Raw genomic sequence first — 57319 nt, forward strand, 5'->3', positions numbered from 1 at the left:
CCGTCCGCTCCGCCACTTATTCGAGAGTCGTCTCATTAAACACGAACAGCAGGGGTGTAGCTCCAATTGGCAGAGCAGCGGATTCCAAATCCGCGTGTTGGGAGTTCGAATCTCTCCACCCCTGCCATATTTAAGGCTCTAGTCGAAAGACTAGAGCCTTTTTACTTATATAAACAAAACCAGCTATTAAGTTGTTCTACCAACTCCCTTTTGTCTCTTGTAAAGCTTACGTCCTTACTCAAATTTTCGAAAGAATGCTTAGCTACATTGTTTGTTCTACGGCAGTTTTTCCTAGCCCCCAGTTTATCTGCTCTCTTCTTCTATCGACGATGTATATTCTGCCCAAAGTTGATTGAATTGCGCTGGTAGTGGGGAATCTTGAAACTTTTCTTTGGAGAATAGTAAATACATATCTTTCTCGAATAGGGGCTTACTGTGGTAGGTTATTTTAGCCGCGTCTTCTAAGGGTAAGATCTGACTGATCCTCATTAGACCAGTTTCTATGGTTGCCGGATAGGCATCAAGTCGTTCCTTAAACAGCAACTGAAATATATAGGTATCGGTGTTGCCGGTGAAAGGCTTTAACCCCATATCTATTAACACGTCTCTTGCCGTGTAGTCGACAACGGCACCTAGTCTGTATTTGTGTAAATCATTGCTATTTTGCCAATCAAAGTTGTTATCTCTTCTGTGGAAGAAGACCACTTTTTGAGTCATTATCTTATCTGACAGGATAAAATCATCTCTTCGGCTTGCGTTTTCGAACCAAGGGAAAGTAATGTCAAACTTTCCGGATTTTACCCCTTTCAAAGCTCGCGCCCACGACGTGTATTCATACTTTACTTCATAACCTAGGGTTTCAAAAATAGCTGCAATTGGAACTTGGAGTTGGCGATGGTTGGAATTAGAACTTGAAGTGTGTGGTGGGTAGTCATCTAGCGCGATAACTAAGCTCTTAGCCTCTACTAAAAATGGAACAAGCAATAGTAGAGCTAAGTACTTCAGGTATGGCACAGTGTTATCCTTCGTGGAATTAAAGCTGAGTACTTAAGTATAGTTACAAAAAAGCCCACTCAGTAGAGTGGGCTAAATAATTCAGTGTAAAGATTACTTTAAAATCGCTTCGTTACCGTTTTCACGAATGTGTTTAAGCATTCCTTTAACACCACGAGCGCTTGAAGCGACAACATTACCAGACTTCATGTAGTCCGTACCGCCTGCAAAATCAGTCACAATTGCACCAGCTTCGCGAGCAATTAACTCACCGGCCGCGATATCCCAAGGTTTTAAGCCTAGCTCGAAGTAACCGTCAACACGGCTAGCTGCTAGGTAGCATAGATCTAATGCCGCAGAACCAGTACGACGGAAGTCCGCACAGTCTACGAATAAAGAAGACATGATCTTGAAGTAAGACTCAGAGTGTTGCTTCTGTTTGAACGGGAAACCTGTTGCTAGAACAGTGCCTTGTAGGTCTTTGAGCTGTTTAACACGGATGCGTGCGTTGTTTAGCTGGGCGCCAGCACCGCGTTGTGCAGTAAATAGTTCGTTTAGCATTGGGTCGTACACACAGGCAACTTCAGTTTTGCCTTTGATACGTACAGCGATTGAAACAGCGAAGTGTGGCAAACCTTTTACAAAGTTTGTTGTGCCATCCAGTGGGTCGATGATCCATTGCACGTCTTTATCTTTACCTTCGATAATGCCATTTTCCTCAGCAACAATTTCGTGCTCAGGGTATGAGGCTTTAATCGTATCGATAATGAGAGTTTCCGCTTCTTTGTCTACGTTAGTAACAAAGTCATTCGCGCCTTTCTGAGTAGATTCGATCTTCTCAGCATTTTCTAAAGATTTAGCAATATGGTTGCCAGCTTTTCGTGCAGCACGAATAGCGATATTAAGCATTGGATGCATACTAATTTCCCAACGGATGTTAAAGAACAGAAAAACGGGCGGCAGTATAACAGATAAATGGTGAAATGGAAGTGGTTAATTTTTGCACTTTCAGTTTTATTCATTGCAAGGGTCTGACCATTTTACTCAGGTATATGGTACTATCTTGCAGCTCAAATTTTGTGTTCGGATATCATCAATGCTTAACAACGTAAAAGTCGTCCTTGTCGGCACTTCTCACTCAGGAAATATTGGTTCAGCAGCCCGTGCAATGAAGGTTATGGGGTTATCCAACCTAGTGCTTGTTGATCCTCAGTGCAGCGTTGATGAACAAACCCTAGCGTTAGCTGCTGGAGCAGCGGATATCGCGCAAAATGCCCAAGTTGTATCAACGCTGACCGAAGCGGTAGCAGATTGCGCGTTAGTGGTTGGCTCTAGTGCTCGCTCGCGTACTTTAGAGTGGCCGATGCTTGAACCGCGTGAATGTGGGCAGAAGTTTGTTGAAGAAGGTCGATCAGCGCCAGTGGCTTTAGTGTTTGGGCGTGAACGTACCGGCCTGACGAACGAAGAGCTACAAACTTGTCATTATCATGTGTGTATTCCTGCAAATCCTGAGTACAGTTCGTTGAATTTGGCGATGGCAGTACAAACACTCAGTTATGAAGTTCGTATGGCCTATTTAGAGCGACAACAAAGCCAATATGAATCGCAAGAGGCCGCAGAGTATCCAAGACACAAAGAGTTGGAATTATTCTTTTCGCACCTTGAAAAAGTGGCTAAAGAGACCCAATTTATCAGTGATGAACAGCCTGGTAAGGTAATGAATAAACTGCGTAGGCTATTTAGCCGCGCTCGGCCAGAAGCACAAGAACTCAATATTCTGCGTGGCATTCTGACAGCAATTGAAAAGCGTATCTCCTAATAAAGATTAACCTTTATAAAATAAAGGTTAAATACCTGACTAAATTAGTTGGTTAAATACTTGACCGTTTTAGTCGGGTATGAAATAATTCATACCACATAAACGGTGTGGATATGGTGTTATATGAGACTTACATCTAAAGGAAGATACGCAGTGACAGCCATGTTAGATGTGGCTCTGCATTCGCAACAAAACCCTGTGCCTCTGGCTGATATTTCCGAGCGCCAAGGGATCTCTTTGTCTTACTTAGAGCAACTGTTTTCTAAGTTACGTAAAGCTGGCCTTGTTGCTAGTGTTCGTGGACCTGGTGGTGGCTACCGACTAGGTGAAGATGCTCACTCAATTGCAATTGGTACTGTAATCGCTGCCGTTGATGAGTCAGTGGATGCGACTAAATGTAATGGTAAGGGTGACTGCCAAGGTGGCTCTCGTTGCCTTACGCACACACTATGGCGTGATTTAAGCTCGCGCATTAGCGACTTCTTGAACAACATCACTCTAGGTGAGTTGATGACTGACAACGAAGTCCTTGAAATTTCAGATCGACAAGACATTGATCTTGCCGTTAATCATGGGTTCGCTAATAAAAATACAAACGCCGCGCCCATCGGTGTAAATGTACGCTCATAAGCGATTTGCCTGTTACATTGGAGTAGAAAATGAAACTGCCTATTTATCTTGATTATTCAGCGACTTGTCCTGTTGATCCTCGTGTGGCTGAAAAAATGGTTCAGTACATGACTATGGACGGTACGTTTGGTAACCCAGCATCTCGTTCACACCGTTACGGCTGGCAGGCAGAAGAAGCGGTGGATAATGCTCGCGAGCAGATCGCTGACCTATTGAATGCGGATCCTCGTGAGATTGTATTCACGTCTGGCGCGACCGAATCAGATAACCTAGCGATTAAAGGTGCTGCTCACTTCTACTCGAAGAAAGGCAAGCACATTATCACTTGTAAGACAGAGCACAAAGCGGTGCTTGATCCATGTCGTCAACTTGAGCGTGAAGGCTTTGAGGTGACTTATCTTGAGCCAGAATCAAACGGCCTTATCGATTTGAACAAGCTTGAAGCAGCGATGCGTGAAGATACTGTGCTTGTTTCAATCATGCACGTAAATAACGAAATCGGCGTGATTCAAGATATCTCTTCAATCGGTGAACTTTGCCGCGAACGCAAGATAGTGTTCCATGTAGATGCCGCTCAATCTGCGGGTAAGCTACCTATCGATGTTCAAGAAATGAAAGTGGATCTTATTTCTCTTTCTGCGCACAAAATCTATGGCCCTAAAGGTATCGGTGCACTTTACGTTCGTCGCAAACCTCGTATTCGCCTAGAAGCGCAAATGCACGGTGGCGGTCATGAGCGTGGTTTCCGATCTGGTACGCTAGCGACTCACCAAATTGTTGGTATGGGCGAAGCTTTCCGCATTGCAAAAGAAGATATGCAAAAAGACTTCGAGCACGCATTAGCGTTACGCACTCGTCTACTTGATGGTGTAAAAGACTTAGAAGCGGTAACAATCAACGGTGACCTTGAGCAACGTGTTCCACATAACCTAAACATCAGCTTTGCTTTTGTTGAGGGTGAGTCATTACTGATGTCGCTAAAAGATCTAGCGGTATCATCGGGTAGTGCATGTACCTCTGCAAGCTTAGAGCCTTCGTACGTTCTACGTGCTCTAGGTCTTGATGATGAACTTGCGCACAGCTCAGTTCGTTTCTCATTCGGTCGTTTCACTACGGCAGAAGAGATCGACTACGCAATTGAACAAATTCGTACTGCAGTGATTAAACTGCGAGACATGTCTCCTCTATGGGATATGTACAAAGAAGGAATTGACCTAAGCACAGTTGAGTGGGCTCACCACTAAATCTGGTTCAGTCATTCCAAGGATAGAAATAGAGGATTCGAGGTAAATATCATGGCATATAGCGAAAAAGTAATTGATCACTACGAGAACCCACGTAACGTTGGTTCATTTGATAAAGACGACCTATCTGTAGGCAGCGGCATGGTTGGTGCGCCTGCGTGTGGTGACGTAATGAAGCTTCAGATCAAGGTAACTCCGGAAGGTATTATCGAAGACGCGAAGTTCAAAACGTATGGTTGTGGTAGTGCTATCGCATCTAGCTCACTGGTTACTGAGTGGGTGAAAGGCAAAAGCGTCGATGAAGCAGCAGCAATTAAAAACTCTGAAATTGCTGAAGAACTAGAATTGCCGCCAGTGAAAGTTCACTGCTCAATTCTTGCTGAAGATGCAATTAAAGCAGCTGTCGCTGACTACAAGAAAAAACACCAACAATAAGTAATCAGTATATAATGGGAGGCTTCTCTCCCATTTCATTCGCCACATAGACAAACTAAGGTGCAGTATGGCCATTACAATGACAGAAACCGCGGCAAGTCGCGTTAGAACATTCCTAGAAAACCGAGGTAAAGGCATCGGTTTACGCTTGGGTGTGAAAACGACCGGGTGTTCTGGTATGGCATATGTACTGGAGTTCGTTGATGAGCTGAACGAGGAAGACTCGGTATTTGAACACGAAGGTGTTAAGGTCATCATCGACCAGAAGAGCCTAGTGTATTTAGATGGTACTGAGTTGGACTACGTTAAAGAAGGCTTGAATGAAGGGTTTGAATTCAATAACCCAAATGCGAAAAGCGAATGTGGTTGTGGTGAAAGCTTCAACGTGTAATTGAAAGGCCTGTGAGTTTTTTGACTCACAGGTTTATTACCAAGGATAGAATTCTCCATGAATTACTTTGAATTATTTGGGCTACCAAGTCAGTTTAATCTGGATGGTAGCCTTCTTTCTTCACAGTTCCGCGAACTCCAGAAAAAGTTTCACCCTGATAACTTTGCAACTGCATCTGAACGAGATCGTTTGATGGCAGTGCAGAAAGCGGCACAAATCAATGATGCTTATCAAGTCCTTAAGAATCCAATCTCAAGAGCTGAATACATTTTGTCACTCAATGGTGTTGAGATTCGAGGTGAGCAACAGACCATGCAAGACCCTATGTTCTTGATGGAGCAGATGGAGTTACGTGAAGAACTCGAAGATATTTCATCTTGCGCAGAACCTGAAGAGGCTTTGTTCGACTTCGAAAGCAAAGTGAGCAAGATGTTTAGGCAGCAGCTAACCGCTACCGAGAAACAGCTTGATGAATCAGTTTGGACGCAAGCCGCTGATAGCGTGCGTAAGCTAAAGTTTATCGCCAAATTAAAAAATGAAATCGAACTAGTGGAAGACAAGCTCCTCGGCTAGTTAAAAACAAGGACCATCCATGGCATTACTTCAAATTGCAGAACCGGGTCAAAGCTCGGCTCCACATGAGCACAAACTCGCAGCTGGCATTGATTTAGGTACTACTAACTCTCTGGTTGCGTCTGTTCGAAGTGGCGACGCGGCAACATTGCAAGATGAACAAGGTCAAAGCATCTTACCTTCGGTTGTTAATTACTCTGGAGAGACTCCCGAAGTTGGCTGTAGCGCAAAAGCGAAAGCTGAACTTGATCCTACCAATACCATTATCTCAGTAAAACGCTTACTGGGCCGTTCGCTAGAAGATATTCAAGCACGTTACCCAAATTTGCCGTACCAGTTTAAGGCCAGCGATAATGGCTTACCAGTGCTCAAAACCGCGAGTGGTGACAAAAATCCGATTGAAGTGTCAGCAGAGATCCTCAAGTCGCTAGGTAAGCGAGCAGAGCAAACTCTTGGTGGTGAGCTAGCAGGTGTTGTTATCACAGTTCCTGCTTACTTCGATGATGCGCAGCGTGCAGGAACAAAAGATGCAGCTAAATTAGCGGGATTGCATGTTTTACGTCTTCTTAATGAACCAACTGCCGCGGCAATTGCCTACGGTTTAGATTCGGGGCAAGAAGGAGTCATTGCTGTTTATGATCTTGGCGGTGGTACATTTGATATTTCAATTCTACGCCTATCTAAAGGTGTGTTTGAAGTTCTGGCAACCGGTGGTGATTCAGCGCTGGGCGGTGACGATTTTGACCACCTTCTTGCTGATTACCTAGTTGATAAAGCGGGCATTTCAGGATCGCTAAGCGCAGAGCAGATGCGCAAGGTATTGAATGTTGCAACGGCAACTAAAATTGCATTTTCAGAACAAGACGTTGTTGACGTTAATGTTTTAGGTTGGCAAGGTCAGATCTCTCGTGGCGAATTTGAAGACTTGATTCGCCCATTGGTTAAGAAAACCTTACTCTCTTGTCGTCGCGCGATGAAAGACGCTGAAGTCGATACCGATGAGGTTCTAGAAGTGGTCATGGTCGGAGGCTCGACGCGTACATTATTAGTGCGTGAAATGGTCGGCGACTTTTTTGAACGCCAACCGCTAACCAGCATTAACCCCGACGAAGTGGTTGCGATTGGCGCGGGTATTCAAGCAGATATTCTGGTAGGCAACAAACCTGACTCAGAGATGCTGCTTCTTGACGTGATTCCTCTTTCGCTAGGTATTGAAACCATGGGCGGATTGGTTGAAAAGATTGTACCACGCAATACCACGATTCCCGTTGCTCGTGCACAAGAGTTTACTACGTTCAAAGATGGCCAAACCGCAATGAGCGTTCATATCGTTCAGGGTGAACGAGAAATGGTTGATGATTGCCGTTCATTAGCACGCTTCTCGCTGAAAGGTATTCCGCCAATGGCAGCAGGTGCTGCACATATTCGCGTGACTTACCAGGTGGATGCCGATGGGTTGCTGTCTGTAACTGCGATGGAAAAAAGCACTGGTGTGCAGTCTGAAATTCAGGTTAAGCCATCCTATGGGCTCAGCGATGACGAAGTGGCTAATATGCTTCGTGATTCGATGACGTATGCCAAAGAAGATATGAATGCACGCGCTCTGGCTGAGCAACGTGTTGAAGCCGATCGCGTAATTGAAGGTTTAATTGCCGCAATGCAGGCCGATGGCGATGAGCTACTGACTGAAGCAGAACGTCAGGCCTTACTAGCTGCAATTGAAGCGCTGATTGAACTGCGTAATGGCGACAGCTCAGACGCAATAGAACAAGGTATCAAAGATACTGATAAAGCGAGCCAGGATTTTGCGTCTCGCCGTATGGACAAATCGATTCGAGCTGCTCTGTCAGGTCAATCAGTCAATGATATTTAAGAGAAAGAGTTATGCCTAAGATTATTGTATTGCCGCATGAAGATTTATGCCCAGAAGGTGCGGTTTTGGAAGCGAATACAGGTGACACAGTACTTGATGTTGCTTTAAAAAACGGCATCGGCATTGAGCACGCATGTGAAAAATCTTGTGCTTGTACAACTTGTCACATCGTGATCCGTGAGGGTTTTGATTCACTTGAAGAGAGTGATGAGCTTGAGGACGACATGCTCGATAAAGCCTGGGGCTTAGAACCCGAATCTCGTCTTGGCTGCCAAGCGAAAGTGGCAGATGAAGACTTAGTGGTTGAAATTCCAAAGTACACTCTGAACCTTGCGTCAGAAGGTCATTAATCTTTAGCTGTTATCAGCCCCCAAATCAAACGATGAGAGCAGAAGGAAGGTAAGCAATGAAATGGACAGATTCACGCGATATTGCGATAGAGTTGTGCGACAAGTTTCCTGAGATCGATCCGCAGACTGTGCGCTTTACCGATCTTCACCAGTGGATTACTGAGTTAGAGGAGTTTGACGACGAACCTAACCGTTCCAACGAGAAGATTTTGGAAGCCGTGATCTTATGCTGGATGGATGAGATAGATTAATCCTTAAACGGAAACCTATCTCAGTTAACAAAATTTACCAAAAAAGACGGACCTTAGGGTCCGTTTTTTTATCAATTTAACATTAAAGTGTTAACATCTCACCGTAAGCAGAAAAAGGCGTAGGCAACGCCAGTACAGACAAGGAGAAACCATGTCTACACAGATGTCAGTATTTGTCAGCCAAGAGCCAGCAGCCCCACACTGGGGTGAGGGGGCGATTCTTTCGTTCTCTGATTTAGGTGCAACCATACATCTTGGCAAGGATCATGATTTAGCTATTCAACGTGCCGCTCGCAAGCTTGATGGTCAAGGTGTCGCGTCCATCTCTTTACAGGGAGAAGGTTGGGATCTTGAAAGTATTTGGTCTTTTTATCAGGGCTATCGTGGGCCGAAGAAACTTAACCAAGTGGTTTGGCAAGAGCTCAAAGAGCAAGACCAAGCAGAACTTGACGCTCGTATCAAAGCCACTGACTTTACTCGAGATATTATCAACAAGCCTGCCGAAGAAGTCGCGCCACGCCAGCTAGCAACGATGGCTGCCGAGTTTATCAAATCTGTCGCACCTGAAGGTACGGTGACCGCGCGTATTGTCAAAGACAAAGACCTACTGGCCGAAGAGTGGCAGGGTATCTATGCAGTTGGCCGCGGCAGTGAACGCACATCGGCAATGTTGCAGTTAGACTTCAACCCGACAGGTGACGAGAATGCGCCAGTATTTGCTTGTTTAGTGGGTAAGGGTATTACCTTTGATTCAGGTGGTTACAGCATTAAACCTTCGAACTTCATGACAGCGATGAAAGCGGATATGGGAGGCTCAGCGACAATTACTGGTGGCTTAGGTCTTGCTATCATGCGTGGATTGAACAAACGTGTGAAACTGATTCTATGTTGTGCTGAGAATATGATTTCAGGTCGTGCATTGAAGTTGGGTGACATTATTACCTACAAAAATGGCAAGACAGTAGAAATCATGAACACAGATGCAGAAGGTCGTCTTGTTCTTGCTGATGGTCTAATTTATGCGAGTGAGCAAAACCCTGAGCTAATCATCGATTGCGCAACCTTAACGGGGGCAGCTAAAAATGCCCTAGGTAATGACTACCATGCGTTGATGAGTTTTGATGATGAGCTATCGCATCAAGCTTTGAATGCAGCACGCGAAGAAAAAGAAGGTCTATGGCCGTTACCATTGGCAGAATTCCATCGTGAGATGTTGCCATCTAACTTTGCCGATCTTTCGAACATCAGCAGTGGCGACTACTCACCAGGTGCGAGCACGGCAGCCGCGTTCCTATCTTATTTCGTTGCAGACTATAAAAAAGGTTGGTTGCATTTTGATTGCGCGGCCACTTATCGCAAATCCGCAACGGATAAATGGGCTGCAGGTGCGACCGGTGTTGGCGTACGAAGCCTTGCTGGTCTACTTATTCAGCAAGCAAACAAATAATGCCAAGAGGCCACAGAGCCTCTTTTATTAAAACAAAGAGATAACGAAAGGATACCTTATGGCTCTAGAGAGAACTTTTTCTATTGTTAAGCCTGATGCAGTAGAACGTAACTTAATTGGTGAAATTTACCACCGTATTGAAAAAGCGGGTTTGCAAATTATTGCCGCTAAGATGGTACATCTTACCGAAGAACAAGCGAGTGGCTTCTATGCAGAGCACGAAGGAAAAGAATTTTTTCCAGCACTGAAAGAGTTTATGACATCTGGTCCAATTATGGTTCAGGTACTGGAAGGTGAAAATGCCATCGCTCGCTACCGTGAGCTAATGGGGAAAACGAATCCTGAAGAGGCCGCATGTGGCACTATCCGTGCTGATTATGCGATAAGCATGCGTTACAACTCAGTGCATGGTTCGGATAGCCCTGAGTCAGCAGCACGCGAAATTGAGTTCTTCTTCCCACAAGCAGAAATTTGTCCTCGTAAATAACTCGAGAACGAAATTTAACCCAATCAAAAGCCAGCCACTTCAGTCGCTGGCTTTTATATTTTAGCTGACTTTTTGTCCTCTTATAGTAAGCTAATTGTTATTAAGGATGTGGCTTTTTAGTTAGGCCGACAGGAGCTGATTGGTTGATAGGGACTTCGTTATTAAGGAATTTTGTCATCGTTTGCCTTGTGGGGATCGGGATAACGATGAGCGCAGAGTCGTACGGCGCTATCACATCGAGCGACATCTCTTGGTACGATTCAAACCAAGATGTTATTCCTGACGAAAATAGTGACACGGATAACTTACTTCAATCTCAACGCACATCTTTTAGTCTGACCGGTGGTGGACATGCTAGCCTGCTTACATTTAGCCTTGCTGTGCAAGGGGACTATGTTGTCGACTTTCGAAGTTCTGCTCTTATCGGGGTTTTTAGGCATTGGCTATATGATGAAAATGGCCAAAAAGTTGCGTATTTTCAAGGTGGGCTGCTCGAACAAAATGCCATCAATGATTATTTTTTGCGTAATGGTCGCCATGTCAATTTAACTGCTGGTAGTTACACCTTAGTCACCTAGCAGGACTCTCAGTTTAATATCGCGCCACCAACACCATTTGTGATGCCAGAAGCCGAATATAAACAGGAAATACAGTTAGGAAACAGTATCACGCTTATTGGGCTGGGTATTTTCTTTGGGCTGTTCTTTTACTACTTTGTCTTATCGATTACCCGCCTTAGCTGGGTGGATTTGAGTTACGCTGCTTTTATCCTTGGCAATTTGATTTTTAACGCGACTAGCCTGTTGGTCATACCGAGATTACTCGATATTCATTGGTATGGTGGCGCGAGTTGGCCAATTCTACTTTCCAATATCGCTTATCTGCTATTTGTCATGAAGCTGCTCGGGATACAGCGTTCTCAAGATCGCTGGGTATGGTGGTTGGGCACAGCTTTGATTGCTCTATTTAGTGGGTTCCTACTTTTATCATTCTTCTTTATCCATTACCAAAACGAGTTTAACCGCTCTGCCGTTGGCATGTTTCTCTTGTTTGGTGTAATCGCGGGTAGCTACAAAGTGTGGCGTGGAAATATTGTTGCAAGGTGGTATTTGCTGGCTAATTTTGGATTCGTGTTATTTGGCACGGTCGCGATTAGCCAAGAGCAGGTTGCGGACTTGAAAACCATCTATATGGCACATTTTGGTTTAATCGCTGTTGTCTGCGAAGTTCTTATGCTTTCTTGCGTTATTGCCTATCAAATGACACGTTTGCAACAAGAGAAAGTCTTGGCATTGCGCCAAGCTGAAGCGCATTTGAAGATAGCCCAAACAGATGTTCTAACCCAACTACCAAACCGATATGCGATGGAAGAAGCGTTGCAGCAAGTGACGGGACGAGATGTCTTTATTTATATTGATCTTGATGGTCTTAAACGTTGTAACGATAATTTTGGCCATGAGATGGGGGATAATTTGCTGATTTCATTTGGGAAAAAACTAGACGCCTTGCTGCCCAAAAACAGTCGATTATTTAGAATCTCTGGTGATGAGTTTGGTGTTATTGCCCCGAGTCGCAGTAAGAATAAGGTGACGAAAGCTCTGCAAAAACTCGATCAAGAACTCAAACATGAATTCTTGCCCAATGTTGGTGTGAGCTATGGTGTTGCGCGTTTTGACGAACTCGCTTCGTCTCACTCAGTGGTTAGAAAGGCAGATGAGCGAATGTTTGTTAGCAAAAGAGCCAAGCATCAGGCAGTCAATAGCGTGTGAATTCACTTGGATGAAATTGGTTCTTCATTTCGCTTGATGAGGATTATTAGGTGGTTTGTGCAAAGTCTGATATTGTGGCGAGTTTTCAGCTACTCAATAGACTGATAAAGAGAGTGCTACGTTCTAGTCGTCAAGACGAACTAGACAAGGAGTAAAAATGGACGACTAGTCTTAGCAATGTCGTCTATCCTTATACAGGTAATTTTGAGCACGATATGCTGGTTTGCCCATGTGTTACTGAAGGCAAATTAAAGCGAAAATTTTTTAACATACCGAGCACGCAAGGGTATCAGTCTTGACAGATTGTGATATACTCTGCGCGCAATTTATACCTTATAAACAGAGTAAGACAATGGCAGATTTATCAAAGTACAGAAACATTGGTATTTTCGCGCACGTTGATGCGGGTAAAACTACCACCACTGAGCGTATTCTAAAGCTTACTGGTAAAATCCACAAAACTGGTGAAGTACACGACGGTGAGTCAACAACTGACTTCATGGAGCAAGAAGCTGAGCGTGGTATCACAATCCAGTCTGCTGCCGTAACGTGTGAGTGGAACGGCCACCGCCTAAACGTTATCGATACTCCGGGACACGTTGACTTTACAGTAGAAGTATACCGTTCACTGAAAGTACTAGATGGTGGTATCGGTGTATTCTGTGGTTCTGGTGGTGTTGAGCCTCAGTCAGAAACTAACTGGCGCTACGCGAACGAATCAGAAGTATCTCGTCTGATCTTCGTTAACAAACTAGACCGTATGGGTGCAGACTTCTACAACGTTGTTGACCAAGTTAAGAACGTTCTAGCGGCTAACCCACTAGTAATGGTTCTTCCAATTGGTCGTGAAGACGACTTCGTTGGTGTTGTTGATCTGCTATCTCGTAAAGCATACGTATGGGATGACTCAGGTCTTCCAGAGAACTACGAAATCCAAGACGTTCCAGCTGACATGGTTGATGACGTTGAACAGTACCGTGAAGAGCTAATCGAAACTGCTGTTGAGCAAGACGATGACCTAATGGAAGCTTACATGGAAGGCGAAGAGCCAACTGTTGAGCAACTAAAAGCTTGTATCCGTAAAGGTACTCGCGACCTAGCATTCTTCCCAACATTCTGTGGTTCTGCGTTCAAGAACAAAGGTGTTCAGCTAGTACTAGACGCTGTTGTAGATTACCTACCATCTCCAACAGAAGTTGATCCTCAGCCTCTAACAGATAAAGAAACTGGTGAGCCAACAGGCGAAGTAGCAACTGTATCTGCAGAAGAGCCACTACGCGCTCTAGCATTTAAGATCATGGACGACCGTTTCGGTGCCCTAACATTCATCCGCATCTACTCTGGTGTAATGAAGAAAGGTGACACTATCCTTAACGCTGCTACAGGTAAAACTGAGCGTATCGGCCGTATGTGTGAGATGCAAGCGGACGACCGTAATGAAATCACTGAAGCGCAAGCTGGTGACATCATCGCGGTTGTTGGTATGAAGAACGTTCAAACAGGTCACACTCTATGTGATCCTAAGCACGAATGTACTCTAGAGCCAATGATCTTCCCTGAACCAGTAATCTCTATCGCTGTAGCGCCAAAAGATAAAGGTTCTACAGAGAAAATGGGTATCGCGATCGGTAAAATGGTTGCAGAAGATCCATCTTTCCAAGTTGAGACTGACGAAGATTCAGGCGAAACTATCCTGAAAGGTATGGGTGAACTTCACCTAGACATCAAGGTAGACATCCTTAAGCGTACTTACGGCGTTGAGCTAGAAGTAGGTGCTCCACAGGTAGCTTACCGTGAAACTATCACTCAAGAAGTTGAAGATAGCTACACGCACAAGAAGCAGTCTGGTGGTTCTGGTCAGTTCGGTAAGATCGATTACCGTATCAAACCAGGTGAGCCAAACTCTGGCTTCACGTTCAAATCAACAGTTGTTGGTGGTAACGTACCTAAAGAATTCTGGCCTGCAGTAGAGAAAGGCTTCGCAAGCATGATGGAAACTGGTGTTCTAGCTGGCTTCCCAACGCTAGACGTTGAAGTTGAGCTATTCGACGGTGGCTTCCACGCAGTTGACTCATCTGCAATTGCTTACGAAATCGCAGCGAAAGGCGCATTCCGTCAGTCTATGCCTAAAGCAGGTGCACAGCTTCTAGAGCCTATCATGCACGTTGACGTATTCTCTCCAGAAGACAACGTTGGTGATGTAATCGGTGACCTTAACCGTCGTCGTGGTATGATCAAAGACCAACAAGCTGGTGCTACTGGTGTTCGTATTAAAGCAGACGTTCCTCTATCAGAAATGTTTGGCTACATCGGTCACCTACGTACTATCACTTCTGGTCGTGGTCAGTTCTCTATGGAGTTCGCACACTACTCAGCTTGTCCAGTAAACGTTGCTGAGCAAGTAATCGCAGAAGTTAAAGAGCGTAACGCTAAGAAGTAATTCTTTTTGTTAGCTAGATAGCTTATAAAACCCCTGATGTGAAAGCATCAGGGGTTTTCTTTTTAGTGGGAAGAAAAACCAGCCTATCTATTTTGGGCTACGACTATCGATAATTTCCAAGCCTAAATGATCGACTTTTCGGCACTCTTCAGCTTGGGCAAATATCCATTGGCAGAAGCGTTTTATCTTATCTCTTTTGAAGTAGGCTCTAGGTGCGCACAAGAAGTAATTGTAGTCAGTACGTTGAGCTAAATTTCCGATTCTGACTAATTTACCCTCGTCAATATAGCGCTGAGCAAGCGTATGTTTAGCCAAAGCAACGCCTTGTACCGCAAGGGCACCTTCCAGTACAAAATGTGAACCATTGTATTTTAAGCTCGGTTTCGACGCTTTATGGCCGACGTTGTTAAGCCAAATTCCCCAATCAATATCGCGCCAGTAATCCTCAATTAAGTCAGCCCCCGTTAGGTCACTGAGTTCGTATATACCATGCTGTTCTTGATAAATTGGGTGACAGACGGGATAAAGCAGCTCTTCAAACAACAGTTGTGAATTGATGTTGGGGTAATCCCCTGGACCATAGCGAATACACAAATCGAGATTTGAGTTCTGAAAATCCGCCAGATCACTGGTGGGCTCGATCATCAACTCTAAGTCAGGGTTTTGCAGCCTAAAGTTGCCTATTCTAGGTACCAACCAGTGCTGAGCGAACGAGGGAAGTGTCGAGATAGATAGTTGGTTGGGATTGGGATCTTGGTTAATTTGTCTAATCCCGCGGTGCAGGTGATCAAATCCACGTTGCGCTTGTTGATAAAGGATTTCGCCTTCCATGGTTAAGCTGACTTTGCGGTGTTGTCGATAGAATAGCTCAGCCCCCAAGAAATCTTCTAATTGCCGAATCTGTTGGCTGATAGCCGCTGCGGTAACATAAAGCTCCTCGGCTGCAAGCTTGAAGCTACCGAGTCTCGCTGCTGTGTAGAAGTAATAAATCCCCTGCAAAGGCGGTAATCGTTCTTTCACTTTAGTTTTCCTTAACTGAATGTCAGTTTGTATCGTTTGAGCGAGATGCTCTTATAGTCGATTATTTACTCAACAAAGACAAGAGTGGAGAAATACTATGGATACTTCAAATTATGCTTACAAACAAAAAGCACTACAAACGTTTATTTCGGATAATAAAATCTTAACTAAAGTAACCCGCTGGTGGCGTAACTTTACAACGCGTAGACAGCTTCAACATCTCTCTTCACACCTATTGAATGATATTGGTTTAACCAAGGAGCAAGCTCAGCAAGAAAGCTATCGTCACTTTTGGGATAAGTAACTTTTTCTTTGGTTTCATTGGATGGGATCTCATCTGTAGAAGAGATTAAAAGGTGGGTTTATCAATGATGTTAGTAACGCCACCTCGGCGTCGAGCTCTGCATCCCCCAGACGAGTTAGCTGGGGGACTGTGATGGTGAGATCTCGCTGGTTAGCCAGTTTACAAAAGCCTGAATGCGATTTCGCCGTGTTGATTCACTATCATAAAAGAGGTTGAACTGAATACCTGGAGTCATTCCCAGATCAAAGGGTTTAATCAGTAGACCACGTTCGACATAATCAGCGGCCAGTGAGTCAGACACGAGACAAGCGCCATGGCCAGCCATAACGGCATTCATTGCATGATCAAAAGTGCTAACATCCATCCAGCGTACTGATTCTTTGTTCATTGTCACGCCTGCTTGAGCAAACCAACTTTGCCAAGGGTAGCCGCCAGATTCGTAGTGAATCAACCAAGTGTTCAGTAACTGTTCTGGCTTTGTTAATGCGATACTCTTTGCAAGGTTAGGGGAGCAGAAGGGGTAGATAGTTTCCTCAAACAGAAACTCTTTGTGTAATTTCTGATCGTTGTTGATGTCAAGGTCATCACCTTGCCAAATGGCAAGATCAGCATCACCTTGCTTGATTCGTGGGGCATCACAACTTGTAATGATACGAATAGGGATGTTTGGATGTTGTGTTGAGAACTTCCATAGTCTCGGCAATAACCAGCGTGAGGCAAATGAAGGTGTAGAGCTGACGCACAACAAGCCTTCGACAGGCTCGTTTTGAATTTGATTTAAGCCACTTACAATCGTTTCAAACCCTTGTGACACATGCTTGAACAAGATTTTTCCTTGTTCAGTGAGCCTCATTTCCCGGCCGTCACGCACAAAAAGTTTACACCCTAAACCATCTTCCAGTTGACGTATTTTTTGGCTAACTGCGGCTTGGCTAATAAAGAGCTCTTCTGCAGCACGACTATAACTATTAAGCCTAGCTGCGACCTCAAAATAGCGTAATCCGGGTAAATGATGCAAGCGCGCATCCATAGCCAATACCTATGTGTTAGTTAGTGTTTTGGCATCATAATCTGTTTGAGCCAAAAGCAAAAGGAGAGCCGTAGCTCTCCTTGGTTTTAGTTTGGCGTTACTCTTCCCAGACCACAAGTTGCCCTTTCGGCCAGTTGTGCCCAACATCGTGGTACTTCTGTTCAAGTACGTGACGCTTGATCTTTAATGTTGGTGTAAGGATACCATTTTCGATCGTCCATGGTTCTTTGATCATCAACACACCTTTGATCTGTTCATGTGACTCAAGGTCGGCATTCATACGAGCGATGACTTTTTTCGTTGTTCTCTCGTAGCGTGCACGATCAAAATTAGGAAAATCATGTGGTACAACCAACAAAATTGGAGCAGGTAAGCCTAAGCCTATCAAACACATCATTTCTACGCGGCTGTATTCGAACAACTTGTTTTCAATTGGCACTGGAGCAACAAACTTGCCTTTGGCTGTTTTGAAGGTGTCTTTTTTACGGCCTTGAATTGTGAGGTAACCATCGTTATCAATAAAGCCAATATCACCTGTGTGTAACCAACCTTCGGCGTCAAATGACTCTTGGGTGGCGATATCGTTTTTGTAGTAGCCAGAGAAAAGGCCTTTACCGCGAACCATAATCTCATCATCTTGCGCAATTTTCAGTTCGATTCCAGGTCCTGCGTTACCGACACTACCGATTTTGTCTGCGCGGAATGGGTAGTTCAGCGTGCTATAAGCAAATGACTCGGTCATCCCCCAAGCTTCAGTAATATTAAGTCCTACACTGTGGTACCACTCAAGTAATGCTGGAGACACTGGAGCAGAGCCACAGCCTAAAACTCGTGCTTGATCTAGACCTAAACCATCAGCCAATTTTTTCTTGATCAGAGAGCTAACAAATGGAATCTTCAATAAGATGTTCAATTTCTTTTGTGGCAGTTTGTCTTGAATACGCTGCTGGAACAAAGTCCATAGGCGAGGAACTGAGATAAACAGTGTCGGCCGATGCATTTTGACATCTTCGATAAAGGTATCTAAAGATTCAGGGAAAGCGGTTGGTACTCCTCCCATAATAGAGGAACCGAAGATATAGACACGCTCAGTAATGTGCGCTAATGGAAGATATGAGAACAAGCGGTCATTCTCTTGAATACCAATATGATTAATTAACTGTTGTACAGACCAGCTAAACGCGCCATAAGTGAGCATAGCCCCTTTGGGCAGACCAGAGGTCCCTGAGGTGTAGACCAATGACATCAATTTGTCATCGTAGTGCTTAGGACGGTGCTCACTTGGAGTGGCGGACGCGATCAATTCTTTGTATTGGTACTGACAGTTTGGTGCACTGTCGTATGGTAGTGCAATTGTGATCAAATCAGCACTAACATCGATTACTTGCTGAGTTGCAGCTGCATCATCTAATTTTCCACCAATCAGAGCTTTGCTTTCACTGTGCGTTAAACAGTATTCGATGGTATCCGCGCCAGCGGTAGGGAATATTGGCACACTGATAAAGTCACCGAGCATCATAGCAAGATCGCAGATAAACCATTCAGCACAGTTTTTCGATACTAAAGCGACTTTGTCACCTGGTTTTACTCCTAATTGATTAAGTGCGCTAACCAGTTTCAAAGCTTGATCAGCGACGTCTGCATAGGTGTATTCAACAAACTTTCGATTGATGATTTGTTTAAGGTAAACCTCGTTTGGGCGTTCCTCAGCCCATTTGAGGATCATTTCATTTGGTGGGGGGAGAGCACAAGTTGGTTTGCTTAACTCGTTAGGCTGAATCATTCTCTAACTCCATGTTATTGGCAAAGTATTAGTGTTATTTTTATTGTTAATAGAATGTTAACTCTAGCATGTTAGGTGAAGTAGAGGAAAGCACAAGTGATGAGTTTTCGTGTATCTTGTGACCACTACACTGTTAGTGTAGCTGACGATAAATAGCGGGACTGATTCCAGTTTTCTTTTTGAAGATACGTGAGAAGTAAGAGACATCATTGTAGCCACATTGAAATGCTATAAACGAAATTTTTTCTTTGCGATCACGAGTAAGCAGTTGTTTGGCGAGGTTTATTCTCTTTAACGTCAGGTAGTCACGAAAACTCACACCAATCGTTTTGTGGAAGAACTTAGAAAAATAGGTAACGGAATAATGGCAATACTCAGCAACGTCCTCTTCTCTAATGGTTCTCGACAAATTTTTCTCTATGTATCTGAGCATCTCCACTAGGTCTTTACTGATGTTTTTTTGCGACTGCTTCTCAACTAAACGGTGAATATCTAAAATCTCTTGGTGCTTTGCAAAGTGGTAATAAACTTGTTTATTGAGTTCATCAGACCACTGCCTGACATCATCGTGGTTGATGGAAAAAACTGAAAAAACCACATCTAATTGTTGAATTTCTTCAGATAAATCGTTGTTACAGATAATAACCAAATGTTTGTCTAGGTTTTGGCACAATTTGATCGCGGTACGCAGTAGGGGTTCAACCGACTCTTCATAATAGAAAAAGCAGAAATCGATGTCGGGCTCACTGAGGACAGAAACATCATAGCCAAAGTCAAGAATGTGGAAATACCTTTCCATTTCTCTAATTAAATCTTTGTTAATATAGGTTACTGATTTTCCTAACCAATACCCTTTATGTAAAACATCCAATGTATGCGGCCTTTAGTGATTCTTAAATACAATAAAGAGGAACTATAGCGTTGAGCTTAGTATGAGTTATTTGAGTTGACCAATTCGATTTATTGAGTTTTTGGATGTTTAGTTGATTAAATATTTGAACTGGGTTCACAGTTTTAATTTTACTAAAATTTGTCAAGTATCAAAAGTGAGAATTAATAAAAAACTTTAAAGCCATATCTATGTGGTTAACTTGCATGTATAAGATTGTTTTTATATTAAGTGTTTATACTTTATTTTTTATTATTAGAGTTAATAGTTTAAATACACATTCCCCAAATATAAAAGTAAGAAAGTCCAATAATGTGTAAAACTTAAGACAAAAAAATACCATAAATAGACAAAATAATCCTAACCCTAGCCGCCGTATAAATCTAAATTGTCAATAAGCACAGCGCTTAATGAACTTTGGAAGGAGACATATCATGAGCAAGCTTATTAACAACATCTCTGCATTTATGAAAGACGAAGAAGGTTTAACCGTGGTCGAATACGTTGTGGGGGCCGGACTGCTTGTTGTTGCATTAGCGGCAGTATTTGCAAATTTTGGTACTACTCTTCAAGGAGAGTTAGACAGTGTCTTTACTGCATCTTCATAGGTAGAGCCTGCATCTTTAGTAGATCTAAATAGAGAGCGAGCAAGACCCGTATTGATGTTAATGCGGGTTTTTCAGTTATGCTGGGAGGCGGACCTTGTCGAAATTTGACTTTTTGATTGATGAAGAGGGGCTGACCGTGGTTGAGTATGTCGTTGGTGCTGGGTTAGTCGCCATTGGTCTTACTATTTTATTTCTAGGTTTTGGGGGGCTGGTGTCTGAAGAATTTTCGACTATCTTCGATTAAGAAAGGTTGAAAATTGATAACTGAGGAACGGTTTAATGGATGTGTTAGTTTGGGCAGTCTTAATTGCTATCGCCGTATCGGATGCAAAGGAGCATCGAATCCCTAACGTTTTATTATTGGTTGTTGTAATTCTAGTGCTCATAAATAAAGCGTTTATTCTTCATGATTACTCCCTGCTGTTCTGGTCATTTGCCAGTGGGAGTGCGTGTTTTTTCGGTGCACTGCTGTTTTATTTTATGAAAGTGATGGCGCCGGGTGACGTTAAACTATTGGGTGTCGTGGGTTTTTGGCTGGGCACCGAAAATACATTAGATGCTATCTTTTGGATTGCTGTCGCCAGTGTCACTATCGGAATGTTTTACGCCTTTTTGAGGATGGCAGACAGGCCAGAACAAACCAAAGTGCTATTTAGAAAATACTCTATACTTGCTTTATATGGGCGTTCTTCATTAAAAAGTATGACGAGTAACAGCTCGCAGGAAGAACGATATAGAATGCCATTCGCACCAGTGGTTGTAATTGGATTGGCAATGCATCAGTACTTCTAAGTAGCAACTGAATAAAGAAAGGAGTCTTTATGGTTCAATCTACAGTGGTCAAAAAACACAGAGTAGAATTGACACCTCAGGCAGAGTCGCCTCCTGTGCCAACCTCTTTCGATGCTCTTGAGCTACCTAAAGCCGTTTTAGAGAATCTTCTTCTTAAGCACCTCGCAGCGTACCCAAAATCAGATATTCTCCAACTGACCAAGCTAATGTGCATTAATAGCCACATGATTGAAGATATGCTTGGTGATTTAAGAGCGAAATCCCAAGTAGAGGTTTTCCAAGGCCAAGGCAGTGGATTCAATGCTACATCAACTGGGAATGTAAGATACGGATTGTCTGAGCAGGGAATGCAGGAGGCCGATACAGCCTTTGCTAAAGACGCTTATCTTGGCCCTGTCCCCGTGTCACTATCTAGCTACGAAACCATGGTTCGGGCTCAAGATGTTCGTGCACGAATGGTTAACCGACAAGATGTCACACACGCACTAGAAGAGGTTTTAGGGGCTGACAGGATGATTGGTTACTTAGGGCCAGCGATCAACTCTGGGCGAGCGCTGCTCTTATACGGTGATGCGGGTACCGGTAAGACTTTCGTTGCGACTAGGCTTTTAAACTCACTGAATACGTCGGTTTATATTCCTTACGCTGTTTATGCGGCTGGTAACATTATTAAGGTGTTTTCTCCACAGCATCATAAACGTGTTACTAGTGATGAAATACGCTCAATTGCTTTCAAAGAGCAGTTTGATCGGCGCTGGTGTTTATGTGAGCGTCCTAGTATTCAAGTTGGCGGCGAGTTAACGATGGATATGTTGGAAGTAAACCATAGTGAGCACAATCGAGTATGGATGGCGCCACTACAAATGATGGCAAACAATGGTATTTTCATCATCGACGACCTTGGCCGCCAGACAATGCCTGTTGCGACACTGCTTAATCGTTGGATTGTCCCTATGGAGTATTTCTACGATTATCTTTCTCTTCCTAATGGCCAGCAGATCACTATCCCCTTCATACTCACGTTAGCTTTTTCGACCAACCTAGATCCAGAAAAGATCAGTGACCCTGCTTTCTTACGTCGCCTAGGTTACAAAATTCAATTCGGCCCTTTATTAGAGTCAGAGTATCGGCAGTTGTGGGGGCAGTTCTCACAAAGTCGCAACCTTGATCTTGCAGAGGACTGTTTACCATCACTGTTAGAATTACATCGTCAGCATAGCGTTGGCTTTTATCCTTGTATTCCAAAGGATTTAGCAGGTATCAGCCGAGATATTATTGTTTTTGAAGAAGTTGCCCCGGTCATTACCTCAGAGATCGTCAAGCGCGCATGGGAAGTTTACTTTACTGCTGATGGCAAAGGAGGAGGTGCTCGATGAGTCGCAACCAAGTGATATTACTATTCTTACTATCTATCGCATTTGGCCTTGGCGCGGTCTTTTTTGCCAAGCAGTGGATGGACCAGCAACTCACGCCACAAAAGGAAGTGGAAGTTGTAGAGCGTGAGCCGGTTATCATCGCAGCTCAAGAAATTCCTTCAGGTAGTGTGATTGAAGAGCAACATATCAGTTCTAAGTTACTTGAAGTATCGTGGCGTGAAGAGTCACAGTTTGTGTCCGAGGATGAACTACTAGGTCAAGTTGCAGCAACGACTATTTTTCCAGGCGAAATAGTGAGTAAAAATCGCTTGGCTAACTCTGGAGAGGGGTCAACACTTGCCGCGCTTATTCCTGAAAACAAACGGGCAGTGACAATTCGAGTCAATGATGTCATCGGTGTTGCTGGTTTCCTATTGCCGGGGAACAGAGTTGATGTGCTTAACACCATCAGTTATAGCGCGACCTCAGCGACGACTTTAACGGTTTTAAAAGACATCAAAGTATTAGCGGTCGACCAAACTGCACGAAGTAAAGAAAACAAACCCATCATAGTACGAGCAGTGACTTTAGAAGTGTCGCCAAGACAAGCTGAGAGACTTTTGACGGCGCAGAGCAAGGGCGATATTCAACTTGCGCTACGTAATCCGCATGAAGAGGAAAAACCAGTCAAAAGATACGTTGCGCCAAGTGTCACCATCCTGAAAGGCACAGAAACGAGCAACATCAGAGTCAAGGATTGAGGTGAACTATGTATAAACTATTGATAGTAATAAGCCTGTTTATATTGAGTGTCGTAAGTGCACATGGTGCAACTCAATCAGGGAAAGTGGTGACAGTACCGCATCATAAATCGACGCATGTGACTTTGGCGGGAAAAGCGAAGCGAGTGTCTCTTGGCGATCCCAATGTGCTCGACATCGTGATGCTTAAATCAGACGAAGTATTTTTAATAGGTAAGAGATTGGGGTCGACCAACTTGATGGCTTGGGATAGTCGCGGACAACTGATTGAATCTATCAATATTGAAGTGACTCATGATTTAAATAGCCTTAAAGCGAAACTGTACGAATTTTTACCCAATGAGAAAATTGAAGTTCACAGTGCGCAAAATCGATTAATTCTTAGTGGCCAAATCAGCAACCAAGCGTCGATGAACATTGCCTTAAGGGTAGCAGAGACTTATTCGGCCGGTCAGGATGCAGATAAAGAGAATGAATCTCTCAGTCAACAAGTGGACAAAACGGGTGTGATCAATCTTATGACCATTGGTGGCGCGCAGCAAGTGATGCTTGAGGTGACGGTTGCCGAGGTTCAACGCAGTTTAGTTCGTAAGTTCGATGCTAACTTCAATTTCTTCCAATCTAGCGGGTCAAAGTTTAATTGGGGGGGCGTCAATGGGCCTGGTGCCATTCTAACCGACACGATACCTAGCTTTGATGCTACCCCTATTTTCGGTAACCCAGCTATTACTTCTAGCGGCTTACTTGGCTCATTTATTGATGGCAATACTCTGTTTACGTTTGCCCTCGATATCGCGCGGCAAAACGGTACCGCTAAAGTTCTTGCAGAGCCTAACTTAACTGCTTTGAGTGGATCGAAAGCCGAGTTCCTTGCGGGGGGGGAGTTTCCTATCCCGGTACCGGACCAAGACGGAATAACCATAGAGTACAAAGAGTATGGTGTGGGGCTTAAGTTTATCCCGACTATTTTAAGCGACCAATCAATTAATCTCGACCTAGCAATAGACGTGAGTGAAATAGCCAATAGTTCATCTTTAACTCTCTCACCTGGTGAAACCAATGGTACTTATGTTATACCGCCAATTACCCGCCGAAGTGCATCATCGACGTTAGAACTGGCTGACGGACAAACGATAGGTATTGCAGGTTTGCTGAGTGAAAATGTCAGAGATGTAGCGGAAAGAATGCCTGGCTTTGGTGACATCCCGGTCTTAGGCCAATTGTTCAACAGCCAAGAATATATTTCGGGTGAGACTGAGTTGGTTATTTTGGTCACGCCACGACTCGCGAAGCCCATCGATCGACGTAATATCTCATTGCCCACGGACTCTTTTGTTGAACCAAACGATGTTAAGTACTACCTGCTCGGTCGAGGGGCTTATATTGCGCCTGCAAAACAAGTCAAACAGCCAGCGGAGCGTGAGCAAGAGTATGTTGACCACTCTAAAGGTGGCACTGAAGGTACATTTGGACACAGTTTATAGGAGGCAGTATGCAACATATAAAAGCAATATTGGGCGTGCTTGTAATAACACTGCTGCTTGCGGGTTGTGTGAATAAAACAAAGCAGTTTGGTGCTCATGTAGCTAAACTTAGAGTAGAACAAACATACAACTTGGATGCGACACAAGAGAACCTTGGCGTCATTCCAGTCGGTAGTGGTGAACGAATGGAAAGTGCCTATCAAGTTTATACTGGGAAGCAAGATTCCGAGTTGAAAGGCACTGAGAGTCAATTCCTCGAAGGGTTTGGTGAGTAAGCCCGAAGGAGTTCCTATGAGCCGATGTACCAATATCAGGATGGCCAATAAGCAAAAAGGTTTAGCTTTAGTCTTAGTTACCGCGGCAATGATGTCGCTGATTGGGATCGCTGCTTTATCTATTGATGTTAACCATTCAATGTTAAATAAAACACGTTTGCAGAATAGTCTAGATGCGGCTGCATTAGCAGCTGCTATTGTTGTCGATAACGGAGGGACGACCGCAGAAGCTACAAATGCCGCAAATACAACGCTATCAAATGTAGCCAATGCGACGGGCAACGCTGAAATGGATTTTTCATCTGCGACTATTTCCGTCCAGTTTTCAAATGACCCCACCTTGTTTCCAGATGGCAGTTTTAATCTGGCAAATGATACATTTGTCCGAGTTTCTGTAACCGACTATTCGTTGGATAACTTTTTTGCGCACCTATTCAATGCAGAGAAATCGTTAAGTTCTTCTGCCGTTGCTGGCCCAAGCCCATCAGTCATTGATTCTAACAACATAGTACCAATTGCGGTTTGTGAAGGTGAAGCAGGGGGTACTAATGGTTATAATTCTGGTGAGGTTTATCCCATTAAAGTTGTAAGTCATAAAAACAGTGATATGGGTTCAGGAAACTACCAACTGCTAGATTTTGGTTCTGGTGCATCAACTGTGCGAGAAGCACTAGCGGGGAATCCAGATCCTGTCAACGAGTATCAGGAGACTTATGGGGCGATAGGCGTAGGAAGTATCGTAACAACTAAACCTGGCAACACCGTTGGACCTGTAGGTCAGGGATTGAATACGCGATTTGGCTCCTATAGCGGCGGTGGAGTCTCAGCAGACGATTATCCGTCTGATGTGTATGTTCGTGAATCTACAGTCTCGCCGACAACAGATAGCGATGGTAACGTAACGTATGAGGATACCAGTGGTGATGGCGGTCAACCATGGGGGTATGAAGATTATCTCGCGGCTTTACCAGATTGTACGGGCGATCCTGATTGTCGTATTGCTTCCGGAGGTCAATATAATCGCCGTGTATTGATTTTACCCGTAGTCGATTGCACTGGAGCAAAAGGCGGCACTACAAGTTTTGAGGTGACGGCTTTAGCCTGTTTCTTTTTATTACAGCAAGCTCCTACCAATAATGGGAGTAAAGACCCTGTCTATGGAGAGTTTATCGAAGATTGCTCAGCTCAAGGTGGCACACCTGGTCAAAACTCAAATGACGATGGACCTTACCGTATAGTGCTTTACAAAGATCCTAATGGAGGTGAGTCATGATTAGGAATACTTTGAGAACAAGACAGTGGGGTTTAGCAGCAGTTGAGTTAGTCATCGCAGCTCCAGTTTTGTTGCTATTGATGATGGCTATCACTGAATTTGGTAATGCGCTAATTAGTTACAATACACTAAACAAAATGGCACAAAATGGTATTCGTTTTGCGACCACTGAAATATCAGGTTCCGCTACCTATGACCAAATCGTGGATGAAACAGAGATCAAAAATGTTGTTGTGTATGGACACAAAACGGTCGGCGAAAATTCAAGTTCATTAGTCGCAGGCGTAACAACATCTGATGTTACAGTTGATCACAGCAATGGATATGTGACTGTAACCGTAGCACATAACTATACCCCACTCATCACATCATTTAACTCCGATATAAACTTTTCTGTGCCCCTGAATGCTTCAGCTATGATGAGGACAACACCATGAAAAAGAGTGAGAAAGGAGTAACGGTGATTGAGTTTACTCTCATTTCAACTGCACTGCTGTTGATTATTTTTTCTATCATTGAAGTAGGAAGGTATGTCTACTCCCTTCAAGTTATTAATGACGTTACTCGTGTGGCAGCTCGACTTGCTGTTGTTTGTAGAGTTGAAGACCAGAACGATATATCCGCTTTAGTGATACCTGATTATGCACCAGGAGGGCTGACAGCCGCTAATATAGTTGTAGATTACTTAGATGACTCAGGAAATGTAGTGATAGGAACTCTGACAGATGACGCGGTGTTTTCTACAATTAGTTATGTAAGGGCAAGAGTAGTTAATTTTAATTACCAGTACACAGGGTTACTGAGTTTTGTAAATTTAACTGGGCTTTTAGCTGTACCTGAATTTGAAACGATTAGGCCAAGGGAAAATTTAGGTCATCATCGAACTTCAGGTGGAACCAGCAGTAGTACTGATTGCTAGGAGGCATATATGGGAGAGGCTGTGAAGATAACGCCAAATGGGAGTGCGCCATTGAGATTAAAAACCAATCTAACTATTTGGGTTTTTTACTCGTCGGATGCTTTTCATTTGCACATCAGTCACGAGCTATCTAAGTGCCAGAGCATTAGTTATGAAATGATTTCTTTTCATGGTCTCGTCGTTGGAAATTTGGCTCATTTTTCTCCGCCAGATCTGATTTTTGTGGAAACTGGCCCGAATTGGGCACAAAAAATAGTCGAGCTGCAAAATTATGAGTCACCTGAGAGTCATAATGAGAACCATGAAGCATCGCTTATCGTATTTGGTAACGAAAATGATAATGGCGCACTAAAAATTTCACTGCGAATTGGTGCTGCAGATTTTGTTTCTAATACAGCGCAAATAGAAGAGCTGATTCCATTACTTAAGAATGTCGCTGAAGAAAAAGTGGCAAGTCGTAATTTGGGAGAGATGTTGGTGTTTATGAATACTAAAGGTGGTTCGGGGGCTTCAAGTATTGCAATTAACTCAGCGATAAAAATGGCCAAGCTCCACCCTAACCATGTTCTGTTGCTCGATTTGGATCTACAGTTTGGTGTGGTTAATGACTACTTGAGTATTAACCCTACCTACAGCATGACGGATGCTTTGGCTAACGTATCTGATCTCGACGAAGTTTCTCTGGGCTCCTTTGTTACTAAACATCCATCAGGTCTACATATCCTCTCGTTTAAAAGAGAGAATAGTCATGAAAACTACGAAAAAGCGAAACATCTCAACAAGTTGCTACCTCTGCTGAGAGAACATTACCCTTACGTTATTGTCGATTTATCGAGAGGGTTAGATCGATTATTTGCACCAGTCTTAGCCCCAGCAACTAAAGTTTACTTAATTGCGCAGCAGAATTTAGTCGCAATTAAAAATGCCACTCAAATAATGAAACTTCTATCGTTTGAATTTGGTATCAACAAGGAACAAATAGAGATTGTTATCAATCGGTTCGAAAAACGACAATCAATTCGCTTGAAAGATATCCAAGCTACGGTCGGTGACATTCCCGTGCATGTTGTTCCAAATGAATTCAAAGTGGCATTAGAAAGTGCCAATTTGGGGCGTCCGTTCGTCGAAGCGAAGAAAAGCAGTTCTATAGCAAAGTCAATTAGTCGGTTTGTTGATTCGCTTTCTCCGCAGCCTGATGAGAAAAAAGGCTGGCTTAAACGGTTATTCTCTTAATTTTTCATTTACGGTGGCAGAGAGATTATGTTTTTTAAAAGAAAAAATCTAAATCCTGAGTTGCAAGAAAAAGTCGATGCGTTAGAGCTGCAAAGTCAAGAGCGCGCGACCGAAAATGAAAATATTCAGCAACAAGGTGGTGCCTCTAGCGATAATAACTCACTTAAAGATAAGAAAAAAATTGAAGCAGAAGCAAAAGGTAAAGTTGTCGAAGAAACTCGTAAGCAATTGGCGTTAGAGCAAGAGGTTAAACGTTATTACCACCAAAGGTTGCTAGAAACATTAGACCTTGGACTTTTGGCAAGTTTGGATCCAGAAAGAGCCAAAGCTGATCTGCACGATGCCATTATTCAGCTAATGGCGGATGATCAAACACACGCACTCAGTGCCGAGGGGCGTAAGCGCGTCATTCAACAGATTGAAGATGAGGTGTTTGGTCTTGGCCCTTTAGAGCCGCTTTTACATGACTCGACCGTATCCGATATCTTAGTTAATGGCCCCAAACATGTGTTTGTTGAACGTCGAGGTAAGCTTGAGCAAACGCCTTATACATTCTTGGATGAGCGCCACTTAAGAAACATCATTGACCGAATTGTCAGTCAAGTTGGTCGACGTATTGATGAGGCTTCCCCTATGGTGGATGCTCGTTTGGCCGATGGCTCACGTGTGAATGCGATCATTCCCCCGCTGGCGTTAGATGGATCTTCAGTATCTATTCGTCGTTTTGCGGTTGAAAAACTTAACATGGGTAATCTGCTTGAGTTCAACTCTCTCTCTCCCGAAATGGCTCAGTTTGTTGAAGCGGCAGTTAATGGAGCTTTAAATGTGCTTATCTCTGGAGGTACGGGCTCGGGTAAAACCACAACATTGAATATATTCTCCAATTTTATTCCCTCTGATGATCGTATTGTTACTATTGAAGACTCGGCGGAGCTGCAGTTACAACAACCCCATGTTGTTCGCCTAGAAACTCGCCCTGCTAACCTTGAAGGGAAGGGGGAAATTACTCAGAGAGACCTAGTGAAAAACTCGCTACGTATGAGGCCCGATCGGATTGTTCTGGGGGAGGTGCGTGGCGCTGAGGCTGTCGATATGCTCGCTGCCATGAACACCGGTCATGATGGCTCTTTGGCAACTATCCACGCTAATACCCCACGCGACGCGTTATCTAGGGTAGAGAACATGTTTGCAATGGCTGGCTGGAATATGTCGGCAAAAAACTTGCGGTCACAAATCGCCTCTGCGATCCATTTGGTGGTTCAAATGGAAAGGCAAGAGGATGGTAAACGTCGAATGGTGAGCATTTGTGAAATCAATGGCATGGAAGGGGAAATTATCACCATGTCTGAGCTATTTCGTTTTAATCGCCAAGGCATGGATGAAGAGGGCAACGTGCTGGGCTACTACACAGCAACGGGAATCGTACCTCAGTGTCATGACCAACTGTCTAAAAAAGGACTGCATCTTCCATTCGATATTTTTAATGAGAAATTCTCTTAGGGGGCGTTATGCAGCAGGATGCGACGTTATTCTTCATTTTACTCTTCTTTGCGGTTGTGTTTATTTCGCAGGCGCTGATTCTTCCTGCGGCAGGGAATAAAGCTAAACACAAAGAGTTATCTCAACGGTTAAAAGAGTCACAGTCTAATGTTGATGAAGAAGCGAGGTCTTTGCTGCAAGAGCACTATATTAAGAGCTTAACGCCGTTAGATAGACGGCTGGTTAAAATTCAATTTTTCTCTTCGCTAAAAAAAACCATTGAATTGTCAGGGTATGACTGGAGTTTAACGCAAACATTAACGGTCACATCGCTGTTTTCTATTACCGTGCTGACCACGGCACTAATTTTTAGGCAGCCAATCTATGTTGCAATTGTCGCTGCATCGGGTGTCTGGTTTATCCTCTATTTTTGGCTTAATAAACGGATTTCCGATCGTTTATCGGTATTCGAAGAGCAACTGCCAGAAGCACTCGATATTATCCGAAGAATGCTTCAAGCTGGGCAGCCCGTGACGCAAGCGTTTAATGAAGTAGGTAATGAAATGCCTGCGCCAATAGGTGTTGAGTTTAAAAATACCTATAACCTGCTTAACTATGGCTATGATATGCGCATGGCTATTATGCAAATGGCGGAAAGGACACCTACGGTATCAATGCTAGCTTTTTCTAGCGCTGTGTTGCTACAAAAAGAGACCGGGGGCAACTTATCAGAGAATTTAGAAAAAGTATCTAGAGTGCTAAGAGCTCGATTTAAGCTCCAGAGAAAGATCAAGACACTTTCGGCTGAGAGCCGCTTATCTGCTTGGATTCTTGTCCTTTCCCCGTTTATTTTATTTGTCTTTATGTCTTTTATTAATCCAGAGTATGTCGAGCCACTCTACACTGATCCGCGAGGGATGGATCTCGTTAGCGGTGGGATCGTAAGCCTTTTTATTGGCTCGATGTGGATCAGAAAGATCATTAACTTTGAGGTGTAATTATGGAAACCTTCCTAGAACAGCTCAATGCTCTCCAACTTGATGAACAGACAGTCTTCCTCACTCTCATACTCATTGCGACGATCTTGGTTATTTTTACCGCATTAATGTTGTTATTGGGCTCTAAATCCCCGCTAACGCAAAAGCTTGAAGAAATACGTAAAAGTTCGGGTGGCGATAAACTGAGAAAGAATCGACGTTTAGATAACACGTTAGAAACTTTAGCGCCGGTAATGCAACCATCAAGCAGTAAAGAGAGCGCAAGTATACGTAATAAGCTGATGCATGCCGGATATCATGATGCCAACGCGCTTACCGTGTTTTATGCGTTGAAGGCATTTTCTATCTTAATGGGATTGATCTTAGCAGCCTGTTTCTACTTCTTTTTACCCGATATGTCTCAGCTCCACCTTGTGATGATCGTTAGTGTTGCTATGGGACTCTATACCCCGAATGTTGGCCTGAAATTTATGGTAGATAAGCGTCAATCTCGTATTCGCGGTGGTGTTCCTGACGCGCTCGATCTTCTGGTGGTATGTACTGAGTCCGGTTTAGGGTTTAATGCGGCATTACGCAGAGTCGCAGATGAGTTGATGATCTCTCATCCTGATTTCGCGGATGAGTTAGACACCGTTTGTGCCAAGATTAAAGCTGGTGTGGAGATGTCAACAGCATTCAATGAGCTGGTTGACCGAACCGGTTTGAAAGAGATTGCTGGTCTGGTCACTATGTTGTCTCATGCTTCGAAGATTGGCGGGAGTTTATCGCAAACATTGCGAGAATATACCGAAGATTTTCGCGATAAGCGCAATCAAGAAGTTGAAGAAATTGCTGCAAAAATCCCAACAAAAATGATTTTTCCGCTGTTGATATTTATATGGCCATGTTTTTTTATTGTTGCGATAGGGCCTTCCATGTTGTCACTGACGGCTACATTAGGAAAATAAGGATTTGTTATGAAAGGAATACGTTGTCTACTGGTATTGGTATCACTTTCTTTGCTTGCCGCCTGTGCAAATAAGGAGTCAAGCCTAGATACTTCGCTATATGACGGAAAGCCCATTGATACTCTTTCTTTGGATGAGCCGCCAAAAACAGAAAAAGAAGCCATTCAGCGTGGTGATACGGCTTTGAGTGCTGGCAATACGGATTTGGCTTTGTATGAATACATTCGTTCGTTGGAGTTCGAAAATGGGCAATTCAGGGACAAGGCACTGTTTAATATTGGTCGTATCCACCAGTCACGAGATAACATTGCTTTGGCCGAAAAGGCCTACCTAATCGCGGTTGAAGAGAACCCGAATAACACTCAAGTACTAGAGCAATTAGGAATTCTTTACAGTAGCAATGGGGATATACGACAAGGAAAAAGTTATTTCCTACGTGCTGTGAATGCCGACCAAGTCCGATTTAACAAGGTTGATACGCTTTCTAGTACCGATCTTACAACGGTTGAATCCGTTGCAAGCCTGCAAGTTGATCGACACTCGCCAGAATATGCCTATATGGGTTTGGGCGTGGCTGCTGATTTGCAACAACAGCACGAGTTAGCGCAGGCATTCTATAAGCAATCACTGAGTATTAAGCCAGATTCAGCTAAAGCTTTGATTAATGTTAGCTATTCGTTCTATATGTCGGGCGACTACCGCAAAGCGCAACGTTTTGTGTTGCAAGCATTAGACATCGAGCCTAGCAACGAAAAAGCGTTAAATAACCTCGCTTTAATTTACCTAGCAAAAGGTGAAGTTAACCGTGCGCTGAATGTTTTTTCTCGTCATATGGATAAGCCTGAGGCGCTCAATAATGTTGGTTACTTCCTAACGCTACAGGGTAAACCTGATGAGGCGATTCCTTACCTCCAGCAAGCGATTAACACGAAGCCGACTTACTACAAGGTTGCTAATGAGAACTTAGAGAAGGCGCTGGCTATGGTTAGGGAAGAGGAAGCCAAACAAGATGAATAGAAAAAGGAGAGCACGTGCTCTCCTTTCTTTTGGTGTGTTTTACGTGACTAACTCGCATAGCCGATGGCTAAACCCGCCAGCATATAAAACACCACCATCCATACTATCGGTAGCTTATGTTGTTTAAGTAGATAGAAACCAACCAGCACGAATGAAATATCTAATGGGCTGTCGATTGCACTGGTAAATACAGGTTGATATAGCGCGGAGGCCAGTAAGCCGACTACCGCGGCGTTAACACCATTTACGGCGCCGGAAATCTTGTCATTCTCAGCCAAAGATTGCCAGTTTTTCAGCACACCTAAAAGCAATAGAAAACCCGGTAAAAAGACCGCCAGTGTCGCTATCAAGGCACCTAAAACAGGAGCACTCGGCATTAGTTGGTAACCAATATAAGTAGCAAAGGTGAACATTGGGCCAGGTACAGCTTGCGCCGCAGCATAGCCGGTCAAAAAAGCATCTTGGCTGAGTTGATCGCCGACGATGTTTTGTAGCAGTGGCAGAACGACATGTCCTCCGCCAAATACCAAGCTACCAGCTTGATAAAAGTCATTGAACAACTGCAACGCAGGCTGGCTTTGGGCTATGAGTGGCAACCCCACCATTAGTATTACGAACAAGCTTAATGGAAGTATTGATGGTTCAAACTTGCCTCCGATCTGGGTATTTTCATTGCCTAGTGACTTTAAACCCACTAAAGCGGCAATAATCAGCACACTCATTTGAGTCGCAATTCCGGGTATAAGTAGCAGTGCAACTGCAGTCATCAAGCACAGAGTAACGGTTATTGTCTGCTTACAGAAGTTCTTATACATTCCCCATGTTGCGTCAGCCACCACTACGACAGCGAGTAGTTTTAGACCGTGAACAATATATTGAAAAGCACTCGCGTCAGTGAGCTGGCTACTCAACATTGCCAGCGCCAACATTATGATGGCTGAGGGTAGCGTAAAGCCAGCGAACGCCATACATGCTCCGCCTAACCCAGCCCGCTTGTAACCCAACGCAAAGCCAACTTGACTCGAACCAGGGCCTGGCAGGAATTGGCTTAGTGCAACAATCTGAGCGTACTTTTTATCATCTAGCCAATTGAGTTTATCGACGAAGGTGTTTCTAAAGTACCCGATATGCGCAGCAGGTCCGCCGAAACTAATCCAACCAAGCAGAAAAAAAGTTTTAAAAATGGACCACATGAACACTTACTTTGTTTGGTATTTATTAGTGCCATTACTGTACTGATTGAAATAAAATGACTCAAATTAATAGTAATAATATTTAGTATGAATGTAATGGGATTTCTCTGATGAAAGATTTCAATTGGAAAGAGGTCGACCTGAACTTATTGGTCGCATTTCAGGCCATATTTCAAACTAAGAGTGTCAGCTTGGCAGCGGACCAATGCTATGTGAGCCAGTCGGCGATGAGTCACACGCTGCAAAGAATGCGCACATTGTTTAATGATCCGCTGTTTGAAAGAGTAGGGACGAAAATGGAACCTACTCAGCATGCGATCGATATTGCACCGCTCATTGAAAGCTTGCTTGGGAGTATTAAGAACGATCTCTTGGTTAAAAAGGGTTTTACGCCCGAAAGTTATACAGGAATTTGGAAAATTGGCTTAACGGATTACGCCGAGCAACTGTTTGCACCTAGCTTATATGATGCGATTAAACAGCAATCACCACATTCACAAGTAAGTTTCTTCAATGTTAATCGCAGTAACTATGCTGAGATTACAGAGAAGGAGAGGTTAGATGTGGTGATTGGCAGTATCGAGAATCTCAACCGCCGTTATCATTCGGAGCTCCTTTATACAGAGCAACATTTGTGTTTGTTTGACCCAAGCGTTGTCACCGTGGACAAATCGATGAGCTTAGAGGCATTCACTGCCTATGAGCATGCGTTAGTTAGCCCTGATGGTAGCTTGCACACTCAGGTAGATAATGAATTAGCTAAAAGAGGGTATAAGCGTAGAGTTGGTGTTGCGTCGCGCAATTTTTTAACAATTAGACGTTTATTAATTGGGAGAGAGTTAATTTGTATCGTCCCTAAGCGATTTGCTCAAATGGAAATAGACAGCCATGGCCTCAAAGCGGTTACTCCCCCAATTCATGTTGCGGATTTTGATATTAAACTAATCTATTTTAAATCTTCTCAGCATGAAGAAAAAAATCGTTGGCTGTGTGATCTGATTCAAGGCATCGCAGGCCGATCTGATTAAGGGAGTGTTGGGCGAGCCAAGCAATTGTAGCCTATCCAAAATTGAGTCTTATAGACAAGATTAGGATCGTAGACTGGATAGTGATGTATTCGCATAAATAGACGGTAACTAATTGCTAGCGCAATGGAGATACAGATTAAGCAAGTCATTAACCGGAGAAAGTATGGTGGCTTAGTTCGACTCAATGGCGTGGTTGTCGTAAGGCTCGCCCAGTACAATGCGATACTAAGGACTGCCATTAACTGGCTGAGAGGCGAATCTAGAACGCCTGAAACCAAGCTGTATCCTAGCCCAGACAGCAGGCTCACCCCAAAAACACGCGTTAGACGCCTTTTAACTGTCACTAGTCGGTATACGACCGACAGACAGAGTCCAATGTATGCAAGAGTAGTAATTGCGCCCCAGTGAACGAGTACATTGAGCAGGGAGTTATGTGGTCTGCCATACGTCTGACTATCGCATACAAATACATCTGCCCCCAATCCTGAGAATGTAGCCATTTCCCATGCTTCGCGCCAGAGCTGTAATCGACCAGAGCTATCGGTACGGATTGTTGTCCACTCAGCGGGAATTCCGAGTACCAAACTTGGGATAGGGGAAAGTAACAGTATTTTTACTGCGGTCCCTACTAACACGCTTTGCCAGCAGAGCGACCACCAAAGTTTTCTGTTGGCTTTGTCTAATATAATCAGCAAGACAAATGCAGCTATCACTGAGATGGCTTCGCCTCTCGCATCTGTTGCGACGATAACGCTTATACAGACAGCAAGTAACAATCTCAGTGCAAAAGCGCTGCGCTGGCGGCGAATCTGGATTAGGCCTAAATACGCAATAGGAATGACTAGCCAGACGTGTACTTGATTGAGAAACCGAGCGTTAGTAAAACCTAGCAGGGTATGTCTTTGAACGGGAATTCCCTGAGAAAGAGATAGCCAGTGGACAATGGCAACACATAAGAACAGCATCAAGCCAATCCAGGTGAAGTATTGTAATACCCTCACTTTTTCGATGTTTACGACTTGTTTGATTTGAATTGTGAGTACAAAGAGCCCTATTAGGTAGAGAAACTGAAGTGTGGCAGCCAAAGGGTAAGAGGCGTTGATGGTAGCAAAGGCAGAAAACAGAACAAACAGTGCGATAAAAAAACGATTGTGTTTAGAGGTTAATTTGAACTCTTGAGCGAAATCGTTGGTGGTTCGTGTCGATACAACCGCTATAACGAGTGAAGCGAGCATAAGTAAGATAATAAATATGCGCTTACTGTCGTAGAGCAGAAAACTATTAGCGCGGGCAATAAAAGGGTTGAGTGAAAAGAAAACGAGCCCAAGCAACGCTACTCTAAGTAATACGCGATAACTATTCTGTGTTTGATTCATCTGACCCTAAGTATCTAAAAATATAGCATTATCTTTAGTCTAGAATAGATAGTGAATGTTTGTTGGCTGAGGAACTAAAAAGCTGCTGGTTAGCTGATTTTTAGTCGGTTCTAGCGTTAACTACTCAACTCGTAGTCCTTGTTCATCAAGCAGATGACAATCGTTAGCCTTGCATCTCAGTTCCAGTTTTTGAAACTTAGTTATTTCTTGGTCACCCGGTAAATGGACTTTAAAGCCATCGACATCGCATGATTGACCTAACATGTAAGTGCTATTACCTAGACGTTTTATCACTTCACTTTGGAACTTGAGGTACACATAATTCTTAGAGTGATAAGTTGCCCGGTAGATAAAGTTTGAGTTTGCGGATTTTGGATCCAGAAGCTTGTCTATTGCTTGAAATTACGCAAATCTAGACAGACATAGAGTCTCGCATTGCCATAATGATATAGCGAAACCACTCGCCCAGCTTCCAAAGTGATCGATCCTGCGATTTAAAAGAGGGTAATGGCGGCGAGCTCTGGTTCGTTAGTAAAAATGGCAGCGGTAGGATCGCTAAACAGATAGGTCACGCCAGTTAAGTAACCAACGTAGCAGCCAGTTTGAATCTGACTGCGCTCAATGAGATAAATGTTGTATATTTCATCTTACGTTGAAGTTATTAAATGCTCTTTATTATGCTGTTATTCAATATCTATTCACAATGTATGGCATGGAAAAATCTCTTGAATAATGGTGCGAGTGATTCGTTAAAAGTAAGGGACGAGCGTTGAGCGGAAAAATCACAGTAAGAGCTTATAGTCGTAGCTCTGATGGTCATAGTCATAATCACTACCAAGTGTTATTGCCGCTAAGAGGATTTATTGATCTGACCTTAGACGGCGAGGCGGCGAGTGTCTCTTATGGCGATTGTGTGATTATTGCGCCTCAATGCTATCACGAGTTTCGTGCACGTGAAGATTTTCGTTTTTTGGTGATTGATGTTGACCAATTGCCGCGCCCTTTGGTCGAGCTTGAGCGGCCAATTTTAGAGTTAGATGGCGCGACACATCAATATCTCACCTTTATCGAAAAGCAGCTTGAGCAAGATATTGAAGGAGAATTGGAAGAGAGTCTGTTGTCTCTGTTATTTGAACTTCTGGCTCGCCAATGTTCTTCCAGCAAGATGGATGTACGGATTAAGAACGTCATCCAATACATCCATCAAGATATCGCTAGCAACCATTCAATTGAAGAGCTAGCGAATATCGCCTGTTTAAGTGCCACGCAATTTAAATACTTGTTTAGCAGAGAGGTACAGCTATCTCCGCTTAAGTACTTAGCGAAATTGAGGATGGAAAAAGCGCGCACCTTGCTGATTAATACCGATATGCCGGTAAGTCGAATTGCCGAGGCGGTGGGGTTTGGCAATCCCTCCTCTTTTACCCGCAGTTTCAGTGGCTATTTTGGTTTACCACCGAAAGCTTATCGGGCTCACGATTAGATTTCGATTGGCGTCGATACAGTACAATACAAAGTGCAACGACAACCATGCCGAGCATCGTAACTGGCGTAAGCGTGGTGCCAAATAACAGATGGTCAAACAGGTAAGTTAAAATAGGAATAGCGTAAAACAGTACACTGACTTTATCCGAGCTCTCGTATTTAACCATATACATTAGCAGTAATAGTGCGCCGACTGATACCACCAAGCTCATCCACAATACCGAGAACACCAAACCTTGCTCCCATTCCACTTGCCAGCCAGAGCTTAGCCCGAGGGCGGTGAAAAACAGACTCGACATCAAACATTGATACCACATGGCTTGAATCGAGTGGACTTTGACCGACGCTTGCTTGATGGTGCCCCAAGTCAAAGAAAATAGCGCCAAGACAGCAAACCCAATACCTGCCCATTCAATGCCATCTAGGTTTTGCGCTCCGGCGATAGCGATAGTTAAACCGCTGAAGCCCAGTAGTAGTAATAAGATTCTGGCGAGGTCCAGTTTTTGTCGGCAGAGCAGAGGGGTGATTAACGGCTGGACACCTAAGATAAGAGTGACCAATCCCGGTGACATCTCTGTGCCTATGGCGAGAATGTAGAAAGCCAAATAGAGGATTTGTAGCAATAGGCCCACAAGCAAGAGCGCTTTCAGATCAGAGCGACTAAGCCTTGTGAACACAATAGAACTAAAACGTTTGGCTACGAGATAGAGAACAGTAACAAAGATGAACGAGCTTGCTGCACGCAGAGCCAAAAAGCTCCATTCAGAAGAAAACTGTAAGCCAAGTTTCACGATAACCGCACCGCTACTCCACATCACCAGGAACAGCACAGGTGCCATAGAATCTAACTTCAACATGGTAATCAACCTTTCAATATATATGACGATTTAGACAAATAGCGGCCGCTAAGTGTGAGTCTCACTATATCGCGACAATGGATTGATGAATGATCCGAAAAGACGGTTTTCTATGCGTTTAAGGCGAAGTTGCCAAGCAGAAGGGGGGCTGTGTAGCGAAAGAGGTGGTCGTAAATATAAGATAGCGGCACTAATCAATGCACCGAGCGAAGACAAATTAACTCGCTGGAACATTGTCTAGCCCGCTCTGACGGACATATGTATGCAAATTGTCTAGTAAGAAGAAATTAAGGCTTGTTGGCTTGTCGCCATAATTGCCGCAGCCAGACTTCACTGGACATCACTTGCTCTGCGCACTCAACCATATACGGCTTGCCACTAAACCAGCTTTTCGACGCCACGTCAGAGATAAACATCTCTATATCCGTGACGTCGTCTTTGGCGTAATTCCACTTATTGCGGATATGCTCAGCGGCTTGCTGCGAATTGTATTGGTCGCCGTTGCGAATAAAAACACACGGCGAGTGCTCAATTTGGCCAATTAAAACTTCGACATCTTGTTCTACGCTCGCCAACGCGGGAGCCGCCCACACGCTGGCGAATAAGAGTGTATAGCTAAGCTTCATTGTTGCCTCATTTTTACAGATTCCACCATGGTTTGATTGGCAACGGCTCTGAAAGTTCGACTCGTTGGCCAATTTCGGGGCTGACCATTGAAACGCCCTTTTGCTGACTGATCTCCAATGCTTGTTGCATCGGTTCATTCCAGTCATGCATGGCGAGATCAAAGGTGCTGTTGTGAATGGGCATCATCACTTTACCTTTAAGATCAATATGTGCCTGGACACTTTGCTCGGGGAACATGTGGATATCTGACCACAAGGTGTTGTAAGCACCAGTCTCTATCATGGTGAGATCAAACGGGCCGTATTTTTCCCCAATTTCTTTGAAGCCAGCGAAGTAACCAGAATCGCCGCTAAAAAACACCTTGTGTTGCTGGCCGTTGATAACCCAACTGCCCCATAAGGTGCCGTCACGGTCAGTCAATCCACGTCCTGAAAAGTGCTGAGTTGGGGTCAATACATATTGCACATCATTGTGGATATGCGATTCCCACCAATTTAGCTCAATGATTTTCTGTTGTTCGACGCCCCAAGCTTTAAGCAACTGACCAACTTTCAGCGGTACCAGAAAAAGGTCAACCTTGTCAGCTAATGTTTTGATTGATGTCTTATCTAAATGATCGTAATGGTCATGGCTGATGAGAACCACATCGATGTGAGGAAGATCATCTAATGAGATTGGCGGCTGGTGGAAGCGTTTCGGTCCAGCCCATTGTACCGGAGATGCTCTATCACTAAATACAGGATCGGTCAGGATCAGTTGCTGATCGAGCTTCATGGCAATCGTCGAATGGCCTAAACGGTATAAGACATCTTGTTGTTCATCACGCAGTTGATCGGTTGTGATGGCATGAACCGGAAGTTCAAATGTTGGTGTTGGATTTAAGCGCTCGGTCGTGAAATAGGCTTTAGCGATTTTCATCAGGTCGCCAAAACCGCTCTTGTATTCCAGTTCCGTATTAGCGAATTTTTCTGGGTATTGCTTGCTAGAACTTTTATCACTACTAGTACAAGAGATGAGTGAGGTGGTCATAATTATCGCTCCTAAACATACAGCGGCCAATAATAATAGGCGTTTCACTATCGATACCTTAAAGTAAACTATACGGTGTAGTTTACATGCTTTACTTTTAAAGTAAACTGCTTAGTGTAAAATAGATCAGGTCGCAACTAAGTAGGATCGTTAACTCTATGAAAGTAATTAAGAAAGGCCGAAGTGAAATCAAACGTGAAGCGATATTGAACGCGGCAAAGCAGGCTTTTCAAGAGTTTGGCGTACAAAATACCAGTATGGATAAGCTATCTGCGATGGCCCAAGTCTCTAAGCGAACGGTTTACAATCATTTTGCTTCTAAAGAAACTATTGTCATGGAACTGTTGGCAGAGCTATGGCGGACGTCAATGGCAGAGCATGATATTGCAGGGTTTATAAACCTAGATTTAGAGCAACAACTTGTTGCTTTGCTCGAAAGTGAAATTAATGTCGTCACCGATCCGCATTATATTGAGCTCGCTAAAGTGGCCTTCGGTTATTTTTTCTATAAGCCGGAAGAACTCAAGCAACAAGACGCGAAAATATCTAAGCAAGAAACCGCTCTCTACAACTGGCTAATTGAGCAACAAGCTAAGCAGACGCTAGCGATTGATGATATTGAGTTAGCCAGTACTCAATTGCACAGTTTGGTCAAAGGGAGCGCATTTTGGCCGCAAGTTCTGAGTATGGAACCTTCGTTAACCCAAACAGAGGCGAGGGTGCTGGCGCAACAAACGGCTAAATTGTTTATGAGCCAATACCAGATTTGTGTTGATACGAAGAACTTGGGCCTTTAGTCATCAATTAGAACGCTTGGAAATTGAGCCGTGAAAGCGCTTACACTTATGGGGCTAAATCACGGAAATAAGGTAGAATTGATTGCTAAACTGTTTAACAACATCAAGCATTGAATATTTGCGCTCAAGAGTTTCTGGAGAGTAAAAGTGAAAGTACTAGTAACAGGTGGCATGGGATATATCGGCAGTCACACTTGCGTTCAAATGATTGAAGCTGGGCTAGAGCCAATCATCGTCGACAACCTATGTAACTCACAACAAGAAGTGCTTAAGCGTATCGAAGTATTAACTGGCAAAAAGCCAATCTTTCACTTAGGTGATATTCGTGATGAAGCTTTTTTGGGCTCAGTGTTCAATCAATATGATATTGATGCAGTGATTCACTTTGCAGGTTTAAAAGCGGTCGGTGAGTCAGTCGAAAAACCGCTTGAGTACTATGATAACAATGTCATCGGCACGTTAGTGTTGGCGCGCTCTATGCGTAAGGCTGGCGTGAAAAGTATTGTCTTTAGTTCTTCGGCTACTGTGTATGGCGATCCTGAAGTCGTTCCAATTACAGAAGATTCACCGACAGGCGCGACCACTAACCCGTACGGCCGCAGTAAATATATGGTCGAAGAGTGCCTATCTGATTTATTCAACGCAGAGCCTGATTGGAGTATTACACTATTGCGTTACTTTAACCCTGTTGGCGCACACCCTTCTGGCATTATGGGAGAAGATCCACAAGGCATTCCAAACAACTTAATGCCATTTATCGCCCAAGTTGCGGTTGGCCGCCGAGATAAGCTCTCCGTATTTGGTAACGACTACCCAACCCCAGATGGCACTGGTGTACGTGATTATATTCACGTAATGGATCTGGCTGACGGTCATATTGTTGCGTTAAAGGCGGTGGGTGAAACAGCTGGTTTGCATATTTACAATCTAGGGGCTGGTAGAGGCTCAAGTGTACTGGAAATGGTTGATGCTTTTGCCAATGCTTGTGGTAACCCCGTGCCTTACGAGTTATGTGCACGTCGTCCGGGTGATATCGCCGAATGTTGGGCAAGTACTGAGAAAGCAGAGCGAGATCTGGGCTGGAAAGCCACTCGCAGCGTTACTGAAATCGCGGCCGATACTTGGAACTGGCAGTCTAAAAATCCACAGGGATATTAATTTTGTAGCATTTTAGTTCGCTAGTTTACTGTATTAGAGAGTTGAGTAAGTAAAATGTCGAATCTTGTTTTTAACTTTGTCGTTCACCCTCACCACCATTATAACCCGTTGACGGGGCTGTGAGTCTTGGTGTCTCCCACATCGTGCAAAGCGCCCTTGGCGTGGCACCGATGAGAAGTGCTTCTTGTGTCCAACCAACGAGCGCATTTCTGGGGATGTTAACCCAGATTACCAAGGCACTAATGTGTTCAGCAATGATTTTTCAGCTTTGGTTGCAGATTAACCAGATGCACCAAAATCGGATAATCCTCTTTTCCAAACTCAAGGTGTATGTGGCTTAAGTCGAGTGATTTGTTGCGCGCCTGACCACAGCAAAACCTTACCAGAGCTACCCGTTGAGAAAACCCGTGGCGTGATTGACACATGGAACGATCAAGTTGAAGTGCTATATAAAGAGTACGTTTGGGTTCAGGCATTTGAAAATAAAGCTGAGGCCACTGGCTGTTCTCAGCCTCACCCCCATTGGCCAAGTTTGGGCCAATGGCTTTTTGCCAAATGAAATTGAACGCAAAGAACACAATCTAAAAGAGTAATACCCACAAATGGTAGCAACCTATTAGTCGACTAGAAATGGCGGAGAGTATAAAGATTACGCTGGCGTTGCATTAGCAACTCAGTTTTTACCCGACTCTCCGAAACACCCTGAATGGCAGCAGCCCAGTTGTATTCTTCGTCCTAATGAAGAATATCGTTATAAAACTACATATCAGTTTAATTTTTAGTATATTGCGCCCATTGCAGCTGTTTAAACAATGCTGCAAAGGGCGTTTCAGCTAAAAACCTTCAAACTCATCTAGTGCTTTCCTTGCTTCAAATAGAGAGCAGCTAGTTTCACTGACCAATTGTTGCAGAGTTATATTAGGCTTTTCGGTAAGTATTGCGGAGAGATCAAATACAGGCTTGGGTAAGGATCTTTCAATGGCTTTAACTATCCATTGGTGCGCTTCATTATCAAGCAGCGTGATTAGCGCTCGTAGCTTCTCTTCTTGTCCTGATAACAGCCAGTGTCGTGAGCGGCGAATTCGTTTCAACTGGCAATCATGCTCAGTGGCTAACGCGATGAGTTCGGCTTTATCTGGCACTCGGTGGACAAGGCTATTTAACGTCACTGAAATCATGGTCATAGGAACAAGGAATCTCTGTTTTTCTCAACGCTACTTTATCCTAGTCTCGAATACGCTGTCACGAGTGTGGTTGCAAACATTGGTTTCAATCACTGGCTGTTTACCACTTTTGATAGCTAGCCCCTATTGAAGCAATAGAAACGTCCAAATTTACCTATCAACTCTCGCAAGGCAAACTATCTACATCGACGCAAAGGAGCGTCAGCACAGTAGTACACTAGATTAGAAAGAGAGTAAAAACATGATCAACACACAAATCAAACCATTCTCAGCAACAGCATTCAAAAACGGTGAATTCGTAGAAATCACAGAGCAAGACGTGAAAGGTAAATGGGCCGTATTCTTCTTCTACCCAGCTGATTTTACTTTCGTATGTCCGACTGAACTTGGCGACCTAGCTGACCATTACGAAGAGCTACAAAGCCGCGGTGTAGAAGTGTACTCAGTATCAACAGATACACACTTCACGCACAAAGCATGGCACGACAGCTCAGACACCATTGGAAAAATCAACTACTACATGGTGGGTGACCAAACAGGGACAATCACCAACAACTTCGGTGTTATGCGTGAAGGCCAAGGTCTTGCTGACCGTGCTACTTTCTTAATTGACCCACAAGGTACTATCCAAGCGATGGAAATCACCGCAGAAGGTATCGGCCGTGATGCAGAAGACCTAATGCGTAAAGTGAAAGCTGCACAATACGTTGCCGCGCACCCAGGTGAAGTTTGTCCAGCTAAATGGAAAGAAGGTGAAGAGACGCTAGCGCCATCTCTAGACCTAGTTGGTAAAATTTAAGCACAGCGTTTGTGCCGCACGCCCCGGTTTGCTCCTAAAGCTTGGGCGTGCACCTTTCCAAGCCACTCCCAATCCGGGAGTGGCTTTTTGTTTTTGTTAAAATGCTAGTCAGTGGCGAACCATATATGACGATTGATAGCGATATAGACATGCACCAGGTTCATTGCTAGTTTTTGTATAGATATAAATTTTCTATAAGTTGGTTTGGCATTGATAAGGGATGAGATGAAAGGACTCGGTATTTTTCTAGGGCTGCTAACAACGTTATTCTCGACGGTTGTATTGGCTGGATTTGACGATACTTATGAGAAGTACGTTAACGATCAATATGTTTTTAGTGAAAAAACAGGGATTAAGTACTCTATATCTTTAAAAGAACAGCGCGGAGCGGCCGTTTGTACCGTGGCCCTTAATGATGGCTATGGTGCATTCAGTTTTTTATTGCTGCCAGGCAAAGAAACTGACTTCGATGTGATCTATGAGGACTATGAAGGAGACAGTGATTACGAGTATGAGTTAGAAATCGCTTGTGACCGATATTATGATAGTGATCGCTTGAGTGAGGCGAAAATCGAGTTTTGGAAGGAAGCACAGGCAGAGGTAAGAGCTCGCTTGGGCGAAAACGGCGGCTACCATAGCGCAAGAAACCTTGAAGAAGAGTGGAGCGAAAATATCTCTTTTGAGGAGAACCATAAGCTTTCAGTCAATGAGCAAGGGGCAGGTTATATTGTTCGAATGAGCAACGCTGCCGAGAAGCTCTATATTTGCGGTATTGATACAGATAACACCTCAGATACTCTTTATCTTGTGCTCATGCCAGACAACATGCAAACGTTCCATATAATGGCGGATAAGAAAGGTAACTTTGGCTTCAGTACTACAGGGTGCTCTGTTTTTAGTCTTGATCTCGGCTACACCATCAAGGAAGTTAAACAACGTTTAATTGACAATAGTATTTAACCACATTAACAAAGCCAGATTCAGTGAATTTGGTTTTTTCTCTTCAAGCAATAGCACTCATCCATTTCTCAATTAAACGGCTGGTCATTTAATAAATTTGATAGGTTTTACCTAACAAACCGATAGAAACGTTCGAATTTACCAATCATAACGGTCGGGGCAAAATAGTCACATCAGCGCATTAGAGCGTACTACCTCAAAGATTAGCCACCAGATTGGGAATTAGTGACTATGTTAGACCAAGCGATGAAGCAGCAGCTTAAAGCATACCTAGAAAACTTAAAAACTAACGTTCAACTTGTGTTGAGCCTTGATAACAGCGAAACAGCTAGCAAACTGCAAGCACTGGCGGATGATATTGCATCATTGACTGACAAAATCCAAGTATCGCGCGACGATGCAGCCAGTACACGCAAACCAATTATGCAAGTGGTCAATCAAGAGAAAGAGACTGCGATTGGTTTTGCGGGCTTGCCTATGGGCCATGAGTTTACCTCGCTTGTGCTAGCCTTGTTGCACAGTGGTGGTCACCCAATCAAACTAGAAGCAGATGTGATTGAGCAGATCAAGCAGCTTAACCAGCCGTTAAATGTTGAAATCTTTATTTCACTTTCATGTCAGAACTGTCCAGAAGTGGTTCAAGCATTCAATATGATGTCGGCAATCAACCCACTGATTAAAACGACCATGATTGATGGTGCCGCGTTTCAGGATGAAGTGAAGTCTCGCGACATCATGGCGGTACCGAGTGTCTTCATCAATGGGGAGCTGTTTGGTCAAGGCCGTATGTCTTTGGCGGAAATCTTAAATAAAGTGGATTCTGGAGCTGCTGAAAAAAAAGCGGAGAGCTTAAATCAGCAGGCACCGTTTGATGTATTGGTCGTTGGTGGTGGTCCTGCGGGTTCTTCGGCTGCCATTTACGCCGCACGTAAAGGTATTCGCACTGGTGTGGTTGCCGAGCGCTTTGGTGGTCAAGTGATGGATACTATGGCGATTGAGAACTTTATTTCAGTTAAGGCCACCACAGGTCCTAAGCTTGTCGCTAGCCTAGAGGAGCATGTGAAAGAGTACGGTGTTGAAGTGATCACTGAGCAGCGCGCAGCCAATATTATCGATGCTGAGCAAACCAATGATGGATATATCCACGTAGAACTTGAAAGTGGCGCAGTGCTACGAGCGCGTACGGTTATTACTAGTACAGGTGCTCGTTGGCGTGAAATGAACGTTCCGGGTGAACAAGAATATCGTAATAAAGGCGTCGCCTATTGCCCACACTGTGATGGCCCATTGTTCAAAGGGAAGAAAACGGCGGTTATTGGTGGCGGTAACTCAGGTATAGAAGCAGCGATCGATCTCGCGGGTATTGTCGAGCATGTTACTGTGTTGGAATTTGCCGATACGCTACGTGCAGACCAAGTGTTGATTGATAAAGCGAACTCAACGTCAAACATTGAAATCATCAAGATGGCACAAACGACGCAAGTATTGGGTGATGGCAATCGAGTCACAGGGTTAGAGTACCAAGACCGTAACACGGGCGAACTTAAACAGATTGAGCTGGCCGGTATCTTTGTTCAAATTGGTCTAATGCCAAATAGCGAATGGTTAAAAGGTACTAAAGTTGAGCTGTCGCCTCGTGGTGAAATTGAGATTGATGCTCACGGCGCAACGTCTATGAAAGGTGTGTTTGCGGCGGGTGATGTGACGACCGTACCATACAAACAGATCATCATTGCTATGGGCGAAGGGGCCAAAGCGAGTTTAGGCGCATTTGATTACTTGATTCGCAACTCGGCACCTGAAAAAGTGCTAACAACAGCGTAAGTCATTAATTCACTGCCCATTTACCATACTCATTTGCAAACATTTAGTCGATGTTCCGACACCACTTCCAAGCGATTGGAAGTGGTTTTTATTGTGCAAACCACTTTTGAATGAATTCTATAAATGCCGCCAGTTTGGTGCTGCTGCGCAGTTGCGGTGGATAGATCAAATAGATATGACTTCGGGCAATAAAGTACTCGGGCAACAATTGCACCAATTCTCCACTCTCTAATGCTGGTTGCACTAAGTAACTTGGCATCTTGATAATTCCTCGCCCTTTCTTAGCTGCGTTCAAGAGCAAGAGATTATCATTAATCAACATATCCCCATCGGTCTCAACATCGATGGTTTTGCTGCTACTAACAAACTGCCAACGGCGCAGGTTTGGGTCTGACAAGCAATTGTGATCGAGTAGTTCGTCTGGGTGACTGGGTTGACCGAACTTAGCAATATAGTCGGGAGAGGCACAACAAATATGCTGGTAGGGAATGAGCTTCTTGGCGACCATATTGTCTGGTGGATTATTCGTGGCGCGAATAGCCAGATCAAAGTGACTCTTAGTCAGATCTTCACGCTGGTATCCGACATCTAGGTCAAATTCTATTTCGGGATACTGCTTTTGAAATTGATAGCAAACATCAATTAAAAAGCGGTGGCTAAAGATAGTTGGTGCGGTAATTCGTAGCAAACCGCTGACGTCACTCTTGGTATGGTCAAGATCTTTTTCCAGTTCAACGATCGAAGCATTAATAAATTGCATCTTGGTGAGAATTTTTTCGCCGGCCGCAGTAAGGCGAACATTGCGGGTTGAGCGAATGAGTAAACTGGTCTCGAGCTCTTGTTCTAACTGGTTAATTTGCGAGGATAGATAGCTACGGGAAATGCCGAGGTTGTCTGCGGCTTTCGAGAAACTAAGTTGCTTAGCTACTTCACTAAACAGCGCATAGCGCTCAAAGCGTTTGTGCATTTTTTGCATATCTGCTTAACCTTAATTGATGCTTGATTGGGATTATATCGTTCTATATAAAAAATTAAACTTCCCTCATTGTGTGATATAGCGAATTATCTTTTTTCGCCAGCTAGTTTAATCCTTGTGTTTTATACCAGTATACTGACTGGACAGCAGAATTAACTTGCCGCGCAGAAAAGACGGTGAGAACTATTTATCAGGGGATAAAAATGACCAAAACGCATCCAGTGTTTTCACCAATGATTCAAGGTTATTGGCGTATGGCAGAGTGGGGTATGAACACTCAGCAGCAGCTTAGTTTCCTTAAACAGCACTTAGAATTAGGCATCACCACAGTCGATCATGCACCAGTATACGGGCCAGATTCTGCATGTGAACGTATGTTTGGTGAAGTGCTGGCATTAGACAGCAGTCTGCGCGACCAAATTGAAATTGTGTCTAAGTGCGGTATCTACCGCGGTGAACACCCACAGGTCAACCACTATAACAGCAGCAAGGCAGCGATTATTGATTCTGTCGAGCAATCTTTGTCGCGCCTTAAAACAGACCATCTTGATGTATTGTTATTGCATCGCCCAGATCTATTGATGGATGCCGACGAAGCTGCAGAAGCGTTCGCGCAACTGAAAGCGTCCGGAAAAGTGAAACATTTTGGTGTGTCTAACTTTACTCCGTCTCAGTTTGATTTGCTTCAATCACGAGTAGAGCAACCACTGATTACCAATCAAGTGGAGATTAACCCGGTTAATCTACAAGTGACCGAAGATGGAACTTTAGATCAGTTGCATCAGCAGCGTGTGCAGCCAATGGCTTGGTCTTGTTTGGCTGGTGGACGCATCTTTAGCGATGACAGTGAGCAAATGTGTCGTCTACGTCATACCTTAGCTGAGGTGGCGAACGAAGTTGGTGCTAACTCTATCGACCAGGTGATCTTTGCTTGGGTGATGAAAATTCCAGCTAAACCAGTACCCATTATTGGTAGCGGTAATATTGAACGCGTGAAAACCGCCGTTGGCGCTTTAGATATTACGCTTACTCAAGAGCAGTGGTATAGAGTCTGGGTAGCATCGAAAGGTCATGGTGTAGCCTAAGCTCCACAGATCTTATCATTTATATAAAAAGGGCGTTGCTAATCGCAACGCCCTGACTTTATGCCACACTCTTTGCCACAGATTAACTGGCTTCAAAGTGTAACTTTGAGCCCCAAAACACAAGTTCCATGAACTCAACAGCTAAATCTAATTATGAAAGATAGGGTTACGGCGAGGGGGAGGATTTTATCGCACTAGGTTCTTGCTTGAGCGACTAGAGCATCAATAGCAGGGTGGTGTTCTGGTTTTACCCCAGCTAAATTGCCGTATTTAGGTTTTTGTCGATCATTTTCTAATGGGAAGTGCCAACCAATGGTGTGTTCAATAAACTGGCGGGCGAACTGCTCGGAAATCTCTAAACAGCCAACTAACACCGTATCGACATATGTCTGCATTATCGGGCTTAGCGAGCAGGGTGGTTGAGGGCTGTCTTTGATATAGAGCCATACGTGATCGCTATTCGTTAGTACTAGCTCTGCTTCCAATTTGTCCTGCGCAATTTCCACCCTATGGTAACCTCGTTCGCGAACATCAAATTCTACTAATCCCGCCTCACTTACTTCAAGTAGTACGCCATTAACTTGTCCCTCTCCTTTATCGACGACAAGTGGGGAGAGTATATAGCTATCATCAACTTTGCCCCAGAAGCGTCTAAAACCATGTGCCGTGGCAGGCATTGCAGTTGAAGTTTGACCAGTTAGTTGTCTAGAGGCTGAGTTCATAAGACTACCGTAACCAAAGATATAATTTGCCATGCCACACTCCTTGTCGATTGGATTCTGTTTAAATTAACGAGTTTTTCATAGAAATGGAAGTGATGTAAATTGCACCTTTTGTGTCATTTTGACTCCTTGTGAATGTGTCGTTATGACTCTTTTATTTGTGAGGGCCTCACTAAATAGCATGAACTTACAAAGATTACCGCTAGCGGAATAGTTCTTGCTCTAGTCGCTCTGTTAGCGATTGAAATTTGTTTAGGAGTTTTCAGTGCTCAATATTACCGATAAAAAAATTGAAGAGGCGATCCCTGCTGTTTTGCGTTTGGGGTTCAGGCCTTTTTTTCTACTCGGTTCCATTTATGCGGTTGTTGCGATTGCGCTATGGGTTTGGATGTTTCACTCCGGTCAACCTGCGCAGCTTAACGTTCCTGCCCTTTGGTGGCATGTGCATGAAATGGTGTTTGGCTTTGCTATGGCGATAGTGGCGGGATTTGTTCTTACCGCAGTGCAAAATTGGACTGGCATTAATGGCACCAAGCATCACCGCTTAGCATTGCTGGTTATGTTGTGGCTCGCGCCTCGGCTATTGTTATGGACACCAACGCCGTTGTGGTTAGTTTCATCGATTGAGGCCTTATTTCTTACTTTGGTTGCCTTTGAGGTCGGTTCACGGGTTGTCAAAGCAAAAGGGTGGCGTAACTTATTTTTTGTGCCCCTATTTGCGTTGGCTGTGGTGGCCAATTTTGCCAGCTATGCGACAGTCAAAGGGATGCCACCCTTCCCATCGGCGGCGGTATGGCAGGCTATGCTCTGGTGGTTTACGTTATTGCTATCCGTGATGGGCAGCCGCGTTATTCCGTTTTTTAGCGCTCGGCGCTTTAATTTCGACAAGCCACAACCTATGGTCTGGTTAGATTGGCTGGCAAATTTACCCCTGGTAGGTTTGTTTATTGTAAGCTTCTTCCCGATGACGTTTTCACAACTCGGTCAACCATTGATGGTTATCTCGGGCTTAGCGCATCTGGTCAGAGTGGTGAGATGGCAGCCTTGGCGAACTTTAACTGAGCCGCTGGTTTGGTCACTGCATGCGACGTATCTTTGTATTCCGTTGAGTCTATTGCTACGTGGATTCATCGACAATCCATTTGCCAACCACAATATGCTGCATTTATTTGCAATTGGTGCGATTGGCGGGGTTATTTTAGCCATGATTGCGCGGGTCACTATGGGCCATACTGGTCGTGCTATCTATCAAGGGCCGAATATGAGCCTTGCTTTTGGGGCGATTATTCTTGCTGCCGTTACGCGCAGTCTTGGGGGGGCTTTCTTCCCTCAATTTATGATTGAAGCTGTCAATATCAGTGCAGCGTTATGGGTTCTTGCTTTCGCTATGTATGTTGGGCTGTTTGGCAAAATGTTACTGACACCGCGCGTTGATGGGCATCCGGGGTAAAATAGAAAAGGCTTGGTACGACCAAGCCTTTAAGCTATGTAGAGCAATGAGACTTAGCCGACCTCAGAAAGCGTGACAACCGTGGTCGGCTTTTGACTCTTTAGATAATCGCTTAGCGCCTGCTTTTCTTGTTCATTGAGGTAGAGTCCTAGCTTGGTGCGCCGCCATAAAATATCTTCTTCGCTGACCGCCATTTCATGTTCAATCAGGTAGTCAATCTCACGTTGATAAACCCCTTGTGCTGAATCTGAAAACTTGGTGCCTAAGTCCGTGTTCTGTTCTACGCCTTCAAGCAACTTCCATGTGTAGGTTCCAAATTGCGTTACGTATCTGAGCAATAAAGTTTGTGGTAGCCAAGGGTAGGCGTTGTGAATCGTTGCCGCTAGCTGCTCACGTGAGCAACTAAAGTTACCTCCTGGGAGTGCGTGAGTCGCTGTCCATGCGGAGCCCATATGTGACAAATACGGTTTGAGCTTCTCCAATGCGGCTTCACTCAATTTACGGTATGTGGTGAGCTTGCCTCCAAATACTGACAGCAGCGGAGCTTGGTCATAGTCAGCTTCGAGCTCTAGTGTGTAGTCACGTGTAATGGCTTGCGGGGAGTCTGACTCATCATCACACAATGGCCGCACACCACTGTATGTCCAAACCACATCTTCAGCTGTCAGTTGCTGAACAAAGTGTTGGTTGACGATATCGATCAGGTAGTCAACTTCTTCATCACTAATCGCAACTTTACGCGGATCGCCTTTATATTCGACATCCGTGGTGCCAATGATCGAAAACTGGTCCAAGTAAGGGATCATAAATACGATACGATGATCTTTGTTTTGTAGAATATAGGCTTGCGGTTCATCATGAATCCGTGGAACAACAATATGTGATCCTTTGATCAGACGGATGTTACGTGGCGATGTTTGTTCTAAGCCATCATCAAAGAACTGTTTCACCCAAGGCCCCGCTGCGTTAACCAGCGCCTTAGCTTGACGAGTAAAAGTTTGTCCGCTGATCTGATCATGGATGGTGACCTGCCACAGATCGCCTTCTCTGCGTGCACTTTCTACGCGACAGTAATTGCGGATTTCAGCCTTGTTCTCTTGTGCCGCCAATACATTGAGTAAAACCAATCGCGCGTCATCGACCCAGCAATCCGAGTATTCAAAGCCTTTTATCATTTCTGGTTTAAGTAGGCCTGACTTTGACAAATCAATACTTTCGCTTGCGGGTAAGGTGGTGCGTTTTCCTAAGTGGTCATAGAGGAATAGACCGCAACGTATCATCCAAGCTGGGCGCAAGAAAGGTCTATGTGGCAACCGAAAACGCATTGGTTTCGCCACGTGAGGCGCTTTTTTGAGTAAAACTTCTCGCTCAGCGAGCGCTTCTGAAACTAAACGAAACTCGTAATGCTCAAGGTAACGCAATCCACCATGAATTAATTTCGAACTGGCTGAAGAGGTGGCAGAAGCGAAGTCGGACGCTTCATACAAACCAACAGCGAGTCCTCGCCCTGCCGCATCAGCAGCAATACCTGCGCCATTGATACCACCACCAATAACGATTAAATCTAAAACTTGGTGCGAATTTTCCGCATTCGTATTGTTACTCATGAAATGACCTTACGTTGAGCGAACGAGCATTTTTGAACTTAAATGAATCCTAGCTTAGCTTTCGTTTGTGGTCACTAAATATTTTCGTTTGTGCTCGTTTGTGTGATTTGTGCACAAAAAAACCTTTATCGAACGATAAAGGTTTCAATAAGGTTAAATTGCAATGAATAAATGGTGTTATTCTTCTTTGCTGACAACCTGAAGCGGAATGGCGTGCTCGTTAAGGATTGATAGTATCTCTTTTGGCGGTTGCTGATTGGTAAACAGCATATTGAGTTGTGAAATGTTGCCTAGTTTAACCATGGCATTACGGCCAAACTTAGTGTGGTCAACGGCCAAAAAGACACTGCGACTGTTCTCGATTATTGCCTGTTTGACTCTTACTTCGTGATAGTCAAAGTCGAGTAGTGAGCCGTCAAAGTCGATACCGCTGATGCCAAGAATACCAAAATCCAGTCGAAACTGTTTGACGAAGTCGAGTGTCGCTTCACCAACGATACCACCATCACGGTTGCGGACTTCGCCCCCCGCTAGAATGACTTTGAACTCTGGGTTAGCGAGCAAAATAGTCGCGACATTGATGTTGTTAGTGACAACGCGCAACTGCTTATGATTTTTGTTTAGTGCCCGAGCAATTGCTTCTGGGGTGGTACCTATGTCGATGAAGAGTGTCGCGCCATCGGGAATGTGCTTAACCACCTCATCCGCAATGACGTCTTTCTCATTGTAGTTCATGCTTTTACGAGTGGTGTATGAGGTGTTTTCCGAACTCAATGGAATGGTCGCGCCACCGTGGTAGCGGCGGATTTTATTTTCGTCTGCCAGTTCATTCAGATCGCGCCTGATGGTTTGCGGACTGACATTGAACTTTTCCACTAATTCGTCAGTACTGACATAACCTTGTTTTTGCACTAAGGCGATAATCTGTTGATGTCTTGGTATTTGTTTCACTCGTCGCTCCCTGTATTCGAGCTTAATTCGAAAATAATAACTCACGTTATTGTGCGCGAATTGTTTCGTTGTGAGAAGAGAAGCGTTGATGTAATCGGGTGTAAGGCGCAAAAAAGGGTGCTCGAACGCACCCTTGTTTCATCATAGTCGGCGCACAGCGGACTAATCGTCTTCTTCGTTATGCATTTCTGCCCATACCTGAGCACACTTTACGGCACGCTTCCAGCCTTTGTAGCGCCGATTGCGCTTTTCTTCATCATGGTGAGGGACAAAGGTTCGATCAAGCTCAGCTTTGTTTTGTAGTTCATCAATGCTCTTCCAGTAACCGACGGCTAAGCCTGCCAGGTATGCCGCGCCTAATGCGGTCACCTCTGTCACTTTCGGGCGCAGTACTTCTGTATCAAGAACATCAGATTGGAACTGCATTAGGAAGTTATTGGCAACAGCGCCACCGTCAACGCGCAGATTGGCGAGTTTGATGCCCGAGTCTGCTTGCATCGCATCGAGAACATCTCTGGTTTGGTAGGCAATCCCTTCTAGGGTGGCACGAATAATATGGTTGGAACTGACTCCGCGTGTCAGACCCACAATCGTGCCACGCGCCCAAGCATCCCAATATGGGGCGCCAAGCCCAGTAAAGGCTGGGACAACATAAACGCCGTTCGAAGAGTCGACCTTAGTGGCAAAGTATTCAGAATCTTTGGCATCGGCTAACAACTTCATTTCATCACGCAGCCACTGGATGGACGCTCCACCCATAAACACCGCTCCTTCTAATGCATAGCTGGGCTCGCCGTTCGGACCACATGCCAGTGTGGTGAGCAATCCATGCGTGGAGTTCACTTTTTCTTGTCCAGTATTCATTAGTAAGAAACAGCCAGTGCCATAGGTATTCTTCGCTTGACCCGCTTTGACACACATTTGACCATAGAGGGCAGCTTGCTGATCTCCTGCGATACCGGCAATAGGGATACGAGTTCCGCCTTTTCCGCCGATATTAGTTTGGCCGTATACCTCTGAAGAGCGTTTTACTTCCGGCATCATTGACGCGGGAATGCCCAGCTCATCAAGTAATTTCTGATCCCAGCAGAGCTGATTGATATTAAATAGCATGGTACGTGAGGCATTGGTGTAGTCGGTGACGTGAACGCGACCTTGGGTCATTTTCCATACCAGCCAAGTATCGACCGTGCCAAACAGTAGTTTTCCTGCTTTGGCATCTTCACGTGCGCCTTCAACGTTATCTAAAATCCATTTGACCTTAGTGCCAGAGAAATATGGATCGAGGACTAAGCCTGTGTTTTCTCTAACATATTCTTCTAAGCCACGCTGTTTAAGCTCTTCGCATATCTCGGCTGTGCGTCGACATTGCCAAACAATGGCGTTGTAAACCGGTTTGCCTGTTTCTTTGTTCCAAACAATGGTCGTTTCACGCTGATTGGTTATCCCGATTGCCGCAAGTTGATCACTGCTGATGCCAGATTTAGCCAACGTCTCGATTAAGGTCGAACTTTGGGTAGCCCAAATTTCTAGTGGATCATGTTCTACCCAGCCAGACTGAGGGTAGATTTGAGTGAATTCCCGCTGCGATATGCTGACAATATTCGCATCGTGATCCAAAATCACCGCGCGTGAGCTCGTTGTTCCTTGGTCGAGGGCAACAATGTACTTTTGCTCAGTCATGGTTAGAGTCCTTTTATTTCATTATCACTATTTTAGCTAATTTGCGCTGCTGAGGTTTGAAGTGAGAATCGATCTTACTTCATGGTCGGGAGTAAAAATGGGTTCGTTTCTCTGTCAATGAAGAGTAATTTTGCACATATTGGTTAATTCGAAAATAAACGAACATAAAAAATGAGCGTTTAAGCATGTAAATGGAATGTAAATGAGTGACTTTAGTTATTGAAATGCGCTATTCCTTGCCGAATGGCACCAGAAAAAGGATAAAAAAATCCCCCAGCAGTTTCCTGTTGGGGGAGATCTATCAAACAAAACGGGTCGAGTGATTAGTTGTTGCTGTGTAGCTCAGAGTTCAGCTCAACCGCTGACTTGTTAGCAAGGCATTCAATTTGGCCTGTCACTGAATTGCGACGGAACAGCAGATCAGAGACACCAGCAAGATCACGTGCTTTCACGACTTCGACTTCTTGGCCTGAAGAGTCCAGCATGCGCACTTTCGAACCAGCTGTTACGTATAGGCCTGATTCAACCGTACAACGATCGCCTAGTGGGAAGCCAAGACCAGAGTTGGCACCCAGTAGAGAGTTCTCACCAATTGAAACCACCACGGTGCCGCCACCTGATAGTGTGCCCATGATAGAGGCTCCGCCACCGATATCTGAACCGTTGCCAACAACCACGCCTGCAGAAATACGGCCTTCAACCATGCTTACACCAGTTGTGCCAGCATTGAAGTTAATAAAGCCTTCGTGCATTACTGTTGTGCCTTCACCCACATGCGCGCCAAGACGAACGCGTGATGTATCAGCAATACGAATACCAGCAGGTACAACGTAATCAACCATTTTAGGGAATTTGTCTACGCAATCGACAGACAGGTTACGGCCTGCTAAGCGTGCTTCAATTTGACGATCTGCCAGTTCAGGGAGATCGATAGGGCCTTCGTTTGTCCATGCGATGTTGTGCAGTAGACCGAAGATACCATCAAGTACAGTGCCATGTGGTTGAACAAGACGGTTAGAGATAAGTTGCAGTTTTAGGAAGCCTTCCGCAACCGACGCTGGTTTTTCGTCACTCGCTAGCACAATTAGCACAAGTGGCTGAGCTGATTCTGCCGCTTTGGCTGCAAATGATGCGTTAGCTGCATCACCATTTGATTCGAATGCTGCAGCGAGATCAGCGCTTTGCGCCGCTGAGATTTCGATAGCTTGGTTGCCTTGCTCGTAACCTGAAACTTTAGCTACAGCATCAACCAGCGAGTTAGCTGGGTTAAGAACTGGGTTAGGGAAAAATGCTTCGATGATTTTCCCGTCGCGGTTTTTAGTCGCCGTACCAAAGGCTAGAGAAAAGTAAGCCATGTTAAATCTCCATTTTGTATTCGTTTAAAGATATCCAGCATAGTTGACGTTCTCACGCCGACGAGTATGGATATCGAGCTTTGTTGCTCAGTCTCAAATCAAGTTAGATTCATCATAAAGAGTGCATCAAAGACTTTAAAGGGCATTACTGGATAAAGTCTGTAAGCCGATATTTTTTGTCTCTTTAGCGATATGTTGTCTTTTGGTCTATATTCGTTAAATTTGAATAGATATAAAAAGAGCCCGAAGCAAAACTTCGGGCTCTTGAGTAAGACTTTACTTATAACTGATTGGCGCTGCGCTT

57 protein-coding genes, 1 tRNA gene and 3 pseudogenes are annotated in these 57319 nt (G+C 44.3%); 42 read left to right on the top strand and 19 right to left on the bottom strand.

The window, feature by feature from the left end; genetic code table 11:
* The first annotated feature begins 50 nt into the window (after nt 1-50).
* Nucleotides 51-127 (top strand) — tRNA-Trp (locus tag TW81_RS01280).
* A 176-nt stretch (nt 128-303) separates the two neighbouring features.
* On the opposite strand, the gene TW81_RS01285 is transcribed toward TW81_RS01280, so the two are convergent.
* On the bottom strand, nt 304-1014 hold the full coding sequence (locus TW81_RS01285) for a substrate-binding periplasmic protein (RefSeq protein ID WP_239424266.1): 711 nt from the start codon (nt 1012-1014) through the stop codon (nt 304-306).
* Nucleotides 1015-1107: 93 nt separating this feature from the next.
* The gene (gene suhB / locus TW81_RS01290) at nt 1108-1911 is read right to left on the bottom strand and encodes an inositol-1-monophosphatase (protein ID WP_045953919.1); all 804 of its coding nucleotides are present in this window, start codon (nt 1909-1911) and stop codon (nt 1108-1110) included.
* Between the two features lie 178 nt (nt 1912-2089).
* Between suhB and trmJ the strand changes: the two genes are divergently transcribed.
* From trmJ to fusA, 14 genes are all read left to right on the top strand, one after another.
* On the top strand, nt 2090-2812 hold the full coding sequence (trmJ, locus tag TW81_RS01295; protein WP_045953920.1) for a tRNA (cytosine(32)/uridine(32)-2'-O)-methyltransferase TrmJ: 723 nt from the start codon (nt 2090-2092) through the stop codon (nt 2810-2812).
* Nucleotides 2813-2935: 123 nt separating this feature from the next.
* Complete coding sequence (gene iscR, locus TW81_RS01300) at nt 2936-3442, top strand: Fe-S cluster assembly transcriptional regulator IscR (RefSeq protein ID WP_045953921.1); 507 nt, start codon at nt 2936-2938, stop codon at nt 3440-3442.
* A gap of 29 nt (nt 3443-3471) precedes the next feature.
* Complete coding sequence (locus TW81_RS01305) at nt 3472-4686, top strand: IscS subfamily cysteine desulfurase (protein ID WP_045953922.1); 1215 nt, start codon at nt 3472-3474, stop codon at nt 4684-4686.
* Nucleotides 4687-4737: 51 nt separating this feature from the next.
* Nucleotides 4738-5121: a Fe-S cluster assembly scaffold IscU gene (iscU, locus tag TW81_RS01310; RefSeq protein WP_045953923.1), complete on the top strand. Its 384-nt coding sequence runs from the start codon at nt 4738-4740 to the stop codon at nt 5119-5121.
* 67 nt (nt 5122-5188) lie between these two features.
* Nucleotides 5189-5512: an iron-sulfur cluster assembly protein IscA gene (iscA, locus tag TW81_RS01315; RefSeq protein WP_004747799.1), complete on the top strand. Its 324-nt coding sequence runs from the start codon at nt 5189-5191 to the stop codon at nt 5510-5512.
* A gap of 57 nt (nt 5513-5569) precedes the next feature.
* Nucleotides 5570-6085 carry a co-chaperone HscB gene (hscB, locus tag TW81_RS01320; protein ID WP_045953924.1) on the top strand — a complete coding sequence of 172 codons (516 nt, stop codon included), beginning with the start codon at nt 5570-5572 and terminating at the stop codon, nt 6083-6085.
* Between the two features lie 19 nt (nt 6086-6104).
* Nucleotides 6105-7958, top strand: coding sequence for a Fe-S protein assembly chaperone HscA (gene hscA, locus TW81_RS01325; protein ID WP_045953925.1), 1854 nt, complete (start codon nt 6105-6107; stop codon nt 7956-7958).
* Nucleotides 7959-7969: 11 nt separating this feature from the next.
* The gene (gene fdx / locus TW81_RS01330; RefSeq protein ID WP_045953926.1) at nt 7970-8308 is read left to right on the top strand and encodes an ISC system 2Fe-2S type ferredoxin; all 339 of its coding nucleotides are present in this window, start codon (nt 7970-7972) and stop codon (nt 8306-8308) included.
* Nucleotides 8309-8364: 56 nt separating this feature from the next.
* Nucleotides 8365-8559 carry a Fe-S cluster assembly protein IscX gene (gene iscX / locus TW81_RS01335; protein WP_045953927.1) on the top strand — a complete coding sequence of 65 codons (195 nt, stop codon included), beginning with the start codon at nt 8365-8367 and terminating at the stop codon, nt 8557-8559.
* Between the two features lie 151 nt (nt 8560-8710).
* Nucleotides 8711-10006 (top strand): aminopeptidase PepB, encoded by a 1296-nt coding sequence (pepB, locus tag TW81_RS01340; RefSeq protein ID WP_045953928.1) that lies wholly within the window; start codon nt 8711-8713, stop codon nt 10004-10006.
* A 58-nt stretch (nt 10007-10064) separates the two neighbouring features.
* Nucleotides 10065-10493, top strand: coding sequence for a nucleoside-diphosphate kinase (ndk, locus tag TW81_RS01345; protein ID WP_045953929.1), 429 nt, complete (start codon nt 10065-10067; stop codon nt 10491-10493).
* 206 nt (nt 10494-10699) lie between these two features.
* Nucleotides 10700-11071 carry a hypothetical protein gene (locus tag TW81_RS18795; RefSeq protein ID WP_052706114.1) on the top strand — a complete coding sequence of 124 codons (372 nt, stop codon included), beginning with the start codon at nt 10700-10702 and terminating at the stop codon, nt 11069-11071.
* 42 nt (nt 11072-11113) lie between these two features.
* Nucleotides 11114-12262 carry a sensor domain-containing diguanylate cyclase gene (locus TW81_RS01350; RefSeq protein WP_052706116.1) on the top strand — a complete coding sequence of 383 codons (1149 nt, stop codon included), beginning with the start codon at nt 11114-11116 and terminating at the stop codon, nt 12260-12262.
* A gap of 352 nt (nt 12263-12614) precedes the next feature.
* Nucleotides 12615-14702: an elongation factor G gene (gene fusA / locus TW81_RS01355; RefSeq protein ID WP_045953930.1), complete on the top strand. Its 2088-nt coding sequence runs from the start codon at nt 12615-12617 to the stop codon at nt 14700-14702.
* An 87-nt stretch (nt 14703-14789) separates the two neighbouring features.
* Here fusA and TW81_RS01360 read toward each other — a convergent pair whose 3' ends face one another.
* Nucleotides 14790-15722 (bottom strand): LysR substrate-binding domain-containing protein, encoded by a 933-nt coding sequence (locus tag TW81_RS01360; RefSeq protein ID WP_045953931.1) that lies wholly within the window; start codon nt 15720-15722, stop codon nt 14790-14792.
* Nucleotides 15723-15819: 97 nt separating this feature from the next.
* Here TW81_RS01360 and TW81_RS01365 point away from each other — a divergent pair, with 97 nt between their 5' ends.
* Entirely contained in the window at nt 15820-16026 is a 207-nt protein-coding gene (locus TW81_RS01365; protein WP_045953932.1) for a DUF1127 domain-containing protein, read from the top strand.
* Between the two features lie 115 nt (nt 16027-16141).
* On the opposite strand, the gene TW81_RS01370 is transcribed toward TW81_RS01365, so the two are convergent.
* From TW81_RS01370 to TW81_RS01380, 3 genes are all read right to left on the bottom strand, one after another.
* Complete coding sequence (locus TW81_RS01370) at nt 16142-17056, bottom strand: LysR substrate-binding domain-containing protein (RefSeq protein ID WP_045953933.1); 915 nt, start codon at nt 17054-17056, stop codon at nt 16142-16144.
* Between the two features lie 97 nt (nt 17057-17153).
* On the bottom strand, nt 17154-18839 hold the full coding sequence (locus tag TW81_RS01375) for an AMP-binding protein (protein ID WP_045953934.1): 1686 nt from the start codon (nt 18837-18839) through the stop codon (nt 17154-17156).
* Between the two features lie 133 nt (nt 18840-18972).
* Complete coding sequence (locus TW81_RS01380; protein WP_045953935.1) at nt 18973-19710, bottom strand: helix-turn-helix domain-containing protein; 738 nt, start codon at nt 19708-19710, stop codon at nt 18973-18975.
* 452 nt (nt 19711-20162) lie between these two features.
* On the opposite strand from TW81_RS01380, the gene TW81_RS01385 reads away from it, so the two are divergent.
* From TW81_RS01385 to TW81_RS01450, 15 genes are all read left to right on the top strand, one after another.
* Nucleotides 20163-20336 (top strand): Flp family type IVb pilin, encoded by a 174-nt coding sequence (locus TW81_RS01385; RefSeq protein WP_045953936.1) that lies wholly within the window; start codon nt 20163-20165, stop codon nt 20334-20336.
* A gap of 94 nt (nt 20337-20430) precedes the next feature.
* On the top strand, nt 20431-20580 hold the full coding sequence (locus tag TW81_RS19375) for a Flp family type IVb pilin (RefSeq protein WP_204243969.1): 150 nt from the start codon (nt 20431-20433) through the stop codon (nt 20578-20580).
* Between the two features lie 35 nt (nt 20581-20615).
* Complete coding sequence (locus TW81_RS01390; RefSeq protein WP_045953937.1) at nt 20616-21128, top strand: prepilin peptidase; 513 nt, start codon at nt 20616-20618, stop codon at nt 21126-21128.
* A gap of 29 nt (nt 21129-21157) precedes the next feature.
* Nucleotides 21158-22504: an ATPase AAA gene (locus tag TW81_RS01395; protein ID WP_045953938.1), complete on the top strand. Its 1347-nt coding sequence runs from the start codon at nt 21158-21160 to the stop codon at nt 22502-22504.
* Nucleotides 22501-23244 (top strand): Flp pilus assembly protein CpaB, encoded by a 744-nt coding sequence (gene cpaB / locus TW81_RS01400; protein ID WP_045953939.1) that lies wholly within the window; start codon nt 22501-22503, stop codon nt 23242-23244. The genes TW81_RS01395 and cpaB overlap by 4 nt, the downstream gene beginning before the upstream one ends.
* A gap of 8 nt (nt 23245-23252) precedes the next feature.
* Nucleotides 23253-24728 (top strand): type II and III secretion system protein family protein, encoded by a 1476-nt coding sequence (locus TW81_RS01405; RefSeq protein ID WP_045953940.1) that lies wholly within the window; start codon nt 23253-23255, stop codon nt 24726-24728.
* 8 nt (nt 24729-24736) lie between these two features.
* Entirely contained in the window at nt 24737-25003 is a 267-nt protein-coding gene (locus tag TW81_RS01410) for a hypothetical protein (protein ID WP_045953941.1), read from the top strand.
* 16 nt (nt 25004-25019) lie between these two features.
* On the top strand, nt 25020-26276 hold the full coding sequence (locus tag TW81_RS01415) for a pilus assembly protein TadG-related protein (protein ID WP_045953942.1): 1257 nt from the start codon (nt 25020-25022) through the stop codon (nt 26274-26276).
* Nucleotides 26273-26713: a TadE/TadG family type IV pilus assembly protein gene (locus tag TW81_RS01420; RefSeq protein WP_045953943.1), complete on the top strand. Its 441-nt coding sequence runs from the start codon at nt 26273-26275 to the stop codon at nt 26711-26713. Before TW81_RS01415 ends, TW81_RS01420 begins: the two co-directional genes overlap by 4 nt.
* The gene (locus tag TW81_RS01425; RefSeq protein WP_045953944.1) at nt 26710-27195 is read left to right on the top strand and encodes a TadE/TadG family type IV pilus assembly protein; all 486 of its coding nucleotides are present in this window, start codon (nt 26710-26712) and stop codon (nt 27193-27195) included. The genes TW81_RS01420 and TW81_RS01425 overlap by 4 nt, the downstream gene beginning before the upstream one ends.
* A 9-nt stretch (nt 27196-27204) precedes the next feature.
* On the top strand, nt 27205-28428 hold the full coding sequence (locus tag TW81_RS01430; RefSeq protein ID WP_045953945.1) for an AAA family ATPase: 1224 nt from the start codon (nt 27205-27207) through the stop codon (nt 28426-28428).
* A gap of 27 nt (nt 28429-28455) precedes the next feature.
* Nucleotides 28456-29928 carry a TadA family conjugal transfer-associated ATPase gene (locus TW81_RS01435; RefSeq protein WP_045953946.1) on the top strand — a complete coding sequence of 491 codons (1473 nt, stop codon included), beginning with the start codon at nt 28456-28458 and terminating at the stop codon, nt 29926-29928.
* An 8-nt stretch (nt 29929-29936) separates the two neighbouring features.
* Nucleotides 29937-30905 (top strand): type II secretion system F family protein, encoded by a 969-nt coding sequence (locus tag TW81_RS01440; RefSeq protein WP_045953947.1) that lies wholly within the window; start codon nt 29937-29939, stop codon nt 30903-30905.
* Nucleotides 30906-30907: 2 nt separating this feature from the next.
* The gene (locus TW81_RS01445; RefSeq protein WP_045953948.1) at nt 30908-31852 is read left to right on the top strand and encodes a type II secretion system F family protein; all 945 of its coding nucleotides are present in this window, start codon (nt 30908-30910) and stop codon (nt 31850-31852) included.
* 9 nt (nt 31853-31861) lie between these two features.
* Nucleotides 31862-32869, top strand: a complete 1008-nt coding sequence (locus TW81_RS01450; protein ID WP_045953949.1) for a tetratricopeptide repeat protein — start codon at nt 31862-31864, stop codon at nt 32867-32869.
* Nucleotides 32870-32916: 47 nt separating this feature from the next.
* On the opposite strand, the gene chrA is transcribed toward TW81_RS01450, so the two are convergent.
* Nucleotides 32917-34062 carry a chromate efflux transporter gene (gene chrA / locus TW81_RS01455; RefSeq protein WP_045953950.1) on the bottom strand — a complete coding sequence of 382 codons (1146 nt, stop codon included), beginning with the start codon at nt 34060-34062 and terminating at the stop codon, nt 32917-32919.
* Nucleotides 34063-34172: 110 nt separating this feature from the next.
* Between chrA and TW81_RS01460 the strand changes: the two genes are divergently transcribed.
* The gene (locus TW81_RS01460) at nt 34173-35090 is read left to right on the top strand and encodes a LysR family transcriptional regulator (RefSeq protein ID WP_045953951.1); all 918 of its coding nucleotides are present in this window, start codon (nt 34173-34175) and stop codon (nt 35088-35090) included.
* On the opposite strand, the gene TW81_RS01465 is transcribed toward TW81_RS01460, so the two are convergent.
* Nucleotides 35087-36466, bottom strand: coding sequence for an O-antigen ligase family protein (locus tag TW81_RS01465; protein ID WP_045953952.1), 1380 nt, complete (start codon nt 36464-36466; stop codon nt 35087-35089). The genes TW81_RS01460 and TW81_RS01465 overlap by 4 nt on opposite strands.
* A 120-nt stretch (nt 36467-36586) precedes the next feature.
* Nucleotides 36587-36784: pseudogene (locus tag TW81_RS19630) on the bottom strand (ABC transporter); the annotation flags it as partial.
* 451 nt (nt 36785-37235) lie between these two features.
* Between TW81_RS19630 and TW81_RS01475 the strand changes: the two are divergent.
* Complete coding sequence (locus tag TW81_RS01475) at nt 37236-37949, top strand: AraC family transcriptional regulator (RefSeq protein WP_084715782.1); 714 nt, start codon at nt 37236-37238, stop codon at nt 37947-37949.
* Here TW81_RS01475 and TW81_RS01480 read toward each other — a convergent pair.
* The 3 genes from TW81_RS01480 to TW81_RS01490 form a co-directional block, all read right to left on the bottom strand.
* The gene (locus TW81_RS01480) at nt 37900-38808 is read right to left on the bottom strand and encodes a DMT family transporter (RefSeq protein ID WP_045953954.1); all 909 of its coding nucleotides are present in this window, start codon (nt 38806-38808) and stop codon (nt 37900-37902) included. The two genes, TW81_RS01475 and TW81_RS01480, sit on opposite strands and share 50 nt — an antisense overlap.
* Before the next feature lie 287 nt (nt 38809-39095).
* The gene (locus TW81_RS01485) at nt 39096-39434 is read right to left on the bottom strand and encodes a DUF5329 family protein (protein ID WP_045953955.1); all 339 of its coding nucleotides are present in this window, start codon (nt 39432-39434) and stop codon (nt 39096-39098) included.
* Between the two features lie 13 nt (nt 39435-39447).
* Complete coding sequence (locus TW81_RS01490; RefSeq protein ID WP_045953956.1) at nt 39448-40464, bottom strand: MBL fold metallo-hydrolase; 1017 nt, start codon at nt 40462-40464, stop codon at nt 39448-39450.
* 158 nt (nt 40465-40622) lie between these two features.
* On the opposite strand from TW81_RS01490, the gene TW81_RS01495 reads away from it, so the two are divergent.
* From TW81_RS01495 to TW81_RS18955, 4 genes and pseudogenes are all read left to right on the top strand, one after another.
* Complete coding sequence (locus tag TW81_RS01495; protein ID WP_045953957.1) at nt 40623-41261, top strand: TetR/AcrR family transcriptional regulator; 639 nt, start codon at nt 40623-40625, stop codon at nt 41259-41261.
* A 147-nt stretch (nt 41262-41408) separates the two neighbouring features.
* On the top strand, nt 41409-42419 hold the full coding sequence (gene galE / locus TW81_RS01500) for a UDP-glucose 4-epimerase GalE (RefSeq protein ID WP_045953958.1): 1011 nt from the start codon (nt 41409-41411) through the stop codon (nt 42417-42419).
* 54 nt (nt 42420-42473) lie between these two features.
* Nucleotides 42474-43044, top strand: a pseudogene (gene galT, locus TW81_RS01505) (galactose-1-phosphate uridylyltransferase); the annotation flags it as partial.
* 1 nt (nt 43045) lies between these two features.
* A pseudogene (locus TW81_RS18955) lies at nt 43046-43201 on the top strand (aldose epimerase family protein); the annotation flags it as partial.
* 51 nt (nt 43202-43252) lie between these two features.
* Here the strand turns inward: TW81_RS18955 and TW81_RS01510 are convergent.
* On the bottom strand, nt 43253-43603 hold the full coding sequence (locus TW81_RS01510; protein ID WP_420835052.1) for a ribosome recycling factor family protein: 351 nt from the start codon (nt 43601-43603) through the stop codon (nt 43253-43255).
* Between the two features lie 241 nt (nt 43604-43844).
* Between TW81_RS01510 and ahpC the strand changes: the two genes are divergently transcribed.
* From ahpC to ahpF, 3 genes are all read left to right on the top strand, one after another.
* Nucleotides 43845-44402 carry an alkyl hydroperoxide reductase subunit C gene (gene ahpC / locus TW81_RS01515; protein WP_045953959.1) on the top strand — a complete coding sequence of 186 codons (558 nt, stop codon included), beginning with the start codon at nt 43845-43847 and terminating at the stop codon, nt 44400-44402.
* A gap of 225 nt (nt 44403-44627) precedes the next feature.
* On the top strand, nt 44628-45362 hold the full coding sequence (locus tag TW81_RS01520; RefSeq protein ID WP_045953960.1) for a hypothetical protein: 735 nt from the start codon (nt 44628-44630) through the stop codon (nt 45360-45362).
* Nucleotides 45363-45593: 231 nt separating this feature from the next.
* Complete coding sequence (ahpF, locus tag TW81_RS01525) at nt 45594-47186, top strand: alkyl hydroperoxide reductase subunit F (RefSeq protein WP_045953961.1); 1593 nt, start codon at nt 45594-45596, stop codon at nt 47184-47186.
* Between the two features lie 88 nt (nt 47187-47274).
* On the opposite strand, the gene TW81_RS01530 is transcribed toward ahpF, so the two are convergent.
* Nucleotides 47275-48162 carry a LysR family transcriptional regulator gene (locus tag TW81_RS01530; RefSeq protein WP_045953962.1) on the bottom strand — a complete coding sequence of 296 codons (888 nt, stop codon included), beginning with the start codon at nt 48160-48162 and terminating at the stop codon, nt 47275-47277.
* Nucleotides 48163-48365: 203 nt separating this feature from the next.
* Between TW81_RS01530 and TW81_RS01535 the strand changes: the two genes are divergently transcribed.
* Nucleotides 48366-49247, top strand: a complete 882-nt coding sequence (locus TW81_RS01535) for an aldo/keto reductase (protein WP_045953963.1) — start codon at nt 48366-48368, stop codon at nt 49245-49247.
* Nucleotides 49248-49441: 194 nt separating this feature from the next.
* Here TW81_RS01535 and TW81_RS01540 read toward each other — a convergent pair whose 3' ends face one another.
* Complete coding sequence (locus TW81_RS01540; RefSeq protein WP_045953964.1) at nt 49442-50002, bottom strand: gamma-glutamylcyclotransferase family protein; 561 nt, start codon at nt 50000-50002, stop codon at nt 49442-49444.
* Nucleotides 50003-50234: 232 nt separating this feature from the next.
* Between TW81_RS01540 and TW81_RS01545 the strand changes: the two genes are divergently transcribed.
* Nucleotides 50235-51419 (top strand): NnrS family protein, encoded by a 1185-nt coding sequence (locus TW81_RS01545; protein ID WP_045953965.1) that lies wholly within the window; start codon nt 50235-50237, stop codon nt 51417-51419.
* Between the two features lie 53 nt (nt 51420-51472).
* Here the strand turns inward: TW81_RS01545 and glpD are convergent, their stop codons facing one another.
* From glpD to dapD, 4 genes are all read right to left on the bottom strand, one after another.
* A complete protein-coding gene (gene glpD, locus TW81_RS01550) occupies nt 51473-53026 on the bottom strand; it encodes a glycerol-3-phosphate dehydrogenase (protein WP_045953966.1) in 1554 nt (517 codons plus the stop codon).
* Nucleotides 53027-53203: 177 nt separating this feature from the next.
* A complete protein-coding gene (locus TW81_RS01555) occupies nt 53204-53977 on the bottom strand; it encodes a DeoR/GlpR family transcriptional regulator (protein ID WP_045953967.1) in 774 nt (257 codons plus the stop codon).
* Between the two features lie 162 nt (nt 53978-54139).
* Nucleotides 54140-55660, bottom strand: coding sequence for a glycerol kinase GlpK (glpK, locus tag TW81_RS01560; RefSeq protein ID WP_045953968.1), 1521 nt, complete (start codon nt 55658-55660; stop codon nt 54140-54142).
* Nucleotides 55661-55983: 323 nt separating this feature from the next.
* Nucleotides 55984-57015 carry a 2,3,4,5-tetrahydropyridine-2,6-dicarboxylate N-succinyltransferase gene (gene dapD / locus TW81_RS01565; RefSeq protein ID WP_045953969.1) on the bottom strand — a complete coding sequence of 344 codons (1032 nt, stop codon included), beginning with the start codon at nt 57013-57015 and terminating at the stop codon, nt 55984-55986.
* Nucleotides 57016-57319 lie beyond the last annotated feature (304 nt).

Origin of the sequence: Vibrio galatheae (assembly GCF_000967545.1) — a bacterium.
GTDB classification, from domain to species: domain Bacteria; phylum Pseudomonadota; class Gammaproteobacteria; order Enterobacterales; family Vibrionaceae; genus Vibrio; species Vibrio galatheae.

What these genes read in the sequence shown, in the direction of transcription:
- suhB (WP_045953919.1), bottom strand. Translation starts at nt 1,911, where the DNA reads ATGCATCCAATGCTTAATATCGCTATTCGTGCTGCACGAAAAGCTGGC.
- trmJ (WP_045953920.1), top strand. Translation starts at nt 2,090, where the DNA reads ATGCTTAACAACGTAAAAGTCGTCCTTGTCGGCACTTCTCACTCAGGA.
- iscR (WP_045953921.1), top strand. Translation starts at nt 2,936, where the DNA reads ATGAGACTTACATCTAAAGGAAGATACGCAGTGACAGCCATGTTAGAT.
- TW81_RS01305 (WP_045953922.1), top strand. Translation starts at nt 3,472, where the DNA reads ATGAAACTGCCTATTTATCTTGATTATTCAGCGACTTGTCCTGTTGAT.
- iscU (WP_045953923.1), top strand. Translation starts at nt 4,738, where the DNA reads ATGGCATATAGCGAAAAAGTAATTGATCACTACGAGAACCCACGTAAC.
- iscA (WP_004747799.1), top strand. Translation starts at nt 5,189, where the DNA reads ATGGCCATTACAATGACAGAAACCGCGGCAAGTCGCGTTAGAACATTC.
- hscB (WP_045953924.1), top strand. Translation starts at nt 5,570, where the DNA reads ATGAATTACTTTGAATTATTTGGGCTACCAAGTCAGTTTAATCTGGAT.
- hscA (WP_045953925.1), top strand. Translation starts at nt 6,105, where the DNA reads ATGGCATTACTTCAAATTGCAGAACCGGGTCAAAGCTCGGCTCCACAT.
- fdx (WP_045953926.1), top strand. Translation starts at nt 7,970, where the DNA reads ATGCCTAAGATTATTGTATTGCCGCATGAAGATTTATGCCCAGAAGGT.
- iscX (WP_045953927.1), top strand. Translation starts at nt 8,365, where the DNA reads ATGAAATGGACAGATTCACGCGATATTGCGATAGAGTTGTGCGACAAG.
- pepB (WP_045953928.1), top strand. Translation starts at nt 8,711, where the DNA reads ATGTCTACACAGATGTCAGTATTTGTCAGCCAAGAGCCAGCAGCCCCA.
- ndk (WP_045953929.1), top strand. Translation starts at nt 10,065, where the DNA reads ATGGCTCTAGAGAGAACTTTTTCTATTGTTAAGCCTGATGCAGTAGAA.
- TW81_RS18795 (WP_052706114.1), top strand. Translation starts at nt 10,700, where the DNA reads ATGAGCGCAGAGTCGTACGGCGCTATCACATCGAGCGACATCTCTTGG.
- TW81_RS01350 (WP_052706116.1), top strand. Translation starts at nt 11,114, where the DNA reads ATGCCAGAAGCCGAATATAAACAGGAAATACAGTTAGGAAACAGTATC.
- fusA (WP_045953930.1), top strand. Translation starts at nt 12,615, where the DNA reads ATGGCAGATTTATCAAAGTACAGAAACATTGGTATTTTCGCGCACGTT.
- TW81_RS01365 (WP_045953932.1), top strand. Translation starts at nt 15,820, where the DNA reads ATGGATACTTCAAATTATGCTTACAAACAAAAAGCACTACAAACGTTT.
- TW81_RS01370 (WP_045953933.1), bottom strand. Translation starts at nt 17,056, where the DNA reads ATGGATGCGCGCTTGCATCATTTACCCGGATTACGCTATTTTGAGGTC.
- TW81_RS01375 (WP_045953934.1), bottom strand. Translation starts at nt 18,839, where the DNA reads ATGATTCAGCCTAACGAGTTAAGCAAACCAACTTGTGCTCTCCCCCCA.
- TW81_RS01385 (WP_045953936.1), top strand. Translation starts at nt 20,163, where the DNA reads ATGAGCAAGCTTATTAACAACATCTCTGCATTTATGAAAGACGAAGAA.
- TW81_RS01390 (WP_045953937.1), top strand. Translation starts at nt 20,616, where the DNA reads ATGGATGTGTTAGTTTGGGCAGTCTTAATTGCTATCGCCGTATCGGAT.
- TW81_RS01395 (WP_045953938.1), top strand. Translation starts at nt 21,158, where the DNA reads ATGGTTCAATCTACAGTGGTCAAAAAACACAGAGTAGAATTGACACCT.
- cpaB (WP_045953939.1), top strand. Translation starts at nt 22,501, where the DNA reads ATGAGTCGCAACCAAGTGATATTACTATTCTTACTATCTATCGCATTT.
- TW81_RS01405 (WP_045953940.1), top strand. Translation starts at nt 23,253, where the DNA reads ATGTATAAACTATTGATAGTAATAAGCCTGTTTATATTGAGTGTCGTA.
- TW81_RS01410 (WP_045953941.1), top strand. Translation starts at nt 24,737, where the DNA reads ATGCAACATATAAAAGCAATATTGGGCGTGCTTGTAATAACACTGCTG.
- TW81_RS01415 (WP_045953942.1), top strand. Translation starts at nt 25,020, where the DNA reads ATGAGCCGATGTACCAATATCAGGATGGCCAATAAGCAAAAAGGTTTA.
- TW81_RS01420 (WP_045953943.1), top strand. Translation starts at nt 26,273, where the DNA reads ATGATTAGGAATACTTTGAGAACAAGACAGTGGGGTTTAGCAGCAGTT.
- TW81_RS01425 (WP_045953944.1), top strand. Translation starts at nt 26,710, where the DNA reads ATGAAAAAGAGTGAGAAAGGAGTAACGGTGATTGAGTTTACTCTCATT.
- TW81_RS01430 (WP_045953945.1), top strand. Translation starts at nt 27,205, where the DNA reads ATGGGAGAGGCTGTGAAGATAACGCCAAATGGGAGTGCGCCATTGAGA.
- TW81_RS01435 (WP_045953946.1), top strand. Translation starts at nt 28,456, where the DNA reads ATGTTTTTTAAAAGAAAAAATCTAAATCCTGAGTTGCAAGAAAAAGTC.
- TW81_RS01440 (WP_045953947.1), top strand. Translation starts at nt 29,937, where the DNA reads ATGCAGCAGGATGCGACGTTATTCTTCATTTTACTCTTCTTTGCGGTT.
- TW81_RS01445 (WP_045953948.1), top strand. Translation starts at nt 30,908, where the DNA reads ATGGAAACCTTCCTAGAACAGCTCAATGCTCTCCAACTTGATGAACAG.
- TW81_RS01450 (WP_045953949.1), top strand. Translation starts at nt 31,862, where the DNA reads ATGAAAGGAATACGTTGTCTACTGGTATTGGTATCACTTTCTTTGCTT.
- chrA (WP_045953950.1), bottom strand. Translation starts at nt 34,062, where the DNA reads ATGTGGTCCATTTTTAAAACTTTTTTTCTGCTTGGTTGGATTAGTTTC.
- TW81_RS01460 (WP_045953951.1), top strand. Translation starts at nt 34,173, where the DNA reads ATGAAAGATTTCAATTGGAAAGAGGTCGACCTGAACTTATTGGTCGCA.
- TW81_RS01465 (WP_045953952.1), bottom strand. Translation starts at nt 36,466, where the DNA reads ATGAATCAAACACAGAATAGTTATCGCGTATTACTTAGAGTAGCGTTG.
- TW81_RS01480 (WP_045953954.1), bottom strand. Translation starts at nt 38,808, where the DNA reads ATGTTGAAGTTAGATTCTATGGCACCTGTGCTGTTCCTGGTGATGTGG.
- TW81_RS01485 (WP_045953955.1), bottom strand. Translation starts at nt 39,434, where the DNA reads ATGAAGCTTAGCTATACACTCTTATTCGCCAGCGTGTGGGCGGCTCCC.
- TW81_RS01490 (WP_045953956.1), bottom strand. Translation starts at nt 40,464, where the DNA reads ATGACCACCTCACTCATCTCTTGTACTAGTAGTGATAAAAGTTCTAGC.
- TW81_RS01495 (WP_045953957.1), top strand. Translation starts at nt 40,623, where the DNA reads ATGAAAGTAATTAAGAAAGGCCGAAGTGAAATCAAACGTGAAGCGATA.
- TW81_RS01510 (WP_420835052.1), bottom strand. Translation starts at nt 43,603, where the DNA reads ATGACCATGATTTCAGTGACGTTAAATAGCCTTGTCCACCGAGTGCCA.
- ahpC (WP_045953959.1), top strand. Translation starts at nt 43,845, where the DNA reads ATGATCAACACACAAATCAAACCATTCTCAGCAACAGCATTCAAAAAC.
- TW81_RS01520 (WP_045953960.1), top strand. Translation starts at nt 44,628, where the DNA reads ATGAAAGGACTCGGTATTTTTCTAGGGCTGCTAACAACGTTATTCTCG.
- ahpF (WP_045953961.1), top strand. Translation starts at nt 45,594, where the DNA reads ATGTTAGACCAAGCGATGAAGCAGCAGCTTAAAGCATACCTAGAAAAC.
- TW81_RS01530 (WP_045953962.1), bottom strand. Translation starts at nt 48,162, where the DNA reads ATGCAAAAAATGCACAAACGCTTTGAGCGCTATGCGCTGTTTAGTGAA.
- TW81_RS01535 (WP_045953963.1), top strand. Translation starts at nt 48,366, where the DNA reads ATGACCAAAACGCATCCAGTGTTTTCACCAATGATTCAAGGTTATTGG.
- TW81_RS01540 (WP_045953964.1), bottom strand. Translation starts at nt 50,002, where the DNA reads ATGGCAAATTATATCTTTGGTTACGGTAGTCTTATGAACTCAGCCTCT.
- glpD (WP_045953966.1), bottom strand. Translation starts at nt 53,026, where the DNA reads ATGAGTAACAATACGAATGCGGAAAATTCGCACCAAGTTTTAGATTTA.
- glpK (WP_045953968.1), bottom strand. Translation starts at nt 55,660, where the DNA reads ATGACTGAGCAAAAGTACATTGTTGCCCTCGACCAAGGAACAACGAGC.
- dapD (WP_045953969.1), bottom strand. Translation starts at nt 57,015, where the DNA reads ATGGCTTACTTTTCTCTAGCCTTTGGTACGGCGACTAAAAACCGCGAC.